Annotated in this window: 53 protein-coding genes, 2 tRNA genes, 1 rRNA gene and 1 pseudogene (2 of these 57 only partly in view); 39 read left to right on the forward strand and 18 right to left on the reverse strand. The window is 60.7% G+C overall.

From position 1 onward, the window contains the following. Positions 1–653: ribosomal RNA gene (locus tag BLR63_RS12055) — 16S ribosomal RNA — on the reverse strand; it reaches 884 nt to the left of the window's first position. A gap of 701 nt (positions 654–1,354) precedes the next feature. Here BLR63_RS12055 and rhtA point away from each other — a divergent pair. Both rhtA and BLR63_RS12070 read left to right on the forward strand, forming a co-directional pair. Beyond that, positions 1,355–2,242, forward strand: a complete 888-nt coding sequence (rhtA, locus tag BLR63_RS12065) for a threonine/homoserine exporter RhtA (protein WP_010568014.1) — start codon at positions 1,355–1,357, stop codon at positions 2,240–2,242. Between the two features lie 164 nt (positions 2,243–2,406). Continuing rightward, entirely contained in the window at positions 2,407–2,688 is a 282-nt protein-coding gene (locus BLR63_RS12070; RefSeq protein WP_010568013.1) for a hypothetical protein, read from the forward strand. 120 nt (positions 2,689–2,808) lie between these two features. Here BLR63_RS12070 and BLR63_RS12075 read toward each other — a convergent pair whose 3' ends face one another. The 3 genes from BLR63_RS12075 to BLR63_RS12085 form a co-directional block, all read right to left on the reverse strand. Then, the gene (locus BLR63_RS12075; RefSeq protein WP_010568012.1) at positions 2,809–4,617 is read right to left on the reverse strand and encodes an aminopeptidase P family protein; all 1,809 of its coding nucleotides are present in this window, start codon (positions 4,615–4,617) and stop codon (positions 2,809–2,811) included. Positions 4,618–4,654: 37 nt separating this feature from the next. Continuing rightward, entirely contained in the window at positions 4,655–5,815 is a 1,161-nt protein-coding gene (locus BLR63_RS12080) for a cysteine desulfurase family protein (protein ID WP_010568011.1), read from the reverse strand. Positions 5,816–6,047: 232 nt separating this feature from the next. Continuing rightward, a complete protein-coding gene (locus tag BLR63_RS12085) occupies positions 6,048–6,317 on the reverse strand; it encodes a hypothetical protein (RefSeq protein ID WP_042947909.1) in 270 nt (89 codons plus the stop codon). Positions 6,318–6,715: 398 nt separating this feature from the next. Here BLR63_RS12085 and msuE point away from each other — a divergent pair, with 398 nt between their 5' ends. The 4 genes from msuE to BLR63_RS12105 are packed head-to-tail and all read left to right on the forward strand — an operon-like array spanning position 6,716 to position 10,786. After that, positions 6,716–7,279, forward strand: a complete 564-nt coding sequence (gene msuE, locus BLR63_RS12090) for an FMN reductase (protein ID WP_010568009.1) — start codon at positions 6,716–6,718, stop codon at positions 7,277–7,279. Positions 7,280–7,288: 9 nt separating this feature from the next. After that, complete coding sequence (gene ssuD / locus BLR63_RS12095) at positions 7,289–8,428, forward strand: FMNH2-dependent alkanesulfonate monooxygenase (protein ID WP_010568008.1); 1,140 nt, start codon at positions 7,289–7,291, stop codon at positions 8,426–8,428. A gap of 55 nt (positions 8,429–8,483) precedes the next feature. Next, on the forward strand, positions 8,484–9,671 hold the full coding sequence (locus BLR63_RS12100; RefSeq protein WP_010568007.1) for an acyl-CoA dehydrogenase family protein: 1,188 nt from the start codon (positions 8,484–8,486) through the stop codon (positions 9,669–9,671). A gap of 11 nt (positions 9,672–9,682) precedes the next feature. Then, on the forward strand, positions 9,683–10,786 hold the full coding sequence (locus tag BLR63_RS12105; protein WP_010568006.1) for a sigma-54 interaction domain-containing protein: 1,104 nt from the start codon (positions 9,683–9,685) through the stop codon (positions 10,784–10,786). Here BLR63_RS12105 and BLR63_RS12110 read toward each other — a convergent pair. Beyond that, entirely contained in the window at positions 10,775–11,140 is a 366-nt protein-coding gene (locus tag BLR63_RS12110; protein WP_010568005.1) for an antibiotic biosynthesis monooxygenase, read from the reverse strand. The genes BLR63_RS12105 and BLR63_RS12110 overlap by 12 nt on opposite strands. 100 nt (positions 11,141–11,240) lie before the next feature. Here BLR63_RS12110 and soxR point away from each other — a divergent pair, with 100 nt between their 5' ends. Then, a complete protein-coding gene (gene soxR, locus BLR63_RS12115; RefSeq protein ID WP_010568004.1) occupies positions 11,241–11,684 on the forward strand; it encodes a redox-sensitive transcriptional activator SoxR in 444 nt (147 codons plus the stop codon). A 114-nt stretch (positions 11,685–11,798) separates the two neighbouring features. Next, a complete protein-coding gene (locus BLR63_RS12120) occupies positions 11,799–12,257 on the forward strand; it encodes a VOC family protein (RefSeq protein ID WP_010568003.1) in 459 nt (152 codons plus the stop codon). 45 nt (positions 12,258–12,302) lie between these two features. On the opposite strand, the gene BLR63_RS12125 is transcribed toward BLR63_RS12120, so the two are convergent. Continuing rightward, entirely contained in the window at positions 12,303–13,265 is a 963-nt protein-coding gene (locus BLR63_RS12125) for an IS110 family transposase (RefSeq protein ID WP_010568165.1), read from the reverse strand. A gap of 476 nt (positions 13,266–13,741) precedes the next feature. On the opposite strand from BLR63_RS12125, the gene BLR63_RS12135 reads away from it, so the two are divergent. From BLR63_RS12135 to BLR63_RS12170, 8 genes are read left to right on the forward strand one after another with little or no spacing between them, the layout of a single operon-like run. Then, positions 13,742–14,944 (forward strand): PepSY-associated TM helix domain-containing protein, encoded by a 1,203-nt coding sequence (locus BLR63_RS12135; RefSeq protein WP_010565216.1) that lies wholly within the window; start codon positions 13,742–13,744, stop codon positions 14,942–14,944. Further along, entirely contained in the window at positions 14,941–15,480 is a 540-nt protein-coding gene (locus BLR63_RS12140; protein ID WP_010565215.1) for a hypothetical protein, read from the forward strand. The genes BLR63_RS12135 and BLR63_RS12140 overlap by 4 nt, the downstream gene beginning before the upstream one ends. After that, positions 15,477–15,797, forward strand: a complete 321-nt coding sequence (locus tag BLR63_RS12145; RefSeq protein WP_010565214.1) for a hypothetical protein — start codon at positions 15,477–15,479, stop codon at positions 15,795–15,797. Before BLR63_RS12140 ends, BLR63_RS12145 begins: the two co-directional genes overlap by 4 nt. Then, a complete protein-coding gene (locus tag BLR63_RS12150; RefSeq protein ID WP_010565213.1) occupies positions 15,794–16,354 on the forward strand; it encodes a DUF6162 family protein in 561 nt (186 codons plus the stop codon). The genes BLR63_RS12145 and BLR63_RS12150 overlap by 4 nt, the downstream gene beginning before the upstream one ends. Before the next feature lie 19 nt (positions 16,355–16,373). Continuing rightward, positions 16,374–17,294 (forward strand): metal ABC transporter substrate-binding protein, encoded by a 921-nt coding sequence (locus BLR63_RS12155; RefSeq protein ID WP_010565212.1) that lies wholly within the window; start codon positions 16,374–16,376, stop codon positions 17,292–17,294. Next, positions 17,291–18,037, forward strand: coding sequence for a metal ABC transporter ATP-binding protein (locus BLR63_RS12160; RefSeq protein ID WP_010565211.1), 747 nt, complete (start codon positions 17,291–17,293; stop codon positions 18,035–18,037). The genes BLR63_RS12155 and BLR63_RS12160 overlap by 4 nt, the downstream gene beginning before the upstream one ends. Then, complete coding sequence (locus BLR63_RS12165; RefSeq protein ID WP_010565210.1) at positions 18,034–18,933, forward strand: metal ABC transporter permease; 900 nt, start codon at positions 18,034–18,036, stop codon at positions 18,931–18,933. Before BLR63_RS12160 ends, BLR63_RS12165 begins: the two co-directional genes overlap by 4 nt. Continuing rightward, positions 18,933–19,889, forward strand: a complete 957-nt coding sequence (locus tag BLR63_RS12170; protein ID WP_010565209.1) for a metal ABC transporter solute-binding protein, Zn/Mn family — start codon at positions 18,933–18,935, stop codon at positions 19,887–19,889. The genes BLR63_RS12165 and BLR63_RS12170 overlap by 1 nt, the downstream gene beginning before the upstream one ends. Positions 19,890–19,945: 56 nt before the next feature. Here BLR63_RS12170 and BLR63_RS12175 read toward each other — a convergent pair whose 3' ends face one another. Continuing rightward, positions 19,946–20,659, reverse strand: coding sequence for a UTRA domain-containing protein (locus tag BLR63_RS12175; RefSeq protein WP_010565208.1), 714 nt, complete (start codon positions 20,657–20,659; stop codon positions 19,946–19,948). A gap of 347 nt (positions 20,660–21,006) precedes the next feature. On the opposite strand from BLR63_RS12175, the gene BLR63_RS12180 reads away from it, so the two are divergent. From BLR63_RS12180 to BLR63_RS12205, 6 genes are all read left to right on the forward strand, one after another. Then, positions 21,007–22,083: an ABC transporter substrate-binding protein gene (locus BLR63_RS12180; RefSeq protein ID WP_010565207.1), complete on the forward strand. Its 1,077-nt coding sequence runs from the start codon at positions 21,007–21,009 to the stop codon at positions 22,081–22,083. A 201-nt stretch (positions 22,084–22,284) separates the two neighbouring features. Continuing rightward, a complete protein-coding gene (locus tag BLR63_RS12185) occupies positions 22,285–23,091 on the forward strand; it encodes an alkaline phosphatase family protein (RefSeq protein ID WP_010565206.1) in 807 nt (268 codons plus the stop codon). Further along, positions 23,088–23,933, forward strand: coding sequence for an ABC transporter permease (locus tag BLR63_RS12190; protein WP_010565205.1), 846 nt, complete (start codon positions 23,088–23,090; stop codon positions 23,931–23,933). Before BLR63_RS12185 ends, BLR63_RS12190 begins: the two co-directional genes overlap by 4 nt. After that, entirely contained in the window at positions 23,920–24,720 is an 801-nt protein-coding gene (locus BLR63_RS12195) for an ABC transporter permease (RefSeq protein WP_010565204.1), read from the forward strand. The genes BLR63_RS12190 and BLR63_RS12195 overlap by 14 nt, the downstream gene beginning before the upstream one ends. Further along, complete coding sequence (locus tag BLR63_RS12200) at positions 24,717–25,706, forward strand: ABC transporter ATP-binding protein (RefSeq protein WP_010565203.1); 990 nt, start codon at positions 24,717–24,719, stop codon at positions 25,704–25,706. The genes BLR63_RS12195 and BLR63_RS12200 overlap by 4 nt, the downstream gene beginning before the upstream one ends. 31 nt (positions 25,707–25,737) lie before the next feature. Continuing rightward, complete coding sequence (locus BLR63_RS12205; RefSeq protein WP_010565202.1) at positions 25,738–26,391, forward strand: HAD family hydrolase; 654 nt, start codon at positions 25,738–25,740, stop codon at positions 26,389–26,391. A 116-nt stretch (positions 26,392–26,507) separates the two neighbouring features. Here BLR63_RS12205 and BLR63_RS12210 read toward each other — a convergent pair. Next, positions 26,508–27,469, reverse strand: a pseudogene (locus BLR63_RS12210) (zinc-binding dehydrogenase). A 139-nt stretch (positions 27,470–27,608) separates the two neighbouring features. On the opposite strand from BLR63_RS12210, the gene BLR63_RS12215 reads away from it, so the two are divergent. Together BLR63_RS12215 and BLR63_RS12220 are read left to right on the forward strand one after the other, a co-directional pair. Continuing rightward, complete coding sequence (locus tag BLR63_RS12215; RefSeq protein WP_179130301.1) at positions 27,609–29,690, forward strand: carboxy terminal-processing peptidase; 2,082 nt, start codon at positions 27,609–27,611, stop codon at positions 29,688–29,690. A 118-nt stretch (positions 29,691–29,808) separates the two neighbouring features. Continuing rightward, complete coding sequence (locus tag BLR63_RS12220) at positions 29,809–31,575, forward strand: bifunctional diguanylate cyclase/phosphodiesterase (RefSeq protein ID WP_010565199.1); 1,767 nt, start codon at positions 29,809–29,811, stop codon at positions 31,573–31,575. Here BLR63_RS12220 and BLR63_RS12225 read toward each other — a convergent pair. The 4 genes from BLR63_RS12225 to BLR63_RS12240 all read right to left on the reverse strand — a co-directional run bounded on the left by BLR63_RS12225 (position 31,572) and on the right by BLR63_RS12240 (position 33,871). Further along, positions 31,572–31,943 carry a hypothetical protein gene (locus BLR63_RS12225; RefSeq protein ID WP_010565198.1) on the reverse strand — a complete coding sequence of 124 codons (372 nt, stop codon included), beginning with the start codon at positions 31,941–31,943 and terminating at the stop codon, positions 31,572–31,574. The genes BLR63_RS12220 and BLR63_RS12225 overlap by 4 nt on opposite strands. Then, positions 31,940–32,278 carry a helix-turn-helix domain-containing protein gene (locus BLR63_RS12230; protein ID WP_010565197.1) on the reverse strand — a complete coding sequence of 113 codons (339 nt, stop codon included), beginning with the start codon at positions 32,276–32,278 and terminating at the stop codon, positions 31,940–31,942. The genes BLR63_RS12225 and BLR63_RS12230 overlap by 4 nt, the downstream gene beginning before the upstream one ends. A 96-nt stretch (positions 32,279–32,374) precedes the next feature. Beyond that, on the reverse strand, positions 32,375–32,830 hold the full coding sequence (locus BLR63_RS12235) for a YkvA family protein (protein WP_010565196.1): 456 nt from the start codon (positions 32,828–32,830) through the stop codon (positions 32,375–32,377). A gap of 309 nt (positions 32,831–33,139) precedes the next feature. Next, the gene (locus tag BLR63_RS12240; RefSeq protein WP_010565195.1) at positions 33,140–33,871 is read right to left on the reverse strand and encodes an FKBP-type peptidyl-prolyl cis-trans isomerase; all 732 of its coding nucleotides are present in this window, start codon (positions 33,869–33,871) and stop codon (positions 33,140–33,142) included. Positions 33,872–34,130: 259 nt separating this feature from the next. On the opposite strand from BLR63_RS12240, the gene BLR63_RS12245 reads away from it, so the two are divergent. From BLR63_RS12245 to BLR63_RS12280, 8 genes are all read left to right on the forward strand, one after another. Beyond that, a complete protein-coding gene (locus BLR63_RS12245) occupies positions 34,131–35,939 on the forward strand; it encodes a di-heme-cytochrome C peroxidase (RefSeq protein WP_010565194.1) in 1,809 nt (602 codons plus the stop codon). Positions 35,940–35,968: 29 nt separating this feature from the next. Then, positions 35,969–37,099, forward strand: a complete 1,131-nt coding sequence (locus tag BLR63_RS12250) for a catalase family protein (RefSeq protein WP_373419543.1) — start codon at positions 35,969–35,971, stop codon at positions 37,097–37,099. Between the two features lie 536 nt (positions 37,100–37,635). Continuing rightward, positions 37,636–37,689, forward strand: coding sequence for a K(+)-transporting ATPase subunit F (kdpF, locus tag BLR63_RS32365; RefSeq protein ID WP_231590042.1), 54 nt, complete (start codon positions 37,636–37,638; stop codon positions 37,687–37,689). A 107-nt stretch (positions 37,690–37,796) separates the two neighbouring features. Beyond that, entirely contained in the window at positions 37,797–39,503 is a 1,707-nt protein-coding gene (gene kdpA / locus BLR63_RS12260; protein WP_010565191.1) for a potassium-transporting ATPase subunit KdpA, read from the forward strand. 10 nt (positions 39,504–39,513) lie between these two features. Further along, positions 39,514–40,173 (forward strand): K(+)-transporting ATPase subunit C, encoded by a 660-nt coding sequence (kdpC, locus tag BLR63_RS12265; RefSeq protein ID WP_010565190.1) that lies wholly within the window; start codon positions 39,514–39,516, stop codon positions 40,171–40,173. Positions 40,174–40,185: 12 nt separating this feature from the next. Continuing rightward, positions 40,186–42,255 carry a potassium-transporting ATPase subunit KdpB gene (gene kdpB / locus BLR63_RS12270; protein WP_010565189.1) on the forward strand — a complete coding sequence of 690 codons (2,070 nt, stop codon included), beginning with the start codon at positions 40,186–40,188 and terminating at the stop codon, positions 42,253–42,255. Positions 42,256–42,387: 132 nt separating this feature from the next. Then, a complete protein-coding gene (locus tag BLR63_RS12275; RefSeq protein WP_010565188.1) occupies positions 42,388–45,039 on the forward strand; it encodes a sensor histidine kinase in 2,652 nt (883 codons plus the stop codon). Continuing rightward, the gene (locus BLR63_RS12280) at positions 45,036–45,728 is read left to right on the forward strand and encodes a response regulator (protein ID WP_010565187.1); all 693 of its coding nucleotides are present in this window, start codon (positions 45,036–45,038) and stop codon (positions 45,726–45,728) included. The genes BLR63_RS12275 and BLR63_RS12280 overlap by 4 nt, the downstream gene beginning before the upstream one ends. On the opposite strand, the gene BLR63_RS12285 is transcribed toward BLR63_RS12280, so the two are convergent. Next, positions 45,688–46,611 (reverse strand): LysR family transcriptional regulator, encoded by a 924-nt coding sequence (locus tag BLR63_RS12285; protein WP_010565186.1) that lies wholly within the window; start codon positions 46,609–46,611, stop codon positions 45,688–45,690. The genes BLR63_RS12280 and BLR63_RS12285 overlap by 41 nt on opposite strands. Before the next feature lie 106 nt (positions 46,612–46,717). Here BLR63_RS12285 and BLR63_RS12290 point away from each other — a divergent pair, with 106 nt between their 5' ends. Beyond that, positions 46,718–48,238, forward strand: a complete 1,521-nt coding sequence (locus BLR63_RS12290) for an MFS transporter (RefSeq protein WP_010565185.1) — start codon at positions 46,718–46,720, stop codon at positions 48,236–48,238. A 79-nt stretch (positions 48,239–48,317) separates the two neighbouring features. Here BLR63_RS12290 and BLR63_RS12295 read toward each other — a convergent pair. The 5 genes from BLR63_RS12295 to pcaQ all read right to left on the reverse strand — a co-directional run bounded on the left by BLR63_RS12295 (position 48,318) and on the right by pcaQ (position 51,162). Then, positions 48,318–48,394, reverse strand: a tRNA-Asp gene (locus BLR63_RS12295). A 19-nt stretch (positions 48,395–48,413) separates the two neighbouring features. Further along, a tRNA-Val gene (locus tag BLR63_RS12300) sits at positions 48,414–48,489 on the reverse strand. Positions 48,490–48,768: 279 nt separating this feature from the next. Then, a complete protein-coding gene (gene pcaG / locus BLR63_RS12305) occupies positions 48,769–49,371 on the reverse strand; it encodes a protocatechuate 3,4-dioxygenase subunit alpha (RefSeq protein WP_010565184.1) in 603 nt (200 codons plus the stop codon). Between the two features lie 12 nt (positions 49,372–49,383). After that, on the reverse strand, positions 49,384–50,103 hold the full coding sequence (gene pcaH / locus BLR63_RS12310) for a protocatechuate 3,4-dioxygenase subunit beta (RefSeq protein ID WP_010565183.1): 720 nt from the start codon (positions 50,101–50,103) through the stop codon (positions 49,384–49,386). Between the two features lie 129 nt (positions 50,104–50,232). Continuing rightward, complete coding sequence (pcaQ, locus tag BLR63_RS12315) at positions 50,233–51,162, reverse strand: pca operon transcription factor PcaQ (protein WP_010565182.1); 930 nt, start codon at positions 51,160–51,162, stop codon at positions 50,233–50,235. A 1,072-nt stretch (positions 51,163–52,234) separates the two neighbouring features. Here pcaQ and BLR63_RS12320 point away from each other — a divergent pair. The 6 genes in view from BLR63_RS12320 to BLR63_RS12345 are tightly spaced (at most 16 nt apart) and all read left to right on the forward strand, a layout consistent with a single transcriptional unit that may run on beyond the window. Then, on the forward strand, positions 52,235–53,077 hold the full coding sequence (locus tag BLR63_RS12320) for a transporter substrate-binding domain-containing protein (RefSeq protein WP_010565181.1): 843 nt from the start codon (positions 52,235–52,237) through the stop codon (positions 53,075–53,077). A 7-nt stretch (positions 53,078–53,084) separates the two neighbouring features. Continuing rightward, entirely contained in the window at positions 53,085–53,744 is a 660-nt protein-coding gene (locus BLR63_RS12325; RefSeq protein WP_010565180.1) for an amino acid ABC transporter permease, read from the forward strand. Next, on the forward strand, positions 53,744–54,391 hold the full coding sequence (locus tag BLR63_RS12330) for an amino acid ABC transporter permease (RefSeq protein WP_010565179.1): 648 nt from the start codon (positions 53,744–53,746) through the stop codon (positions 54,389–54,391). Before BLR63_RS12325 ends, BLR63_RS12330 begins: the two co-directional genes overlap by 1 nt. Then, the gene (locus BLR63_RS12335; RefSeq protein ID WP_373419542.1) at positions 54,378–55,202 is read left to right on the forward strand and encodes an amino acid ABC transporter ATP-binding protein; all 825 of its coding nucleotides are present in this window, start codon (positions 54,378–54,380) and stop codon (positions 55,200–55,202) included. The genes BLR63_RS12330 and BLR63_RS12335 overlap by 14 nt, the downstream gene beginning before the upstream one ends. Then, positions 55,199–56,431: a M20 family metallo-hydrolase gene (locus tag BLR63_RS12340; RefSeq protein WP_010565177.1), complete on the forward strand. Its 1,233-nt coding sequence runs from the start codon at positions 55,199–55,201 to the stop codon at positions 56,429–56,431. Before BLR63_RS12335 ends, BLR63_RS12340 begins: the two co-directional genes overlap by 4 nt. A 16-nt stretch (positions 56,432–56,447) precedes the next feature. After that, on the forward strand, positions 56,448–56,922 hold the 5' portion of the coding sequence (locus tag BLR63_RS12345) for a DUF1989 domain-containing protein (protein WP_010565176.1). It continues 236 nt past the right edge of the window; only the first 475 of its 711 coding nucleotides appear in the window; it begins with the start codon at positions 56,448–56,450; its stop codon lies beyond the right edge, outside the window.

Here is a 56,922-nt window from a genome sequence, read left to right on the forward strand (position 1 = left end):
ATACTCTAGTCAGTCAGTTTTGAATGCAGTTCCCAGGTTGAGCCCGGGGATTTCACATCCAACTTAACAAACCACCTACGCGCGCTTTACGCCCAGTAATTCCGATTAACGCTTGCACCCTCTGTATTACCGCGGCTGCTGGCACAGAGTTAGCCGGTGCTTATTCTGTCGGTAACGTCAAAACAATCACGTATTAGGTAACTGCCCTTCCTCCCAACTTAAAGTGCTTTACAATCCGAAGACCTTCTTCACACACGCGGCATGGCTGGATCAGGCTTTCGCCCATTGTCCAATATTCCCCACTGCTGCCTCCCGTAGGAGTCTGGACCGTGTCTCAGTTCCAGTGTGACTGATCATCCTCTCAGACCAGTTACGGATCGTCGCCTTGGTGAGCCATTACCTCACCAACTAGCTAATCCGACCTAGGCTCATCTGATAGCGCAAGGCCCGAAGGTCCCCTGCTTTCTCCCGTAGGACGTATGCGGTATTAGCGTCCGTTTCCGAACGTTATCCCCCACTACCAGGCAGATTCCTAGGCATTACTCACCCGTCCGCCGCTCTCAAGAGAAGCAAGCTTCTCTCTACCGCTCGACTTGCATGTGTTAGGCCTGCCGCCAGCGTTCAATCTGAGCCATGATCAAACTCTTCAGTTCAAACATCTTTGGGTTTTTAAGAAACCCTAAACTTGGCTCAGCAATCGTTGGTTACATCTTTGATTTCTCGCGGAGTAACTTGTGATGCTGATAATCTTGTTGACTATCAGCCTAACTCCACAAGCACCCACACGAATTGCTTGATTCAGTTGTTAAAGAGCGGTTGGTTAAGATCTTTCGTCTCAACCGAGGCGCGCATTCTACAGCAGCCTCATTTGCTGTCAAGTGATTATTTTCAGAAGTTTTCGAGGTTTTCCTCAACAACTTCAACCACTTGCGCTTCCGATCTCTCGTTAGCGGGAGGCGAATTCTACAGCGTTACACGCTGCTGTCAACACCTCTTTTTCTCCGCTTTCGACCGAGAGGATCGAAACGTTAATAGAGCCAAACTACACTGCCCTACCAACTCCTTCTGGGCCTCGATAAACTGAAGCAGGTCGCTGTCGAATCTCGCATAACTCTTTGTTTACCAAGGAGTTTTCCATTTAGACTGCGCCGGAAGTGGGGCGAATTATAGACTTCCAGAATCTGCCGTCAACCTTTAATTTTGCCTTTCTATCAATCTCCCCGAAAAGCTCAGGCTCGCTTCTATATAGAAGTAGCGCATAGCGATAAATGAGCAATATATTGCTCAATCCAAAACAGTTAAGCATCATAGCCTCTTCTGCTTCTCTTCATATCACCTCGGACAAATACTCCCAATGACAACCTCACCACGCAGCCTGACCTCTGCATTGTTCCCTGTCGGCCTGTTGTTGATCGCCATGGCGTCCGTCCAGTCAGGGGCCTCCCTGGCCAAAAGCATGTTCCCTGTTGTCGGCGCACAAGGCACCACGGCCCTGCGCCTGATTTTCGCCAGCGTGATCATGCTACTTCTGTTACGCCCATGGCGCGCCAAGCTCACAGCCAGTTCCCTACGCACCGTGATCGTCTATGGCATGGCGTTGGGAGGCATGAACTTCCTCTTCTATATGTCCTTGCGCAGCGTACCGCTGGGCATCGCAGTCGCCCTCGAATTCACCGGACCGCTCGCGGTAGCGATCTATGCTTCTCGGCGAGCGGTAGACTTTCTATGGATTGCTCTGGCGATTATCGGCCTTCTCCTGCTGATCCCCTTGGGGGAGGCCAGCAGTGGTATCGACTTGATTGGCGCATCCTACGCATTAGGGGCCGGTGTCTGCTGGGCACTCTATATTCTTTATGGTCAGAAGGCAGGCAACGACAATGGAGTCCAGACAGCAGCCCTAGGCGTGATGATCGCAGCCTTGTTTGTCGCACCTATCGGCATCGTTCATGCAGGTGCCGCATTGCTGAGTCCCGCCCTGATTCCAGTCGCCATCGGGGTCGCCATTCTCTCCACCGCTCTACCCTATACCTTGGAGATGGTCGCGCTGACTCGTCTCCCTGCCCGTACCTTCGGCACGCTCATGAGCATCGAGCCCGCGTTCGGCGCGCTCTCCGGCCTGTTCTTCCTGCATGAGCACCTGTCCCTGGCACAATGGATCGCTATCACCTGCATTATCCTGGCCTCAGTCGGCGCAACGGTTACGATGCGTAAAGAGCCAAAGCCGCTGGTTCCTGCAGATTGACGGATCTTTGTCGGTAGGTCTGGTATTTGCCGCTCAATTAGGCCATGTTTAGGCCGCAAACCAATGTCATTCATGGAGAATTTCGACAAGGACAGCGTGAACGCTACACTCGAGAGCGAGTAGAGCCTGCTTCAAGCATTGCGAAGCGGCTATTAAGGATAGGAATGAAGCGAATTTTGATACTGTTAATGGTCACGGCCATTGCTGGCTGTGCCGCGACCACCAAGACAGAAGTAAAACGGGGCAAAAAGGGGCTGCACATCAACTGTTCCGGCCTGTCATCCTCTTGGGATCAGTGCTACACCAGTGCAACCAATTCATGCGGCGCCAAGGGCTACCGGGTTATTGCCAAGTCGGGTGACAACTCCGAGGAACCAGGGGACTACCCCTTCGGCCTCAACCCTGCCGGCTACACCAGTCGCAGCATGATCGTCATCTGCAAGTGACCCTCCGAGCAGTCCACCTTCGACTGCTCATATTGAATTCCTGATACAAGCTCCGCCTCTAGCGGTGCCGCGGCTAGCCCCGTGCTCGACGCTCGAGCCAACGGCACCTGACCTGCACGATCAAATAGCAGCGGTACGCGCTTGCAACCACTCAAGCGCCGCACCATTGAGCAATGGGCTCAAGCGTTCACGTACCTCGGCGTGGTAGCCGTTGAACCAGGCGCGCTCATCTGCCGTCAGCAGGGACGGCTCCAGGCAACGGGTGTCGATCGGGCACAAGGTCAGAGTTTCAAACTTTAGGAACTCACCAAACTCGGTCTTGCCCGCTTCACGGTTCAATACCAGATTCTCGATTCGCACCCCCCAACGCCCCGGACGGTAAGTGCCTGGCTCAATGGACGTGATCATGCCCGGCTGCATCGCCGTTTGCGGCGCTGTAGCCGCCTGGTAGGCAATTACTTGGGGACCTTCATGCACATTAAGGAAATACCCGACGCCATGCCCGGTACCGTGGCCGTAGTCCACGCCCTCAGCCCAGATCGGCGCGCGCGCAATCGAATCCAGCAGTGGCGACAGAATACCCTTGGGAAACTGTGCACGGGACAAGGCAATCACGCCCTTCAGCACCCGGGTGCAATCACGTTTCTGTTCTTCGCTTGGCGTACCGATAGGCACCATGCGAGTGATATCCGTGGTACCACCCAGGTACTGGCCACCCGAATCGATCAGCAGCAGGCCATCGCCTTCGATCAGCGCGTGCTCTTCTTCGGTAGCGTGGTAATGCGGCATCGCACCGTTGGCGTTAAACGCGGCGATGGTGTTGAAACTCAACGATACATAACCCGGGCGACGGGTACGCGCAGCAGTCAGGTGTTCGTCAATGGTCAGTTCGGTGATGCGTTCGTGCCCCAGCGCGCTATCCAGCCAGGCGAAGAATTCACACAACGCCGCGCCGTCCTGTTCCATGGCCTGGCGGATGTGTTCCGCGTCGGCCAGGCTTTTGCGGGACTTGGCCAGCGTGGTCGGGTTCAACCCTTCTATCAGCTTGACACCAGCATCGAGGTTGTCCAGCAACCCCACCGTCACGCGCGCCGGGTCGACCTGCAAGCTGGCGCCCGGCGGCACTGCACGTAACGCGTCCGCCACTTCACTGTAGTCGCGCAGTGTCACACCATCCTGCTCCAGCACAGCCCGTAGTTCGGCATCGACTTTGCTCAACGCCACAAACAAGGTGGCCTGACGTTGATTGATCAATGCAAAGGACACAAACACCGGATTGAACGAAACGTCACCGCCGCGCAGGTTGAACAGCCAGGCGATGTCATCCAGGGTGGCGATGAAATGCCAGTCGGCGCCCTTCTCTTTCAAACTGGCGCGCAGAGCCGCAAGTTTCTCGCTACGGCTGACCGTGGCTTGCGGCGGCAGGTGTTGATAGATCGGCTGGTTCGGCAAGCCTGGGCGGTCTTGCCAGACTTCACCCAACAAATCGATATCGGTGCGCAGTCGCGCGCCGCGCTCGGCCAATTTGCCGCTCAAGGTGCGCGCCGAGGCTACGGCCATGACTGCACCGTCCACCGCCACCACAGCGCCTTCGGGTGTTTGCTCGGCCAACCATTCTAGCGGTCCAGGTTGGCCTGGCTGCAGTTTCACCAGCTCGATGCCGCTACCTTTGAGTTCCTTGGTCGCCTGTTCCCAGTAACGGCTATCCGCCCAGACACCGGCGAAATCGGCAGTGACAATCAGCGTTCCTACCGAACCATGAAACCCCGACAGCCATTGGCGGCCCTGCCAGTACCCCGGCAGATACTCGGACAGGTGCGGGTCGGCCGACGGCACCAACAGAGCGTGGATGCGTTCACGGCTCATCAATTCACGGGTATGCGCCAGGCGCTGGGGTACCGTTCCATGGGTCAAAGGCTGCGTACTCATTGTGTCTCCTGCTAACCACGAATAATTGTTATGTAACTCAGACGGCCCAGAACGCCGGTGCACTGGCGAGCGCGGCCTTGATCAGTTGCACGGCCTGATCGATATCCTGCTCGGAGGTAAAACGGCCCAGGCTCAAGCGAATGGTTCGGCCGGCGCTGTATGCGTCGTGACCCAGCGCCAGAAGCACGTGGGACGGCGCATTACTGGCCGAGTTGCAAGCCGAGGTCGCGGAGAACGCGATGCCCGCACTCAAAGCTGCGGAATTGAATTCGCCCTCACCAAACGTAAGGCTGAGGGTATGGGGAATGCGTTGGCTCGGGCTGCCATTGAGGCGCACGCCGGCAATAGCTTCCAACTGGTCGAGCAAGCGCTGACGCAAGGCCACGATCTTGGCCGTCTCTTCGGCGAAGGACCCGCCGGCCAGCGCAAATGCCGCGCCCATGCCTGCGATCTGGTGGGTGGCCAGGGTGCCGGAGCGCAAGCCGCCTTCGTGGCCGCCGCCGTGAATCTGCGCCAACACCTTCTGCTGCGCCCGAGGCCCCACATATAACGCGCCGATGCCTTTGGGCCCGTATAACTTATGGGCGGAAAACGACATCAAATCCACCGGCCATTGCGCCAGGTCGATTGCCACCTTGCCCGCCCCTTGCGCGGCATCCACATGCAACAAGGCGCCGTGTTCACGGACGCGGGCGCCGATGGCGGGGATGTCATTCAGTGTGCCCAGCTCGTTATTCACCAGCATCAGCGACACCAGGAACGTGTCCTCGCGCAATGCTTCGCTTACGGCGTCGGCAGTGATCAAGCCGTCTGCGTCCGGCGCCAGGAAGGTCACCGCCACACCGGCTTCCTGCAACTGCCGCGCAGTGTCCAGCGTGGCCTTGTGTTCGATCTGGCTGGTAATGATGTGCCCACCCGCAACGCCCCGCGCCTGGGTCACGCCCTTGATGGCGAGGTTGTTGGATTCGGTGGCGCCGGAAGTCCAGACGATTTGCTCAGGCTGGGCACCGACCAACTCGGCCACCTGGCGACGCGCCTGCTCGACTGTTTGCCGGGCCGCTTGACCGAATGCGTGGGAACTCGATGCGGGATTACCGAAATTGGCGTTGAAGCCCAGGCACTCGACCATTACCTGGATGACTCGCTCATCCACCGGAGTGGTGGCGGCGTAGTCGAAATACAGTGGACGTTTATTCATGACAATCAAGACTCGCAGAGCAGGTTCCCGAGAGCAGCGTCTCAGGGGCATCGACCGGAACAGAGGTCGTCAGGTTTACCGGATCGAGTGCCATTAAAGAAGAACCACTTTATGTAAATGTGCGTAGGAACGCTCCTGAAATTCAGCTTAACAGGCTGAAGTCGCACCATGGAAAACAAAAAGCCCGAGGTTCCTTGGGGAATCCTCGGGCTTCTGGCTGCGGGAAGCGGGTTCAGCTGGGACGTCCCTTCAGCGTCACGCTGTGCTCCGCATTCATTTCGCCCTGGTGATCAAAACCAAACTGTTTCTGTGGCTGGCCGATCAGTGCCGCGCGCTGCTGTTGATATTCATCAAACGACAATCCACGCCGGCTCAACGCCTCCAGGGCCAACTCTTTGGTCTCTTCCGCTGTGTACGGGCGCAATTCGGGTGAAGGACTGGACGCACACCCCGCAAGGACGACGGTGACAAACAGAAGGCACACAACGATAAATCGGTTCATGGCGCAAGCTCTGGAAAGGAGGTTTCAAATCAATGGACACAGGCTACTCCCGCCATTGCACAGTGAAAAATCATCATCCGTGATAGTTGCTATCACCTGGCGGAGCACGCTCGATGGCAATCCCTTATATTCAATTTAGATCTATAAATATGGAAATACGTTCATTTACGGAATAAACACAACCCTCTATAAATGACTCCTCGACTGACCGGTACTGTTCGCCACGCAACTGTTGCCCTGGCAACAGCCATTCAACAAATCACCAGTCAGACAACAGCAGCATTCTTCAGCAGAGAACCCGCAGACCACGTCGTTCAAGGCCTGCAGCCGTTGGTACAGCTCTTGCTCACCCGCTGCACCACACCTGCTATGAACCACTGTTGAAAAAGGAACTGTTCATGACCCGTCCCCTCAATGTCGTAGCCCTCTCCGGCGGAACCTGGCGTCCATCCCGCACCCTCGTGCTGACACAGGCCGTGCTGGCTGAGCTGGCCACCTTGCTGCCGATCCAGACCACCCTGATCGAACTGGGCGACATTGCCCGGCCTTTGGGCGGTGCGTTGTCCCGTGATGAGCTGCCGGCCGAAGTCGAAAACCAACTGTTGGCTATCGAACAGGCCGACCTGCTGATCGTCGCGGCGCCGGTCTATCGCGGTTCCTATCCAGGTCTGCTCAAGCACCTGTTCGACCTGGTGGACCTCAATGCCTTGGTCAACACACCGGTCTTGCTCGCGGCCACTGGCGGTAGCGAACGCCATGCGCTGGTCCTGGATCATCAATTACGCCCGCTGTTCAGTTTCTTCCAGGCCCTGACGCTGCCAATCGGTGTGTACGCCACCGAGGCCGACTTCACTGACTATCAAATCACCAGTGAGTTGTTAAAAGCCCGTATTCAACTGGCGGCAGAACGCGCAGCGCCTTTGTTCGCGGCGCACTCCCCTTCTCTGCTGAAAATCGCTTAAGGATTTGTCATGGATGTTTTCTGGTTTCTGCCGACTCACGGCGACGGTCATTACCTGGGCACCACTCAAGGTGCACGGCCGGTCACCCTCAATTACCTGAAGCAAGTCGCCCAGGCAGCCGACAGCCTGGGTTATTACGGCGTGCTGATTCCTACCGGACGCTCGTGCGAAGACTCCTGGGTCATCGCCTCGGCACTGGTACCGCTGACCGAACGCCTGCGCTATCTGGTGGCGATTCGCCCGGGCATCATTTCGCCCACCGTGTCCGCACGCATGGCTGCCACCCTGGACCGCCTGTCCAATGGCCGCTTGCTGATCAACGTGGTCACCGGCGGTGACCCCGACGAAAACCGTGGCGACGGCAGCTTCCTCGACCACAGAGAACGCTACGAAGTCTCCGACGAGTTCCTACGTATCTGGCGCCGTGTATTGCAAGGCGAATCGGTGGACTTTGAAGGCAAACACCTACGCGTACAGAACGCCAAGGCGCTGTACCCCCCCGTGCAAAAACCTTACCCGCCGTTGTACTTCGGCGGCTCCTCCGACGCCGCCCACGACCTCGCCGCCGAACAGGTGGACGTATACCTGACCTGGGGCGAGCCGCCCGCCGCCGTCGCGGAAAAACTCGCGGATGTGCGCGAGCGCGCGGCGCGGCACGGACGCACGGTGAAGTTCGGTATCCGTCTGCATGTGATCGTGCGCGAAACCGAGGAAGACGCCTGGAAAGCCGCCGACAAGCTGATCGAGCACATCAGCGACGAAACCATCGCTGCCGCGCAAAAGTCCTTCTCGCGCTTTGACTCCGAAGGCCAGCGCCGCATGGCCGCCCTGCACGACGGGCGCCGTGACAATCTGGAAATAGCCCCCAACCTCTGGGCCGGCGTCGGCCTGGTGCGCGGTGGTGCCGGCACGGCGTTGGTGGGCAACCCGCAGCAAGTCGCCGAGCGCATCAAGGAATACGCGGACCTGGGTATCGAGAGCTTCATCTTCTCCGGCTACCCGCACCTGGAAGAAGCGTATCGCTTTGCCGAACTGGTGTTCCCGCTGCTGCCGGAACCCTATGCCAGCCTGGCCGGACGTGGCGTCACCAACCTCACTGGCCCGTTCGGCGAAATGATTGCCAACGATGTACTGCCAGCCAAGGCCTGATCGGCGCAACGGCGGGAATGGCCCTGGCCGTTCCTGCTTATAAAGAGGAAACCCCGTGACCGCCAAACCCCACAGTGCCCTACCGTCGCCTTTGCAGACCGCCAGACTGCTGGCCGCCGAATTCGCCCTCACCGCCGTCGAACGCGACGAGCGCGGCGGCACCCCAAAGACCGAGCGTGACGCCCTGCGCCAGAGTGGCCTGCTGGCCCTGAGCATTCCCACTCAGTACGGCGGCCTCGGCGCGCGCTGGAGCGACACCCTGGGTATCGTGCGCGAATTCGCCAAGGTCGACAGTTCCATCGCCCACGTCTTCGGCTTCCACCACCTGATGCTCGCCACCGTGCGGCTGTTTTCGCGGCCGGACCAATGGCAACCCTGGTTCGAGCAGACCGCGCGCAAAAACTGGTTCTGGGGCAACGCCCTCAACCCGCTGGACACGCGCACGGTGGTCAAGGACTTCAGCGGCTGGCGCGAATTTTCCGGTAAAAAAAGCTTCTGCTCTGGCGCCAGCGACTCGGAAATGCTGATCGCCTCGGCCGTGGATGAAAGCGCCGGCGGCAAGCTGTTGATCGCCGCGATTCCCAGCGGTCGCAGCGGCATCACGTTGCACAACGATTGGAACAACATCGGCCAACGCCAGACCGACAGCGGCAGCGCCAGCTTCGAGCGGGTGCGCGTCGAGGAGTCGGAGTTGCTGCTCGACCCGGGCCCGCTGAGCACGCCTTTCGCCTGCCTGCGCCCGTTGATCGCCCAGTTGACCTTCACCCATATGTTCCTCGGCATTGCCGAAGGTGCCTTCGACGAAGCGCGCAACTACACCCTGACCGAAACCCGCGCATGGCACAAATCCTCGGCCGAAGACGTGCGCCAGGACCCTTACGTGCTGCATCACTACGGCGAGTTCTGGGTGGCTCTGGAAGGCGTACGCCTGTTGGTGGAGCGTGCCTCCGAGTTGCTCGACCAGGCGTGGGCCAAAGGTCCCAGCCTCAGCGAAACCGAACGCGGCCAATTGGCTATCGCCATCGCCACCGCCAAAGTCGCCGCCACCCGCCAGGGCCTGGAACTGTGCAGCCGCTTGTTTGAAGTCACCGGTGCGCGCTCCACCCACGCGTCGCTGCGCCTGGACCGCCATTGGCGCAACCTGCGCACGCAAAGCCTGCACGACCCGGTGGACTACAAACTCCACGAGCTGGGGGATTGGGCATTGAACCAATCCCTGCCGATTCCCACGTTTTATTCTTAAGAGAGGTGCCTATGCAGCTTTTAACCTTACCGCCCTCGCCCGCCCTCGCGACCTCGATACGCGCCACGGCCCAGGTCTTCGAAGACCCGAAATCCCAGGCGTTGCTCGACCATATCCAGCAAGTGGCGCCCAGCGAAGCCAGCGTGCTGATCATCGGCGAGACCGGTACCGGTAAAGAGCTGGTGGCGCGGCATATCCACAACCTCAGCGCGCGGCGCAACCGGCCCTTCGTGGCGGTGAACTGCGGGGCATTCTCCGAATCCCTGGTGGAAGCCGAGCTGTTCGGTCATGAAAAAGGCGCGTTCACCGGCGCCCTCAGCGCCAAGGCCGGCTGGTTCGAAGAGGCCGATGGCGGCACGTTGTTCCTGGATGAAATCGGTGATTTACCGATGGCGATCCAGGTCAAGTTACTGCGGGTATTGCAGGAGCGCGAAGTGGTGCGCCTGGGCTCGCGCAAGAGCATTCCCATTGATGTGCGCGTGCTGGCCGCGACCAACGTGCAACTGGAAAAAGCCATCAACGCCGGGCATTTTCGCGAAGACCTCTACTACCGCCTCGACGTCGTGAGCCTGGAACTCAGCCCACTGCGCGAGCGTCCCGGCGATATCCTGCCGCTGACTCGGCACTTCATCGAAGCCTACAGCCAGCGCCTGGGCTACGGCCCGATCACCATCAGCCACGAAGCCGAACACAAGCTCAAGGCCTACAGCTGGCCGGGCAATATCCGCGAACTGGAAAACGTGATTCACCACACCCTGCTGATCTGCCGTCACGGCGTGATCGAGCGCGACGACCTGCGCCTGTCGAACATGCGCATCGAGCGTCAGGACGACAGCCCGCACGGCACTGACAACAGCGCCGAAGCCCTGCTGGAACGTGCCTTTCAAAAACTCTTCGAAGAGCAGGCTGGCGCACTGCATGAAAAGGTCGAGGATGCGTTATTGCGCGCTGCTTACCGCTTCAGTCATTACAACCAAGTGCACACCGCCAACCTGCTCGGCCTGAGCCGCAACGTCACGCGTACGCGCCTGATCAAAATCGGCGAGCTGGCGGTGAACAAACGCCGCCCCGGAGAGAACCTGCAGGGCGAGCGCATGCTGCACTTATCCATTTAGGCGGCAATGCAACGCGTTGTCATGGCTGCGCTCGAAGCTGCGCAGCACCTGGAACGAACCAAAGGTCACCGCCGTGGCCTGATGGGCGCGGATCAGCGTCCAGAAATCTTCCTCGCCGTGCTCAAAGCATTGGAACGCCGCCTCACCGTCCGCGCGGGAACGCCATTGCAGGTAATTGAGCACCCGCCGTCCGTCTTCGCTGACCTGCACACTCGCATTGATAAAGCCCGCGTGGCGTTGGGCCAGGCGTTCGCTTTGGGTGGACAAGGCCGCCACCAGGGCGACTTGCTGCCGGGGTTCGATCTGAAACTCGATCAATTGAGTGAAGCTGAGATTCTTCTCTGATACCTGCATGAACACTCCCCTTTCTCTGTAGGCACAATCTTGCGATCCGATGCCACGCAGGGTAAAACCTCTAGTTAAGTCAAGGTCAAGCACCTCACTGGAGTTTTTCATGGTTACCAAGGAACTCACCGTCGGCCAACTCGCTGCCCGCAGCGGCGTGGCGGTTACCGCTCTGCACTTCTACGAATCCAAGGGACTGATCAAAAGCAATCGAAATGCCGGAAACCAGCGACGTTATCCGCGGGATGTGTTGCGGCGCGTGGTGGTGATCAAGATCGCCCAGCGCCTGGGGATTGCGCTGGCGACGATTGGCGAGGCATTACAGACGTTGCCGGAGGGACGCACGCCCAATGCTCAGGATTGGGAGCGTTTGTCGGCGCTGTGGCGGGAAGACCTGGATGAGCGCATCAACAAGCTGATCATGCTGCGCGACAAGCTCAATGGCTGTATTGGCTGCGGGTGTTTGTCGCTGGACGCCTGCCCGCTGCGCAATCAGGATGACCAACTCGGTGAGCAAGGGCCGGGGGCGCAGTTGCTGGAGCCAACGCCCTGACGTTGATCGCTCAATGTCGCCGGGCGAACACCTCGTCGGCTGGTCACAAGCCTCAGGGGACGTGACCTATAGTGAAAACGCCGTCCCTCCATAACCACAACCAAGGAGAACGATATGAGCGTTAAACCTATTCCCGAGGGTTATCACAGCGTCACGCCTTATCTGGGAATCAACAAAGCGGCTGAAGCCATCGAGTTCTACAAGAAAGCCTTTGGCGCCACCCAAGTCATGCGCCTTGATATGCCCGATGGCAGAGTCGGCCATGCCGAGCTGCGCATCGGTGACGCGGCGATCATGCTGGGCACGCCCTGCGATGAAATGTCCCTGAGCAATCCGACTGAACGCACCAGCGTCGCGTTGCAACTGTATGTGACCGACGTTGACGCACAGTTCAAACAAGCGGTCGCCGCGGGCGCCAGCGCGGTGTCCGAACCGGAAGACCGCTTCTATGGCGACCGTTCGGGGAGCGTGAAGGATCCATTCGGTCACCTCTGGTACCTCGCCACGCGCAAGGAAGACCTGACCGAAGAACAGATCCGTCAACGCGCCATGGCGATGTTCAAGCAAGGCTAAGCGGACATCCCCCCCCTGCTCAAGACGGGAAATGTGTGGGAGATTCTATGTTGCAGGACAACCCTGCAACGGCCGATTCGGTTGGTATTCGCTCTGGTTTTTCATCAGGGCGAACGCCACCCGTGCGAGTTTTCGGGCAAGGATTACCAGGGCCTGAGTCTTCTTGAATCCTCTGGCCAGGTACCCTTCATAAAATGGTTTCCAGGTCGCTGAACGACAGGCGGCCATAGCCGAGTTGTGGGCCAGACGCCGTATTTCCGGATCCCCTTTCTTGGTCAGCCTGCGACTCCCCGTCTTTTTTCCCGAGTCATCGACCCTCAAGTCCATGCCCAAAAAAGCGATGAAGGCATTGCTATCCTTAAACTCGCCACGCAAAAAAGCCGTCGCAAATCCGGTTGCCGTCAGTACTCCGACGCCTTCAATGGCCTTGCAACGCTCGATATTTTCGGCGGCTCCAGCCTCTTTGCTCAGGTCGCGCAGCTTTTTTTGAATGGCCAGATCCGAGTGCTTAAACGTCTCCATCAGACATTTCAGCTCTTCTTCCAGGCGCGGCTCATCGGCCCAGCTCTGAGCCAGACTGACGCGCGCCTTGATCAGTGCTGCCCGTCGATGAAGCAGACTTTGCAGGGCCTTGTAAGCCTTGGGTGGCGGGCTCCAAGCGCGTAACCCACCCTGTTCATGCGCCAGATATCGAGCTAGAAGACGAGCATCGCACGGATCATTTTTAGCTCGTTGGCCGACACCGCGACGGTAATGACTCAAGCGATAACCGTCCACGACGTAGACCTGATGACCCAACTCATGGGCCAACTCAACCGTGTCCAAGTGGTAAATATTGGTGGCCTCGACGGCAATGCCACTTTGGGCGGGCAGCGTCTTGAGCCAGCGTTTGAGTGCTGCTCGATTATTGGGGATGGCTTGTGTGGTTTGCAGATCGGCACGATAGACGAGCACCTCAGCCTTGGCCACATCAACACCCACGACCGTTTGCGAAGTAAGGATTGTCATGACGAATCCTCGGAGCTAGGGTTTAAGAGCTTGTTGGGGTCTACCGTTGCGCTGACTTGTCTCTATCGTCGGCCTTGCCGATGAATTCCTTATTGGCGCTTTTGGGTAGAAGGGGTGGGACGAAGTCTCCCACGGTCTGTACTGGTTAGAGTCAGAATCGGGCTTTTAGTCCCACCCACCCCTTCAAGTCTAAACATACAAGGGGGCTTGCTCCCGATGGCGGTGGATCAGTCAACGCTAAGGCGACCGTCACACTGCAATCGGGAACAAGCCCCCTCCCACCATTTGAACGACGTTGTATCAGAGCCTCTGAAATCACCACGAATGCGAACCTGAAACATTTTCTTTCATTTGTGGCTTAGGGATTTCTCATTCTCATCCGTCTTAACTGAAATACAGCCTGTCGCGTCAGCAGAAGCTACGGCCGGCCTTTTCCGGGCCTCCATCGCCCCTCTCGGATCAAGACCCTCATTCACATGTCGAAGAAGTCACGCTCCAAACTCTGGTTTCTCGTCCATAGCTGGCTGGCGTTGCCCATCTGGTTCTTTGTGCTGATCGTCTGCGTCACCGGCACCCTGGCAGTGGTCAGCCAGGAAATCGTGTGGCTGGCTAACCCGGATATCCGTGCGAGCAAGCCGTCGGACGACGCCCAGCCGCTGAGCTTCGACCAGGTCATCAGCGCCATCAAGCGCGCAGAACCGCAGGTGATCGTGCGGTCCATCATTCGTCCGGACGAATCGCACTTCGCGCTGAGTGTCGGCCTGAGCTACCCCGACGGCCGCTCGGTGGAGGTCTATGTGAACCCTTACACCGGGGCGATACAGGGCATCAGCCCCTCGTTCGACTTCAAGCAATTTACCCGCGCCCTGCACGGCTGGTGGCTGGTGCCGTTCACCAACGGCTTCAGTTGGGGCTGGTATCTGGTATCGGCACTCGGCTTGCCGCTGCTGGCCTCCTTGATCACCGGTCTGGTGGTCTACAAGCGCTTCTGGAAAGGTTTCCTGCGACCGACCCTGCGTATCCGCCACGGGGCACGGATCTTTTGGGGCGACTTCCACCGCCTGAGCGGTATCTGGTCGATCTGGTTCATCGCGGTGATCTCCATCACCGGCACCTGGTTCCTGATCCAGGCGATCCTGGGCGATAACCAGATTTCGATCTCCAGCGAGCCCATCGTCCCGGTCATCGCCCGCGAGAAGGTGCCCATGTCCGCACCCGGCGTGCCGGCCCCCATGATTGCCCTCGACGAAGCGATCAAGATTGCCGGCGAGCGCATACCGGGGTTGGACGCCACGTTCGTATTCCTGCCGCTCAACGCCTACAGCCACCTGCAGATCGGCGGCCGGGGCTGGTACCCATTGATGTTCCAGACCGCGCAACTGAACCCCTATGACGGTGAAATCGCCGTCTCGCACCAGTTGTCCGATCGTACCGCCCTGGAGTTCGTCACCGAATCCATGCGCCCGCTGCACACCGGCGACTTCGGCGGCATCTGGATCAAGCTGATCTGGGCGTTCTTCGGCCTGGTGCTGAGCATGATGGTCTTGAGCGGCCTGCTGATCTGGACCAAGCGCACGGCCCTGGCCACCCTCAACGCCCTCAAGCGCGAAGCCAAGACGCAACGGCAGCCCGCGTCCATCCCGGCCATGCAGGCTGAAACCTCGGAGGCCAGTCGATGAGCAAGGTCGCTAGCGCAACACCGCCTTCGCCCCTGCGGGCTTTGTGGCTGAAATGGCGATTCCATATCAATGTGCTGCTGTTGCTGATCCCACTGGGGTTCATGCCCAAATACTTCGCCGACGCCGCGCTGTTTCGCGGTGACACCGGCATCGGCGAACGGGTGGTGGGCGATGTGCAGGTCGGGCCCTGGCGCCTGAAGCTTGCCGAGTTCCGCAACGAAGGCCCGCGCCCAGACCCGGCCGGCCCGATGAAATTCTTCAACGCCGCCCTGTGCGATACCTGCGCCGACCAGGTCAAGGCCACCTACCTGCGTATCGGCAAACCGCGCAGCCTGCGCGCCGCCGGGGTGATCTTCTTTGGCACGCCCTACCGCATGGGCGCTGCCCTGCCCGTGCCGGAGCGTACCCCTGTCGACGCCGAACTGTGGATCACCATGGAAGGCTGGGACGGCACGATGCACCAGGGTTCCATCCCGCTGAGCCAGGCCTCGCCTGCCACCATTGCCTGGCTGAACAAGCAAGGAGTTAAACCATGACGTTGATGCGCCTGTCCCGCGCCGCGCTGCTGTGCGCCGGTTTCAGTACCACGGCCTTTGCCCACAACCCGATGTGCGAGTGCCAGGAAATCCCCGGCGAGCAGATCCAATGCAAAGGCGGCTTCTCCGACGGCAGCGGTGCGCCCGGCGTGACCCTGGATGTGATCGGCTACGACGAAACCATCCTGGTGCCCGGCAAGCTCGGCCAGGATTCGACCGTGACCTTCAAGAAGCCTTCGGCCGAGTTCTATGTACTGTTCGATGCGGGCCCCGGTCACGTGGTGGAAATCGACCAAGCGGATATCCAGCCACAATGACCACCACACAGGTTGTACGCCCCGCCGGTGCCGGGCACGAAACCCTCTACGTCCTGCTGCTGTGCCTGATCATCCTCGCAGTGGCCGGCACAGTCGTGACGCTGCACAGTGAGCCTCGGACCGTTGCCGCCGTGCCCAGCCACCAATTTGACGCCCGTCGCGACCTCAGCGCCGCCGAACAAGGCATCTATGCCGACCTGCGCGTGACCCTGGATGAAATCCACGTGCTGCAGCAGGAGCAAAACGCCCTGCCGACGCCTGAGCAACTGGCCGAAGCAGGCTTTGCGCCCTTTGCCCAGGACGCCAGCTCGGTCAGCCGTGGCGCTCATCGCTGGCAGGTGCTCGCGCCCTCGGCGTACCTGGGCCTGAGCCAGACGCCCGCCACCAGCGGCTCGCTGCTGATGCGCGTGCAGGGCGCAGAGCCGGATATCTGGCTCAACCGCCGCAACGACCTGGCCGCCCCCTCCGACCTCTCTGACCAGGCGCTGATCGCAGCCGGCTGGCAGCAGGTGGTCGCGCAATTCGATGCCGGCGTCACCCGCCAGCACCGTCACTGAACGAGAAGACCGATTGCCCATGTCTATTTCATCTCACCTGTTGCGCCTGTTGCTGGTTGGCCTGTTCAGCCTGATGCTCGCCCCCCTCGCTCACGCCGACGCGACCAAGCACCTGCGCATCGGCATCACCCTGCATCCTTATTACAGCTATGTAGCCAATATCGTCGGCGACAAGGCCGAGGTGGTGCCGCTGATTCCGGCCGGCTTCAACCCCCACGCCTACGAGCCGCGCGCCGACGACATCAAGCGCATCGGCACCCTCGATGTGATCGTGCTCAACGGCGTCGGCCATGACGATTTCGCCGACCGTATGATCGCCACCAGCGAGCGCCCGGACATTCCGGTGATCGAAGCCAACGCCAACGTGCCGTTGCTGGCCGCCACCGGTAATGCCGCGCGCGGTGCGGGCAAGGTGGTCAACCCGCACACGTTCCTGTCGATCAGTGCATCGATTGCCCAGGTCAACAACATTGCCCGGGAACTGGGCAAACTCGATCCGGACAATGCCAAGACCTACACCCAGAACGCCCGCGCCTATGGCAAACGCCTACGCCAGATGCGCGCCGACGCCCTGGCCAAGCTCACCAGCGCGCCCAACCCGGACCTGCGCGTCGCCACCGTACACGCGGCCTATGACTACCTGCTGCGCGAGTTCGGCCTGGAAGTCACCGCCGTGGTCGAGCCCGCCCACGGTATCGAGCCCAGCCCCAGCCAATTGAAGAAGACCATCGATGAACTGCGCGCGCTGGACGTGAAGGTGATCTTCTCGGAGATGGATTTCCCGTCCACCTACGTCGAGACCATCCAGCGTGAATCCGGGGTCAAGCTGTACCCGCTGTCACATATTTCCTACGGTGAATACAGCGCGCAAAAGTACGAAGTGGAAATGACCGGCAACCTCGACACCGTAGTGCGGGCGATTCAGGAGTCGGGGACATGAGCGTCGCGCAACAGCTCAAAGTCGCCAGCGTTGGCCCGACGCTCGACTTCGACAAGGTCTCACTGACCCTCGGCCGTACCACGATCCTCGACGACGTGAGCTTCCAGGTCGAGCCGGGCAGCATCCACGCACTGGTGGGCCCGAACGGCGGCGGCAAAAGCTCGCTGATCAAGACCCTGCTGGGGCAAACACCACACCAGGGTCGATTGAGCCTGCAGTGGCCGGCCACGCCCGGCACTATCGGTTATGTGCCCCAGGCGCTGGAGTTCGACCGGGGCCTGCCGATGACCGTCGATGATTTCATGGCTGCCATGTGCCAGCGGCGCCCGGCATTTCTCGGTGTGTCCCGGCATTACGCCGCCGCGATTGGCGAGGCCCTGGAACGCGTCGGCATGCAGGACAAACGCAAGCGCCGCATGGGCGCGCTGTCCGGTGGTGAGCGTCAGCGTGTGCTGTTGGCCCAGGGCCTGATCCCGGCGCCGCAACTGCTGGTGCTGGATGAACCGATGTCGGCCCTCGATGAAGCCGGCATCCAGGTGTTCGAACGCTTGCTCAATGACTGGCGCCTGGCCGGGATCACCGTGCTGTGGATCGAACATGACCTGGAAGCCGTGGGCCGCCTGGCCGACCGCGTCACCGGGCTGAACCGCCGCGTGCTGTTCGATGCCACGCCCAAAGAGGCCCTGACCCCGGACCGCCTGCTGACCCTGTTCTCCACCCACCCTCGGAGCCCGGTGCAATGAGTTATGAAGCGTTTCGCCTGATGGTCCAGGGCTGGGCCTCTTCCGGCTATCTGCCGGAGGCGCTGGCCTATGGTTTTGTGGTCAACGCCCTGCTCGCGGGCCTGCTGATCGGGCCGGTGCTGGGCGGCCTGGGCACCCTGGTGGTGGTCAAGCGCTTTGCGTTTTTCTCTGAAGCAGTCGGCCACGCCGCACTGACCGGCGTGGCCGTGGGTATTCTGCTCGGGGAACCCTACACCGGGCCTTATGGCAGCTTGTTCGGCTACTGCCTGTTGTTCGGCATCCTGCTCAACTACCTGCGCAACCGCACGGGGCTGGCGCCGGACACCTTGATCGGCGTGTTCCTGTCGGTGTCCCTGGCCTTGGGTGCAAGCCTGCTGCTGATCCTGGCGGGCAAGATAAACGTGCATATCCTCGAGAACGTACTGTTCGGCTCGGTGCTGACAGTCAACGGCAACGACCTGCTGGTGCTGGCGATTGTCGGTTCGCTGGTGATGGCCCTGGCGCTGCCGCTGTACAACCGCATCATGCTCGCCAGTTTCAATCCGCAACTGGCAGCGGTGCGCGGTGTGGCGGTGAAGACCCTGGATTACCTGTTCGTGATCCTGGTGACGCTGATCACCGTGGCCGCAGTCAAGGTGATCGGCGCGATCCTGGTGGGCGCGCTGCTGGTGATTCCGGCTGCGGCGGCGCGCCTGTTGAGCCAGTCGCTCAAGGGTTTCTTCTGGATCTCGGTACTGATCGCCACCCTCAGCACCTTGTGCGGCATCCTGCTGCCGATCATCTTCGACCTGCCTGTACCGTCCGGCGCCGCGATCATCCTGATGGCCGGCATCGCCTTCGCCGGTGCCGCCATCGCGCGCGGCACCGTGCCTAGCCTTAAAGGGAATCTCGGATAATGCGCCCCCTACTTCGCCCGCTGGCCTTGGCCATTGCCTGCTTGATCAGTGCTTCGGCGCTAGCCGTCGACGGGTTCGACACCAAGGACTTCAAAGCCAACCACGGCCTCGGCCACGCCGCCCTGACCCAGACGAAAAAACCGCTCACGGTCCTGGCCTCGCTGCCCATCACTTATGGGCTGGCCGAGGTGCTGCTCAAGGGTACCGATGTGCAATTGCAACGCGCCGCGCCGGCCAACCTGCCCGGTTCGCGACAGGTGTCGTACTTCACCGGACGTGGCGCGCCGGCCCTGAGCCAGTTGGCGGTGGGTGCCGACGCCGCCATCGGCCTGCGCTCGCTGTGGGCGGATGATCCGCTCTACCCGGTGGCACGCCGCAGCAATATCCGCATCGTCGAAGTCGACGCCGCCCGCCCGGTGGACGGCGGTCTGCCAGGGATCGCCGTGCAACCGGGCATGACCGATGGACTGAACAGCCAACCGTGGCAATCGAGCAACAATATGGGACGCATGGCCGATGTGATGGCCGCCGACCTGAGCCGCCTGGCGCCCAACGCCAAGCCGAAGATCGACGCCAACCTCGCCGCCCTCAAGCAGCGCCTGCTCAAGCTCACGGCGGACAGCGAAACGCGATTGGCCGAGGTGGACAACCTCAGCGTGGTGAGCCTGAGCGATCACTTCGCCTATCTGGTCAGCAGCCTGAACCTGGAAGTGGTGAGTACCGACGCACGCCCCGACGCCGACTGGACGCCCGAAGCGTTACAGAAACTCAGCGCCGACTTGAAGAACAACGAAGTGGCCGTGGTGTTGCACCATCGCCAGCCGGCTGAAGCGCTGAAAGCCGCCGTCATGGCGAGCGGTGCGCAACTGTTGGTGCTGAACGTCGATGGTGCGGAACCGGTGACAGAGCTGGAAACCAATGTGGATCAGGTAATCAAGGCGCTCACACCAGACTGAAAGCCCACTCACCACAGAAGACGGTTTGCCACATGAAACTTGTCCGGCATAGCCCTTCACACCACATCCACGCCCACATGAATCGCATCATGCCGCCAGAACTCCAGGTCGCAGTCGATCAAGCGCTGGTGCTGGTCGTAATTGACCCTGGCAATACGCAAGCCGGGGCTGCCCACCGAGACCCGCAGCGCGGCGGCAGCCTCCACCGGCAGTGAGGTCGGCACGATTTCGAAACGCACCCGCCCGTAGTGCAAGTCGTACTTGCGGGCGTACAGCTCGGTCATCGACTGGTTCAAATCGCACGCCAATATTCCTGGGAAATACTGCGGGTTCAGGTAGTGCTCCACGTACAACACGAGCCGCCCATCGATCCGCCGACGCCGGCAGATCTGGATCACGCTGGACAACGCCGGCAACTGCAACCACGCACACACCGCCGCCGACGCCGGTTGCAGCCGCGCAGAGATCACCTCGGTCGACGCCACCCGCCCCTGGTCGCTGACCATGGCGTGAAAGTGACTGCGCTGCATCAGGTTGTAGGCCAGGCGCGGCGGCGAGACAAACCAGCCACGGCGTTCCTCGCGATAAATCTGGCCTTGAGCTTCCAGTTGTAACAAGGCTTCCCGCACCGTAATCCGAGTGGTACCAAACAACTCGCTGAGCTTGCGCTCGGCGGGCAGTTTGCTTGCAGGCGGCAACAGGCCGTGGTCGATCTGCTCTTGCAGCGCCAGACCGATGGATGTCACCGCCTTGATTGCCTCATCACGCATCAACGCTACCTATCTGGACTAGACCAGCACCGTTCAGGTGCACAAACCGCGCTCTATTTGGGCTTTTGCAGTTGCCTGCCAGCCTAGGCATTACAGATGACCGACAGATGACAACTCATGTCGAGCCCCCTGAGCACACCCTGCAATACACCGGCCAAGTCCAGACGCTACGGGCACTTGAGCATGGTCTACGCTAACCCTGCGCCAAGCGACATTCATGCTTTAAAAACGACATCGACATGAAACTGTCATCCATCGCGTCTAGATTGGCTCAGGTATTGCTCTGACCTAGACCAACAACACCGTCGAAAAAAACGCCGCGTTGAATACGCCCATAGGAGCTTCGGATGAAACAGCTTTTCCTGGCATCACTGTTAGGCTCGACCATTGCCATGTGCACCGCCGCCATGGCCGCTGATACCGATTTGAAAACCCTTGAAGCCGCCGCGAAAGCGGAAGGCGCCGTCAACAGCGTCGGCATGCCCGATGACTGGGCCAACTGGAAAGGCACCTGGGAAGACCTGGCCAAGACCTATGGCCTCAAGCACATCGACACCGACATGAGCTCGGCCCAGGAAATCGCCAAGTTCAAAGCCGAGAAAGACAACGCCAGCGCCGATATCGGCGACGTGGGCGCAGCCTTCGGCCCGATCGCGGTGAAGGAAAAAGTCACCCAGCCATACAAACCGTCCACCTGGGCCCAGGTGCCGGATTGGGCGAAAGACAAAGACGGTCACTGGGCGTTGGCCTACACCGGCACCATCGCATTCATCGTCAACAAGAAGCTGCTGCACGGTTCCGAAGTCCCTACCCGTTGGGCTGACCTGCTGACCGGAAAATACAAAGTCTCCGTGGGTGACGTGAGCACTGCAGCCCAGGCGTCCAACGCCGTACTCGCCGCCGCCATCGCCAACAAAGGCGATGAGAAAAACATCGCCCCCGGCCTGCAGTTCTTCACCAAAATCGCCAAGCAAGGTCGACTCGGCCTGTCCAACCCGACCATCGCCACCATGGAAAAAGGCGAAATCGAAGTGGGTATCGTCTGGGACTTCAACGGCCTGAGCTACAAAGCCAAGATGACCAACCCGGATGACTACGTGGTCCTGATCCCGTCGGACGGCTCGGTGAAATCCGGCTACACCACCATCATCAACACATACGCCAAGCACCCGAACGCCGCCAAGCTGACCCGCGAGTACATCTTCAGCGATGCCGGCCAACTCAACCTGGCGCGTGGCAATGCGCGTCCGATCCGTGCTGAAACCGACCTGAAACTGCCGGCCGATATCGCCAAGAACCTGATCCCGGGCGAGCAGTACACCAAGGCCAACCCGCAACCGATCAAGGACGCCGAGGCCTGGGAAAAAACCTCCAAGAAGCTGCCACAACTGTGGAACGAGCAAGTCATCGTAGAAATGAAGTAAGCCTGTAGCCCACTTTGGAGCTTCACAGGCGCTCCAAAGTGGCAGGGGCTTGTGTGGGAGGGGGCTTGCTCCCGATGGCGGTGGTTCAGCCACACGTGTATCAACTGAACCACTGCAATCGGGAGCAAGCCCCCCCACTTTTTACTTCCCGTTCCTCCAGGGAAATTGAGTCAAGTCTATTGCTGCGGAGCGCTCTCCCCCATGAAGCACAATGTCATCCTTGTCGTGCTCGACGGCCTGAATTTCGAGGTTGCCCAGCACGCCATGGGGCACTTGCAGGCCTATGTCGGCACAGGACGCGCAGCCCTCTACAAACTGGAATGTGAACTGCCCAGCCTGTCACGCCCGCTGTACGAGTGCATCCTCACCGGCGTGCCACCCATCCAGAGCGGTATCGTGCACAACAACGTCTCGCGCCTGTCCAACCAGCGCAGCATTTTCCATTACGCCACCGACGCGGGGCTTACCACCGCAGCGGCGGCTTACCACTGGGTCAGCGAGTTGTATAACCGCACGCCCTTTCTCGCCGCCCGGGATCGTCACACCGACGACAAGGCGCTGGCGATCCAGCACGGGCATTTCTATTGGAATGACCACTACCCGGACTCCCACCTGTTTGCCGACGCCGAAAGCCTGCGGCTCAAGCACGCGCCAAACTTTATGGTGGTGCACCCGATGAATATCGACGACGCCGGCCACAAGTACGGCCTCGACACCCCGCAATACCGCAACAGCGCACGCTCGGCCGACATCATCCTCGCCGACTATCTGCAAGGCTGGCTCGACGCCGGCTACCAGGTGCTGGTGACTGCCGACCATGGCATGAACAACGATCGCTCCCACAACGGCCTGTTGCCCCAAGAGCGAGAAGTACCGCTGTTCGTAGTGGGCGACGCCTTCAGCCTGAATGCCGACGCCGCGCCGAAACAGACCGACCTCTGCGGCACCGTCTGCGAACTGTTGGGCGTGCCCCACGACAAACCTGTCTGCCGGGAGCTGTTGAAGTGAATAGCCTGAACCGCGGCAAATGGCTGGCACTGCTCTGCCTGGTGCCTTTCGCATTGTTCTTTATCGTGTTCGAGATCGCCCCGCTGGTGTGGGTGCTGATCAACAGCGTGCAAACGGAAGACGCCGGCTGGAGCCTGGACAACTTCACGCGGATCTTCAGCTCCAAGTTCTACCTGCAAGCCATCCAGCTCAGCCTGGAGATCAGCTTCTACTCCAGCATCTTCGGCATCGTCATCGCCACCCTGGGCAGCTACTCCCTGCGCCGCGTGGATTCGCCGCTGCGCAACTTCGTCACCGCGTTCGCCAACATGACCAGCAACTTCGCCGGCGTCCCCTTGGCGTTCGCGTTCATCATCCTGCTGGGGTTCAACGGCAGCATCACCATCATGCTCAAGCAGGCGGGGATCATTGAGGACTTCAACCTCTACTCGAAAACCGGATTGATCATCCTCTATACCTACTTCCAGATTCCCCTCGGCGTGCTGCTGCTCTACCCGGCCTTCGACGCCCTGCGCGAAGACTGGCGCGAGTCGGCTTCATTGCTGGGAGCCAATGGCTGGCAGTTCTGGCGGCATATCGGCCTGCCGGTGCTCACGCCTGCGCTGCTGGGGACGTTCGTGATCCTGCTGGCCAATGCCCTGGGGGCCTACGCCACGGTCTACGCGTTGACCACCGGTAACTTCAACGTGCTGCCGATCCGCATCGCCGGCCTGGTGTCGGGGGATGTGTCGCTCGACCCGAACCTGGCCAGCGCACTGGCGGTGGTGCTGGTGGCGCTGATGACCCTGGTCACCGTGGTCCATCAACTGCTGCTCAAGAGGAGCTACCATGTCTCGCGCTGAAGCCGGCCCGGCCTCCCTCTATCATCGGGTCGTGGTGTACCTGTTGTTTGCAATCCTGGTGCTGCCGCTGGTGGGGACGTTTGTCTACTCCATCGCCAGCAGTTGGTCGGCAACCATCCTGCCCGCCGGTTTTACGTTCAAGTGGTACGCACAGTTGTGGAGCGACCCACGCTTCCTGATGGCCTTCGGGCAATCGTTGCTGGTATGCGTGGGCGCGCTGATCCTGTCGGTGGTGTTGATTTTGCCGCTGCTGTTCGTGGTGCATTACCACTTTCCCAAGCTCGATGCGCTGATGAACATCCTGATCCTGCTGCCCTTTGCGGTGCCGCCGGTGGTGTCGTCCGTGGGTCTGCTGCAACTGTATGGTTCCGGGCCCTTTGCGATGGTGGGCACGCCGTGGATTCTGATCGGCTGCTACTTCACCGTGGCGCTGCCGTTCATGTACCGGGCGATCACCAACAACCTGCAAGCCATCAACCTGCGTGACCTGATGGATGCCTCGCAGCTGCTGGGCGCCAGCACCTGGCAGGCGGCGATCCTGGTGGTGCTGCCGAACCTGCGCAAAGGCTTGATGGTCGCGCTGTTGCTGTCGTTCTCGTTCCTGTTCGGCGAGTTTGTGTTCGCCAACATCCTGGTGGGCACCCGCTACGAAACCCTGCAGGTGTACCTGAACAACATGCGCAACAGCAGCGGCCACTTCACCAGTGCCGTGGTCATTTCCTATTTCTTCTTTGTGCTGGTGCTGACCTGGGCCGCCAACATCTTGAACAAGGACAAAAGCCAATGAGCTTCGTCAGCGTCCAACACCTGCAAAAAGGCTACGCCGGCACGCCGGTGTTCAGTGACATCAACTGCGAAATCGCCAAGGGCGAGTTCGTCACCCTGCTCGGGCCGTCGGGTTGCGGCAAGTCCACCCTGCTGCGCTGCATCGCCGGCCTGACCTCGGTGGACAGCGGGAAAATCCTGCTCGATGGGCAGGACATCGTTCCCCTGAGCCCGCAAAAACGCCATATCGGCATGGTGTTCCAGAGCTATGCATTGTTTCCCAACATGACCGTGGAGCAGAACGTCGCGTTCGGGCTGCGCATGCAAAAGGTCAACGCCGACGACAGCCACAAGCGCGTGCAGGAGGTGCTGCAACTGGTGGAACTCAAGGAACTCGCCGGTCGTTACCCGCACCAGATGTCCGGCGGCCAGTGCCAACGCGTGGCCCTGGCCCGCTCCCTGGTCACCCGCCCGCGCCTGTTGCTGTTGGATGAACCGTTGTCGGCGCTGGATGCACGGATTCGCAAGCACCTGCGCGAACAGATCCGCCAGATTCAGCGCGAACTGGGGCTGACCACGATTTTCGTGACCCATGACCAGGAAGAAGCCCTGACCATGTCCGATCGCATCTTCCTGATGAACCAGGGCAAGATCGTGCAGAGCGGCGACGCCGAAACCCTCTACACCGCGCCGGTGGACGTATTTGCCGCCGGTTTCATCGGCAACTACAACCTGCTGGACGCCGACAAGGCCAGCCAACTGCTGCAGCGGCCGATCAGCGGGCGTATCGCGATTCGCCCGGAGGCCATCGAGCTGAGCCGCAGTGGCGAACTCGATGCCCTAGTGCGCAGCCACAGCCTGTTGGGCAACGTGATTCGCTACCGCATCGAAGCCCGGGGCGTGGAATTGGTGGTGGACGTGCTCAACCGCTCGGCGGACGATCTGCACCCCGACGGCCAACGCCTGGCACTTTCCATCGACCCCAGTGCGCTGTGTGAAGTAGCCTGACAGGCAGTGATTCATTGAGAGAGCGTAACGGATGGCATTGGTAATTTTTGATTTGGACGACACTCTGATCCACGGCGACTGCGCCACACTGTGGAGCGAGCAGATGGGCCGCCTGGGTTGGGTCGACCCTGAGTCGTTCATGCGCAGGAACAACGAACTGATGGACGCCTACAGCCAGGGCAAGCTGGCCATGGAAGAGTTCATGGACTTCAGCCTGGAGCCCATGATCGGGCGCACCCCGGAGGAAATCGAGCATCTGGTCGAGCCCTGGGTCGAGGACTTTATCGAACCGCTGATCTACAGCGACGCCACCAAGACCATCGCCCGCCACCGTGCCAACGGTGACCGGGTCCTGGTGATTTCCGCCTCGGGCACCCACCTGGTCACGCCGATTGCGGCGCGTATCGGTATCGATGAAGTGCTTGGGATTGATCTGGAGGTTGGCCATGGCGTGTACAGCGGCCGTACCGTCGGTGTACTCACCTACCGCGAAGGCAAGATCACACGCCTGCTGGATTGGTTGGAGCGCGAAGGCGAAACCCTGGACGGCGCGTATTTCTATTCGGATTCGCGCAATGACTTGCCGTTGTTGAGCAAGGTTGAATTCCCACAGGTGGTGAACCCGGACCCGGTGTTGCGCGAACATGCCGAAAAGGCTGGCTGGCCGATCCACGACTGGACCTGATACCGCGCCCCTCGACTTGAAACCCAATCAAATGTGGGGGCTTGCTCCCGATGGCGGTGGATCAGTGAAGAATGTTTCATCTGATACGCCGCCATCGGGTGCATGCCAATCCGGGATCAGTCGAGGCTTTCGTCGATCACCAGCACCAACTTCCCGGAAATCCGGTTGCTCGCCAATGCCTCAAACGCCGCATCGGCATCCTTGATCGGGAACGTCTCGGCCAACTGTGGGCTCAAGCGCCCTTCGGCAAACAGCGGCCACACATGCAGGCCCAAGTCACTGAACAGGTCGGCCTTGAACTGATCATCGCGACTGCGCAGGGTCGAGCCCAGCAGTTGCACGCGCTTGCCGAGTACCTGTGCCAGGTCGAGCTGCGCCTCGCGACCGCCCATCAGGCCGATCAATACCCAACGACCGTCCAGCGCCAGCAACTTGAGGTCGAGCGCCGCATAGCTGCCGCCGACCGGATCGAGGATCACGTCGAACGGCCCGAAATCCCGGAGCCCTTCGATACCGTCGGTACGCACCACGCCGCCCTGGGCCCCCAATGCCTCGCAGTACGCCAGGCGCTCGGCCGAGCCGACACTGACCCAACATGGGCTGCCAAACGCCTTGCACAGCTGGATCGCCGCCGAGCCCACGCCACTGGCACCGGCATGCAGCAGGACTTTTTCACCGGGCTTGAGGCCCGCCAACTGGAACAGATTCAGCCAGGCCGTGCTGTAGACCTCCGGCAACGCCGCCGCTTCAGTCAGTGACAGACCTTCCGGTACCGGCAACACGTGCCGCGCGTCCACCACCACCTCTTCGGCCATGCCACCGCCGGCCAACAACGCACAGACGCGGTCTCCCACCTGCCAGGACGAGCCGGCGCCCACCTCGCTGATCACCCCGAACACTCCAGGCCAAGGATTTGGCTGGCGCCTGCCGGCGGTGGATACAACCCCGCACGCTGTAATAAATCAGCGCGATTGAGGCCCGCAGCCGCCACACGGATACGAACTTGGCCTACATCGCATGTAGGACTTGGCTCCTCAACCCACTCCACATGACCTTCAACGCCTTGCAATGCTTTCACAGTGCCTCCATAGTGAGTCTGGACTGAGCCCGTAGCAGCAGCTGCCGGGCTTTTTGCATTATGCGACCGGCCCAAATGGAACCGGCGACTTCAAAGACGGCCTAATATGCGTTATCAATTGCCCCCGCGTCGAATCAGCATGAAGCATTTGTTCCCTAGCACCGCCCTTGCTCTTTTCATTGGTCTCGGCTTCGCGTCGATGTCGACCAATACGTTCGCAGCCAACAGCTGGGACAATCTTCAGCCTGATCGCGACGAGGTGATTGCCAGCCTGAACGTCGTGGAGTTGCTCAAGCGCCATCACTACAGCAAGCCGCCGCTGGACGACGCACGCTCGGTGATCATCTATGACAGCTACCTCAAGCTGCTGGACCCGTCGCGCAGCTACTTCCTGGCCAGCGATATCGCTGAATTCGACAAATGGAAGACCCAGTTCGACGACTTCCTCAAGAGCGGCGACCTGCAACCCGGCTTCACCATCTACAAGCGTTACCTGGACCGTGTCAAAGCGCGTCTGGACTTCGCCCTGGCCGAGCTGGACAAAGGCGTCGACAAGCTCGACTTCACCCAGAAGGAAACCCTTCTGGTGGACCGCAAGGACGCCCCTTGGCTGACCAGCACCGCCGCCCTCGACGACCTGTGGCGCAAACGCGTCAAGGACGAAGTGCTGCGCCTGAAGATCGCCGGCAAAGACCCCAAGGCCATCCAGGAACTGTTGACCAAGCGCTACAAGAATCAGCTGGCGCGTCTGGATCAGACCCGTGCCGAAGATATCTTCCAGGCCTACATCAACACCTTCGCGATGTCCTACGACCCGCACACCAATTATCTGTCACCAGATAACGCGGAAAATTTCGATATCAATATGAGTCTGTCGCTGGAAGGCATCGGTGCCGTCCTGCAAAGCGACAACGACCAGGTCAAGATCGTGCGCCTAGTGCCGGCAGGTCCGGCGGACAAGACCAAGCAGGTCGCTCCGGCCGACAAGATCGTCGGTGTGGCCCAGGGCGACAAGGAAATGGTCGACGTGGTCGGCTGGCGCCTGGACGAAGTGGTCAAGCTGATCCGTGGGCCGAAAGGCAGCGTGGTGCGCCTGGAAGTGATCCCGCACACCAATGCGCCAAACGACCAGACCAGCAAGATCGTGTCCATCACCCGTGAAGCGGTGAAGCTCGAAGACCAGGCCGTGCAGAAGAAAGTCCTCAACCTCAAGCAGGATGGCAAGGACTACAAGCTGGGCGTGATTGAAATCCCCGCCTTCTACCTGGACTTCAAGGCGTTCCGTGCCGGCGATCCGGACTACAAGAGCACCACCCGCGACGTTAAGAAAATCCTGACAGAACTGCAGAAGGAAAAAGTCGACGGCGTGGTCATCGACCTGCGCAACAACGGCGGCGGTTCCCTGCAGGAAGCCACCGAGCTGACCAGCCTGTTTATCGACAAGGGCCCGACCGTGCTGGTACGCAACGCTGATGGCCGCGTGGACGTGCTGGAAGACGAGAACCCAGGCGCCTTCTACAAAGGGCCGATGGCGCTGTTGGTCAACCGTTTGTCGGCTTCGGCTTCGGAAATTTTCGCCGGCGCCATGCAGGACTACCACCGCGCACTGATCATCGGCGGCCAGACCTTCGGCAAAGGTACCGTGCAGACCATTCAGCCGCTGAACCATGGCGAACTGAAACTGACCCTGGCCAAGTTCTACCGGGTTTCCGGGCAGAGCACCCAGCATCAGGGCGTGTTGCCGGATATCGATTTCCCGTCGGTCATCGACACCAAGGAAATCGGCGAAAGCGCGCTGCCGGAAGCCATGCCGTGGGACACCATCCGTCCAGCGATCAAGCCTGCATCCGATCCGTTCAAGCCATTCCTGGCGCAGTTGAAGGCTGACCACGACACCCGCTCCGCCAAGGATGCCGAGTTCGTATTCATCCGCGACAAGCTGGCCCTGGCCAAGAAGCTGATGGAGGAAAAAACCGTCAGCCTCAATGAAGTGGACCGCCGTGCGCAGCACTCCGACATCGAAAACAAGCAACTTGCCCTGGAAAACATCCGCCGCAAGGCCAAGGGTGAAGATCCGCTCAAGGAACTGAAGAAAGAGGATGAGGATGCGCTGCCGACCGAGGCGGATAAAACCAAGCCGGAGGACGACGCCTACCTCGCCGAGACAGGCCGGATCCTGCTGGACTACCTGAAAGTCACCAAACAGGTGGCCAAGCAGTAAATGATGACGACTTAATGTGATCGCTCCTTGGAGTGTCATCATATAGACATCATTCTGTCGTGAAATGAAGGACCGCAGGCTTAGTGCCTGCGGTCCTTTTTTTTCGATCGAGATCGCCATGACCATGACCGAACAGCTGAATGCATTGGGCTCTATCCTGGCTCAAGGCAGTTTGCACAGCCTGTTCCAACCGATCATCTGCCTCTCGGAACGACGTATCCTCGGCTACGAAGCCCTCAGCCGCGGTCCGTCCAACAGCCCGCTGCACTCCCCCGTCGCCCTGTTCGCCGTGGCCGGCCATGCCGGGCGCCTCAGCGAGCTGGAAATGGCCTGCCGCGAAAGCGCGTGCCGGCGCTTCAGCGAGCAGAAACTGCCGGGCAAGCTGTTTCTCAATATCTCGCCGGAATCCCTGATGGAGACCGCGCACCAACCGGGGCGTACCCTGCAATTGCTGCGCGACTTCGGCATTCCGCCCAGCCAGGTGGTGATCGAACTTACCGAGCAGACGCCCACCAACGATTTCGACCTGCTGCAAACCGCCCTGCATCATTACCGCGACATGGGTTTTGCCATCGCACTCGATGACTTGGGTGCCGGCTATTCCAGCCTGCGTCTATGGTCAGAACTGCGCCCGGATTACGTGAAGATCGACCGGCACTTCATCGACGGTATTCATCAGGACGCGCTCAAGCGTGAATTCGTCGGCTCGATCCTGCAGATCGCCAGGGCCTCCCGCGCCCAGGTGATTGCCGAGGGTATCGAATTGCCGGAAGAGTTAGCGGTGCTGACGGAGATGGGTGTCGACCTGGTCCAGGGCTACCTGCTCTGCCGCCCACAGGAAAAACCGCCTCAGGAAGCGCGCCTGATGCTGCCCAAAACGGACAACGCCAACACCACCCTCAGCGAGGACGGCAGCGACCTCAGCGCACTGCTCAACGAACGCCCCGCGGTGGATCAAAACACCGCCACCGCCCAGGTGCTGGAGTGTTTCCGCCGCCAGGCCAACCTCAATTCCCTGGCGGTGCTGGATGGCCGCGGCCACCCGGTCGGCATCGTGCATCGGCATTCGTTGTCCGACGCCCTGCTCAAACCCTTCGCCACCGACCTGTTCGCACGCAAGCCCATCAGCCGTCTGATGAGCACTGATTTCCTCGCGGTGGAGTTGAGCCAGTCGTTGCAACAAGTCAGTCGCCTGTTGACCAGCCGCGCCCGCCAGCGCATCGAAGAAGATTTCATCATCACACTCAATGGCGACTACCTGGGCCTGGGTCGTGTGATCGACGTGCTCAAACTGATCACCGAGCTGAAAATCCAGCAGGCGCGCTACGCCAACCCGCTGACCCTGCTACCGGGCAACGTACCGATCCAGCAATGCCTCACGCGGTTATTGCAGCAACAACGCGAGTCGGTGATTTGCTACGTGGATATCGACAGCTTCAAGCCGTTCAACGATATCTACGGCTATGGGCGGGGAGATGAGGTGTTGCTGTGCCTGGCCCAGTGCCTGAATGACCGGGTCGACCCGAGCCGCGACTTTGTCGGGCACATTGGCGGCGATGACTTTTTGCTGGTGCTGGGACCACAGGATTGGCGCAAGCGGCTCAACCAGTTGCTGGATGATTTCCACACCCAGTGCCGCCGCTTTTACCGTGCCGAACATCTCGAGGCAGGCTGCTTCGTGGCGTTGAACCGCCAGGGCGTGCGCCAAGAGTTTGCGTTGCTGTCACTGTCCATTGGCGTGGTGCACTTATATCCACAGGCCTGTGGACAACTGGATGCCAGCCAGTTGGCGGAGCTGGCGTCGCAGGCCAAGCACCATGCCAAGGATATGGCCGGTTACAGCATCCATGTGATCGACAGCATGGACGCGCTGGCCCAGCTTTAGGCCTCGGCGGATTCCGGGTAGTCATATTCGAATACGCGCACCACTTCCGAAGCGTGCCAAGAGGCGGCAGCCACGCCGTCGGATGGCCCGCTGAAACGCCCCAGACGCTCCACGCATTCAAAAAAACCGGTACGCGGTAAGCGGCTGGCGCCCTGGCTGATCACCAGGGAGCTGCGCAACGGCTGCTCGGCCTTGGCGTCCAGCGCCGCCAGGTGTTCCAGGGCGGCAGCCAGGGTTTGCATGGCCGGCGTGGGAAATTGCAGGCGCTCCAGCAGCGCGCGGTAGGTCAGCAGATGGCGCTGGCGGCGCGCCTGGTCCAGCTCGTTAAGTAACCCATCCCAATGTTGACGGCTGATACGTAGGCTCAAGATTCATCCCTCCAACCTGCAACGCCCAATTCCCAGGCCAGGCTGCGGCGGATCGCGGCATCCGGCTGGCGCTCACCACTTTCGATCAATCCAAGATACGAGGGGCTGATCCCCACGGTACGGGCCAGGGTCTCGATCGCCAGGCCCTTGGCTTCGCGCAAGCCGCGCAGGTCTGCGAACGGGCGCAAGTCCTGGTCGGGGGCGGCTTGGGCAGTCGTAGCAGAAGATGGACTAGGTTGAGGCTGACCGGCAGCTTTTAGCAGCGCCTGGTACTGATCCCATGGCAATACCGCATATTCGGGTTCGCCATCGCGTGAAATTATCTGAATATCCATGACTGCCCCGTAGGATAACAACACTTACTAAGTAAGCCCTTTCCTTAGGAGTGTAATCCTAACAGCCACAAAGGTCGCAGGGGGATAGCCGTGTCTTCAGTTTTTTTGCGGGGTTTCCTTGGCCAGCAAGGCTGCGGTCGCAGGCAGCCGCTCCACCACGGCAAGCTTTTCCGGGCGCTGCGCCTCGCGCCAGGCGCGAAAAGCGCTCAATTCGTCGCTCAGGCTCTTCATGACCCATGCCAGTACCGCGATGTCATCGAGCATACCGAACACGGGGATAAAGTCCGGGATCGCATCGATCGGGCTCAGGAAGTACATCAGCCCCGCCACCACCGAGATCAGCGCCTTTGGGCTGATCGCACGATATTCACCACGCCAATAGGCCAGACACAGGGCCTGGAGCAGCTTGAGATCGTCCTTGAGCGCGCCGAGGCGATTGCCCTGGCTCGCGCCCTTGGCGGCAACAGCGAACAGCAGGGTCGGCAGACGCCCACGGCCCAGCAAGCGGGCAGCCATGGGCAGAAAGCGGGTGAAATTGAAGGGTGGTTTCATTCGTCACTCCAGTTCCAGGCGACATAAAAGGTTATCCACACAAATTGTGGATAACCTTGTGAACAGAGCCCGTTTTTAAGGCTGAAAGCCGCGGATTACAAGGCGCCCAGTCAGATCGGGCGTTTTTTGCGCACATAAAAAAACCCAATATTTCATTGACTTGGCGCTGATGTGCGGATACCCGCAGCCAGGTCTTGTATCAGACTGCCTCAGGCTCCAGGGGTTCGTTTGAATGCACGCCGGACGGACCTTCGGCCCCAGAAACAACAACGCCCCGTCGAGACGGGGCGTTGTGTGTTCAGGCGCCGATTACTTTTTGGCGGCAGGTGCAGCAGGAGCGTCAGCCTTGGCTGGGTCCTTGATGGCCAGCAGTTCCAGATCGAATACCAGCACGGAGTTGGCTGGAATCGCCGGGCTCGGGCTCTGGGCACCGTAGGCCAGATCGGACGGGATGTACAACTCGATCTTCTCGCCAACGTGCATCAGTTGCAGGCCTTCGACCCAGCCTGGAATCACGCCGCTGACCGGCAGGTCAATCGGGCTACCGCGATCCACGGAGCTGTCGAAGGTGGTGCCGTTGGTGAGCTTGCCGGTGTAGTGAACAGTCACCACGTCAGTCGGCTTAGGCTGAGCACCGTCGGCTTTCTTGATGATTTTGTACTGCAGGCCGGAAGCGGTAGTGACCACGCCGTCTTTCTTGGCATTGTCTTCGAGGAATTTCTTGCCGGCGGTTGCCGACTCTTCGCTCATCTTGGCCATGCGCTCTTCAGCACGCTTTTGCAGTGCGGCAAACGCTTCAACCAGTTCGTCGTCTTTGAGCTTCTGCTCTTTTTTGCCGACGGCATCTTCGATGCCCTGGGCTACTGCCTTGGAATCCAGGTCATCCATGCCTTCCTGGGCAAGGCTTTTGCCCATGTTCAGGCCGATACCGTAGGAAGCTTTCTGCGCCGGGGTTTTCAGCTCTACGCTGGTCTGCGAATCACAACCCGCAAGTACCAGGCTAACCAGGGCCACCGCCGCCGCCAACCGATGCTGTTTCATGCTATTTCCTTGTTCATGCGCCAAAAGGGCATTCGAATAAAGTCGCGAGCTTATCAGGCGGCCACGACCAATGGCTACCGGCATGTGAGCAGGAAACTTCCGATAAGTTCACGTGTTTAAACGCATTTTCATTCATGATGCAGGCCCGCGACGGATCGTGGGATGGCCCGCTGCCAGGCTCATGGCCACTTGCCGCACCCGTGGTGTGGTGGCATAACAACGCAACCCCCTCGACAAGGCCGAGACAAGGATAGCTATCTTGCGCATTTTTTCCCGTGTTTTACTGCTGATACTCGCCATTTTGGCCCTATTGCTGGCTGTGGTGATCTATTACACCGCCAACCCCAAGTTGCCGGACTACGTCCCGGTGCAGCAGGTCCACTACCAGGACCAGTGGAGCGCGGCCGACCGTCAGACCTACTATTTCACCCCCCAGGGCACCCAAGTGAAGGGCCTGCATTACGACTGGTTCACTGCACTTGAACTGCCGTTTTCCGATCAACGCTTCGCCGCACCCGAGTACCTGGCACGCTTCGGTTTCCTGGTCGACCCCAAGCAGGTGCCCACCGCGCAAAATCCCGGCAACCTGCCCGTGGGTTTCGCCCGGCACAAAAACGCCGGTAGCAACGTTGAATACCTGGATATCACCTGCGCCGCCTGCCACACCGGCGAGCTGCACTTCAACGGCCAGGCCCTGCGTATCGACGGCGGCTCGGCCCAACATGTGCTGCCTTCCAGTGTCCCGACCCTGCGCGGTGGCAGCTTTGGCCAAGCCCTGGTCGCCAGCCTCGCCGCGACCTATTACAACCCCTGGAAATTCGAACGGTTTGCCCGCCAGGTCCTAGGGGATCGCTATGAAGCCGAGCACGGCCAATTGCGCCAGGACTTCAAGCAATCGCTGAACAGGTTCCTCAAAGTCGCCTGGAACGACACCCACCGCGGCCTCTACCCCACCGAAGAAGGCCCGGGCCGTACCGACGCGTTTGGCCGTATCGCCAATGCCAGCTTTGGCGACGCCATTTCCCCGGACAATTACCGCGTGGCCAACGCCCCGGTGGATTACCCCCAGCTGTGGGATATCTGGACCTTCGACTGGGTGCAGTGGAACGGCTCGGCCCAGCAGCCCATGGCGCGCAATATCGGCGAAGCCCTGGGCGTGGGTGCGACGTTGACGTTCTTCGACAGCGCCGGCCAGCCGCTTCAGGGCGAGGCGCGCTACCCATCGAGCGTGCGGGTGCGCGACCTCAATCTGATCGAAGAAACCCTGCAACGCCTCAAGCCGCCGACCTGGCCCGAAGCGCTGTTCGGCGCCATCGACAAGCCCCTCGCCGCCCAGGGCCGCGCGCTGTTTGCCGAAAACTGCGCCGGCTGCCATGTGCCGACTGTCACCCAGGAAAACGGCCGACCGGTGCAACAACTGAAGATGCTGCCTGTGGACTACATCGGCACCGACCCTGGCACTGCCAGCAACATTGCCGACCAGCGTTATGACCTCAGTGCGCTGCAGTGGGACCCGGCGGAACTGGCCAAGCTCAATGTCGAATTGCACCCCACGCCGACCGACCCCCTGGACCTGAAAAAAATGTCGGTGGCCAAGGGTCTGGCCTACGTCACCGCCTTCGTCGAAGACCACGCCTACCGCGCTGCCGGTGTCACCCCGGCCGAGCGACCGCGCCTGGACGGCTACGGCCTGCCCATCGGCGTGCGCGAGTTGCGCGCCTATAAGGCCCGCCCGCTGGCCGGCGTGTGGGCCACGCCGCCGTTCCTGCATAACGGCTCGGTGCCGACGATCTACCAGTTGCTCTCGCCCCAGGACGAACGCAGTACCACCTTCTATAAAGGCACCTTCAACTACGATCCGCGCCACTTGGGCTTTGAGACAACAGCGTTCAAGAACGCCTTCCTGTTCGATACCAAAATCACCGGCAACCACAACAGCGGCCACGAATTCCGTGCCGGCCAGCGTGGAAATGGCGTCATCGGCCGCGGCTTGCTGCCGCAGGAACGCTGGGCGCTGCTGGAATACCTCAAAGTGCTGGGCGGCCCTCTGGAGCAACAATTGCCATGATTTTCCGATCGAACCACCACGAACGCTCCCTGCTCGCCCGACTCTGGCTGCGTCTCGGCGCGTTTCTGGGCAAGACCTTACTGTGGGTGGCCGGCCTGGGCCTGCTCGGTTGGCTGGCCGCCATGGCCTGGTATGCCTGGCAACACAGCGGCCCGGTGTCGCCGGACGAGCAGATCCCGGCGGGTGAAGCGGCGATGACCCAGGGCATTATCCAGACCGCCGTACGCATCGTTGACCAACACCGCGAAGGCACGCGCTACCTGCGCGATGCCCACGCCAAGGCCCATGGATGCGTGAAGGCCGAAGTCAACGTGCTGCCAGACCTTGACCCGGCGTTGCGCCAGGGTGTGTTCGCCGAGCCGGGCAAAACCTGGCAGGCGCTGATGCGACTGTCCAACGGCAACGCCTACCCGCAGTTCGACAGCATCCGCGATGCCCGCGGCATGGCGCTCAAGCTGTTGGATGTACCGGGCAAACAGCTGCTGGCGGACCAGCAATCACGCACGGAACAGGACTTCGTGATGTTCAGCCACCCGAACTTCTTTGTCAGCGATGTGGCGGAGTACGCGCAGAACATCGGCGCCCAGGCCGATGGCAAGAAAGTCATGGCATTTTTCCCCAAGGCCGACCCGCGCAGTTGGCAGGTCCGCCACCTGTTTATCGCCCTGGCGACCCTGGCCCCCGCGCCAGCCAGCCCGACCCAGACCACCTACTTTTCGGTATCGCCCTACAAGTTCGGCACGGCCAACGCCAAGTTCCGCGTCGCGCCCGACCCACAAAGCTGCCCGGAATATGTACTGCCCCCACAGAACCAGAACCTGCCGAACTTCTTGCGCAGTGCCCTGAACCAGCAACTGTCTACCGACCGCGTGCCGGCGTGTTTCGTGCTGCAGATCCAACGGCAGAACCCACAGAAGTTCATGCCGATCGAAGACACCAGTATCGAATGGAAGGAAAGCGACGCGCCTTATGAAACCGTGGCCAGGGTGAAGATCCCCCCTCAGGATTTCGACACCCCGGCGCTGAACCTGGCGTGCGACAACCAGTCGTTCAACCCGTGGTTCGGGTTGGAGGCGCATCGCCCGATCGGCGGGATCAACCGGTTGCGCAAAGCGGTGTACGAAGCCGTCAGCGACTATCGGCATAGTCGCAACTTGTAAGTTCTAAACTTGCACGCTGTTGAATGGTGGGAGGGGCGGCGTTGTTCTGCTTTGCGTAAAGAATGCGTATAGATTGCCCATTCCCCATAACGATTACGTCGTCACTATTGAGCAACTAAGCCCGGACACTCTACCGTCACTTCCTACCCCCAACACCCGTAGGAAGTCATCGTGGAAAGTTCAACTTTAGGCATGATCGTCCTGTCATTGATTGCGCTCTTCGGCACCGCCGCATTTTGCTTCGAACACCTCGCCACCCGCAGCGAGAAGAAAAAGAAAGCCAAATAAGCGGCGCGTCAACATCAGCAGAACCCCAGTGTTTAAAGGGATACCCGGGCGGCGGGCTATCCCTTCTTTTCGTTCGCCCTGCCTAACTTCATCTATATGCCGTCTTAATACCGCCGCCGCGAATCAGTGCCTGGGCTTGATACCCCAACGATTAACCTCCCCGCGTCCGCCACTGCGGCTCATTCACTCAGGGGAGTTACACCGTGCACACACTCACGTTCATTTATATCGCCAGCGGCTTATGTGCCGTGGGGCTGTTCGCTTACTTGGGCTACGCCCTTATTCGCGCAGAAAAATTCTAGGGAGTCCGCCATGTACGACCTGATGTTTATTGGCCTTTCCCTGGTGTTTTTTGTTGCGACTGCCATGGCCATTGTCGCCATGGGCAAGATTTGAACGGAGCCACGACATGTTAAGCACGCTGCTGGAATTTGCGCTGGTCCTGGGGTTGATGACGGGACTCGCCATACTGATGGGCAAATGGCTGACCCGGGTGTTCACCGGAACCCACCATGCCTTGCCGGAACGTTATACCTATCGCCTGCTGGGCATCGACCCACGGGAAAGCATGGGCTGGGCCCGCTACGGTTCGGCGCTGTTGTTGTCGAACGCGGCGATGATGTTGCTGGGCTATGCAGTCCTGCGCCTGCAGGCGGTGATGCCGATCAACCCGCTGGGGCTGGCCGCGCAATCGCCGGACCTGGCGTTCAACACCGCCGTGTCCTTTATTACCAACACCAACTGGCAGGCGTACTCGGGCGAGACCAGCCTGTCGAACTTCAGCCAGATGGCGGTCATCACTTTTCTGATGTGCGTCGGTGCCACCTCCGGCGTAGTCGCGGCAGCCGCTTTCATTCGCGGCTTGAGCCGCTCCGGCTCGGGCGATATCGGCAACTTCTGGGTCGACTTCACCCGCACGCTCTATCGCGTGATGCTGCCGCTGTGCGTGGGCATGGCGCTGGTGTACGTGTGGCAGGGCATGCCGCAGACCTTCGCCTCCCAGGCCCTGGTCACCACGCTGGAAGGCGCGCAGCAGCAGTTGATTGTCGGCGCGGTGGCCAGCTTTGAATCGATCAAGCACATCGGCACCAACGGCGGCGGTTTCTTCAGCATGAACGCCGCGCACCCATTCGAAAACCCGACGCCGCTGACCAACGCCCTGCACATCCTCAGCATGTTGCTGATCCCGTCGGCGTTGACCTACACCTTTGGCAGCATGCTGGTGCAGCGTCGTCAGGGCTGGGTGTTTTTCGGCACCTTCCTGGTGATGTTCATCGGCTTCCTCGCCCTGGTCTACGGCGCCGAGCAAAACGGCAACCCGCTGCTGACCCAGGCCGGCGCCAACCAGAGCCTGTCGCTGGAACAAAGCGGCGGCAACATGGAGGGCAAGGAACTGCGCTTCGGCATCGCCGACAGCAGCCTGTTCATCGCCACCACCACAGCGGCGACCACCGGCTCGGTCAACACCATGCACGACTCGCTGACCCCCATGGGCGGTTTCGTGCCCCTGGCGCAGATGATGCTCAACTGTGTGTTCGGCGGCGACGGCGTGGGCTTTATCAACCTGATCCAGTACGCCCTGCTGACGGTGTTCCTGGTGGGCATGATGATCGGCCGCAGCCCCGAGTTCCTCGGCAAGAAAATCGAGGCGCGGGAGATGAAACTGGTGATGCTCGCGGTACTCGCGCACCCCATCAGCATCCTTGGCTTCACCGCCCTCGCCGCCCTGTGGCCCGACACCATGGCCAGTCTCAACAACCTCGGCCCCCACGGTTTCAGCGAGGTGCTGTACGCCTACACCTCCGGTACCGCCAACAACGGTTCGGCCTTCGCCGGCTTGAACGCGAACACGCCGTTTTTCAACACCACCATCGGCCTGGCGATGTTGATCGGGCGCTTCTTCACGATGCTGCCGATGCTCGCCGTGGCCGGCTCCCTGGCGATGAAGAAAACCGTACCCGCCGGCGCCGGCACCATTCCCACCGCGACCCCGCTGTTCATGGTGCTGGTGGTGTTCGTGGTGCTGGTGGTCGGTGGCCTGACCTTTTTGCCGGCGCTCGCACTCGGCCCGCTGGTGGAGCAACTGCAGTTGCTGTCCGGCCAGACCTACAACTGAGGACACGTGGATGACAACTCAATCGATAGTCAAAGGGCTGTTGCGCCCAGTGCTGGTTTCGGCGGTGTTTTTCATGCTGTTGACGGGGTTCGCCTACCCGGCGTTCACCACCGTGACCGCACAGCTGATGTTCCCGTTCCAGGCCCGCGGCTCGCTGATCGAACGGGACGGCCTGGTCATGGGCTCGGCCCTCATCGGCCAGCATTTCACCCGGCCGGAATACTTCCACGGCCGCCCAAGCATGACCCTCGGCGCCGACCCGAAAGACCCAAGTAAAAGCGTGTCGCAGCCGTACAACGCCGGTTCCAGCGGCGCCAGCAACCTGGGGCCGACCAGCCAGAAACTGGTGGACCAGGTAGCCGCACGCGTCCAGGCCTATCGCCAGGCCAACGGCCTGGCCGCCGACGCCCTGGTACCGGTGGATGCGGTCACCGCTTCCGCCTCGGGCCTCGATCCGCATATCTCGCTGGCCAATGCGCGGCTGCAACTGCCCCGGGTGGCGCGCCTGCGGCAGATCCCCGAAGCCGAGCTGCTGCAACTGGTCGAGCAACATACCAGCGCGCGCACCCTCGGCCTGCTCGGCGAGCCACGGGTCAATGTGCTGCCACTCAACCTTGCGCTGGACGCCCGCCTGCCATCGCGCCAGCCCCCCATTGCGGCCAGTGAGTAAGAGATGTCCCTCATGAAAAATGCTCGTATACCTCTGTTCGATCGCGCCATCGTGCTCACTGCCTGTGGGGATGCGCTGAAGAAACTGCTGCCCCAGGCGCAATGGAAAAACCCGGTGATGTTCGTGGTCTACCTGGGCAGCATCCTCACCACCCTGCTGTGGTTCCAGTCCCTGGGCGGCCAGGGTGAAGCCCCCAGCGGCTTTATCCTCAGCATCACCTTGTGGCTGTGGTTCACCGTGCTGTTCGCCAACTTCGCCGAGGCCCTGGCCGAAGGACGCAGCCGCGCCCAGGCCGCGAGCTTGCGTGGGATGAAGCGCGAGACCCTGGCCAAGTTGCTGCAACAGCCCAAGCACGGCGCGGCGTGGCTGCCAACGGCTGCGACGCTGCTGCGCAAAGATCAGGTGGTGCTGATCGAAGCCGGCGACCTGGTGCCGTTGGACGGCATCGTGATTGAAGGCGTGGCGTCGGTGGACGAAAGCGCGATCACCGGCGAATCGGCGCCGGTGATCCGCGAGGCCGGCGGCGACTTTTCCTCGGTCACCGGTGGCACCCGCGTGCTGTCGGACTGGCTGGTGGTGCGCATCAGCGTCAACCCCGGCGAGTCGTTCCTGGACCGCATGATCTCGATGGTCGAGTCGGCCAAGCGCCAGAAAACCCCGAACGAAGTAGCCCTGACCATCCTGCTGGTGGGCCTGACCCTGCTGTTTCTGCTGGTGATCGCCACGCTGAGCCCGTACTCGATCTTCGCCGTGGCCATGAGCGGCAGCGGCAGCGTGGTCAGCGCCACGGTGCTGGTGGCCTTGCTGGTGTGCCTGATCCCCACCACCATCGGCGGCCTGCTCTCAGCCATCGGCGTGGCAGGCATGAGCCGGATGATGTCGGCCAATGTCATCGCCACCTCCGGGCGGGCGGTCGAAGCGGCGGGCGACGTCGACGTGTTGCTGCTGGACAAGACCGGCACCATCACCCTGGGCAACCGTCAGGCCAGCGGTTTTTTCCCCGCGCCGGGCATAAAAGAGGCGGAGTTGGCGGACGCCGCACAACTGGCGTCCCTGGCCGATGAAACCCCGGAAGGCCGCAGCATTGTGGTACTGGCCAAGCAGAAGTTCGACATCCGCGCGCGGGACATCAACCAACTGGGCGCCAGCTTTGTCCATTTCACTGCGCAGACCCGCATGAGCGGCGTCGACCTGCCCGAAGGCCGGGCGATTCGCAAGGGCGCGGCGGACGCGATTCGCGGCCATGTCGAGGCGCTGGGTGGCAGTTTCCCCACAGCCTTGCAGGCCAAGGTCGATGAAGTCGCGCGGCGCGGCAGCACGCCGCTGGTGGTCAGCGACGGTGCCAAGGCACTGGGCGTGGTGGAGCTCAAGGACGTGGTCAAGGGCGGCATCAAGGAGCGCTTCGCCGAACTGCGGCGCATGGGCATCAAGACCGTGATGATCACCGGCGACAACCACCTGACCGCGGCCGCCATTGCGGTGGAGGCCGGCGTGGATGATTTCCTCGCCGAAGCCCGCCCGGAGGACAAGCTGCAATTGATCCGCGACTACCAGGCCCAGGGCAAGCTCGTGGCCATGACCGGCGATGGCACCAACGATGCGCCGGCACTGGCCCAGGCCGACGTGGCGGTGGCGATGAACAGCGGCACCCAGGCCGCCAAAGAGGCCGGCAACATGGTCGACCTCGACAGCAACCCGACCAAGCTGATCGAAGTGGTCGAGGTCGGCAAACAGATGCTGATGACCCGCGGCGCCCTCACCACCTTCAGCGTGGCCAATGACGTAGCGAAGTACTTTGCGATCATCCCGGCGGCGTTTGTCGCGACCTATCCACAGCTCGGCGCATTGAACGTGATGCACCTGGCCAGCCCCAACTCGGCGATTCTCAGCGCGGTGATTTTTAACGCGCTGATCATTGTCGCGCTGATCCCCCTGGCCCTGCGCGGCGTGACCTATCGTTCGATCGGCGCAGCGGCGTTGCTCAACCGCAATCTGCTGATCTACGGCCTCGGCGGCGTGCTGGTGCCGTTTGCCGGGATCAAGCTGATCGACCTGCTGCTGACGGGGTTGGGCTTGGTGTAACACCGACAACCCCATGTGGGAGCGGGCTTGCTCGCGAAGGCGATGTATCAGTGACCGATGAGTTGGCTGGCACCGCGCATTCGCGAGCAAGCCCGCTCCCACACTTCAAATGCGGCACTTATCAGGATTTGTATGTCAGCAACTCACCAGGAACGCCCCGACCCCGACGCCCTGCTGGCGCGGGTCCAACAAGAAGAACAGGCCGCCTTGCGCGGCAAATTGCGGATCTACTTCGGCTCCAATGCCGGGGTGGGCAAGACCTGCGCCATGCTCGCCGCGGCGCAACGCGAAGCCGCCCTGGGCCGCGACATGCTGGCCGGGATAGTGGAAACCCACGGCCGCGCGGAAACCGCCGAGTTGCTCCATGGCCTGGAGCAACTGCCTCGCGCCGCGCTGCAGCATGGCGAGTTTGCGCTCAGCGAATTCGACCTCGACGCCGCCCTGCGCCGCCGTCCTGCCGTGGTGCTGGTGGACGAACTGGCCCATAGCAACGCGCCCGGCTCGCGCCACCCCAAACGCTGGCAAGACGTGGAAGAACTGCTCAGCGCCGGCATCGATGTCTGGACCACCCTCAACGTGCAGCACCTGGAAAGCCTGAATGACCTGGTCAGTGGGATCATCGGCATCCGCGTGCGTGAAACCGTGCCCGACCATGTATTCGATAACGCCCACGACGTGGTGGTGATCGATCTCCCCCCGGACGATCTGTTGCAACGCCTCAAGGACGGCAAGGTGTACCTGGGCCCGGCGGCGGCGCGCGCCTCGCAGCATTTTTTCCGCAAGGGCAACCTGCTGGCGCTGCGCGAGCTGGCACTGCGGCGCACGGCTGACCGGGTCGACGCGCAGATGCGTGTGTACCGCCGCGAACAGTCGATCAAGACCCTGTGGCCGGCCCGCGAGCGGCTGTTGGTCGGCATAGCCGGTGACGCCGGCGACGAACGCCTGGTGCGTGAAGCGGCGCGCCTGGCACAGAAGCTGGAAGCCGACTGGATTGTGGTCCACGTCGCATCGGCCCAGGGGCGCGGCGCCAAGCGCTACCCGACGGCGATGAAAACCCTGGCCCTGGCCGGCGAATTCGGCGCCGATACGGCCACGCTGCCAGGCATGGACGTCGCCGAAGCGTTGGTCGCCTGCGCCCGTGAGCACAATGCCAATCGCCTGGTACTCGGTCATCATCCGCGCCGCCGGTGGCGCTTCTGGCATCAGTCAGTCAGCGACCGGATCAGCCGCCACCACCCGCAAATCGATCAGATCGTGATTGCCCACGGCCTGCTGCCAGGCAAGCCCGCCGTGCGGGAAAAACCCGCAGCGCTGCCCGGCACTCGACTGGCCTACGTCTGGGCCAGCCTCGCCTGTTTCGCCGCCAGCGCTGTCGCCGCGCTGTTGTTGCAGGTGTTCGACCTGGCCAACGTGGTCATGTTGTTTTTACTTACCGTCGTACTGGTGGCGCTGCGCTATGGACGCGGCCCCGGCGTGTGGGCGGCGATGCTCGCGGTGTTGTGTTTCGACTTCTTTTTCGTACAGCCGCGCTATTCATTCACCGTCAACGACACCCAGTATTTCTTCACCTTTGCCTTGATGCTCGGCATCGCCCTGATTACCGGCCAACTCACCGCGCGCCTGCGCCACGAAGCGCGCACCGCCGCCGCACGCGAACGCCGCGCAACCTCCCTGGCGCGCCTGGCCCGTGACCTGTCGGCCGCGCTGACCGTGGAGCACATCAGCGAAGTCGCGCTGCGCACCTTCAGCGGCGTGTTCGAAGCCCGGGTCGGCCTGGCCCTGCCGGATGCCGCCGATGGCGTACACAGCGTGAGCGCGGCCGGGCTGCCGATCGACGACAGCATCGCCCAATGGACTTACGACCACGGCCACCCCGCCGGCCACGGCACTGACACCCTGTCGGCGGCCAAGGGCTGCTACTTGCCGCTCAAAGCACCGATGCGCGTGCGCGGCGTGCTGGTGCTGGAACTGGCCCAGAGCGAGCGCCTGAACGATCCGCAGGAACGCCGCCTGCTGGAAGCCTGCATGAGCCAACTGGCGATTGCCCTGGAGCGCGTGCATTTCGTCGAGGTGGCGCAAAGCACTCTGGTGCAGATGGAAGGCGAGAAAATGCGCAACACCTTGCTCGCGGCGATTTCCCATGACCTGCGCACGCCCTTGACCACGCTGATCGGCGCCGCCGACACCGCCCTGCCCCACGCGCCGCCGGGGCCGCTCACCGAGCTGCTGCACGGCATCCACGAACAAGCCACGTCCATGCAGCGCCTGATCGAAAACCTGCTGGACATGGCGCGCCTGCAGGAACGTGGCGTGCGCCTGAACCGCCAATGGCACTCGCTGGAAGAAATCGTCGGCAGCGCCCTGCGCCAATTGCGCGAGCCGTTGGCGCGGCACCGCGTCCACACCAGCCTCGATGCGCACTTGCCGCTGGTGGAAGTCGACGCGCTGCTGATGGAGCGGGTGCTGGTCAACCTGCTGGACAACGCCGCCAAGTACACCCCGCCGGGCACCACTATCCGCGTGGCCGCGAGCAAAGTCGGCGAGCGCATCGTACTGGAGGTCAGCGACACCGGCCCCGGCCAGGCGCCAGCGAATCTGTTCGAACCCTTCACCCGCGGCCAGCAGGAATCGTCCGTCGCCGGCATCGGCCTGGGCCTGGCGCTGGCCAAACGCATCGTCGAGGCCCACGGCGGGCGCATTGATGCCAACCCCGGCCGCACGCGCGGTATGCATTTCATCATCACGTTACCGGCGGGCACCCCGCCCGCCATGGAATCCCTATGAGCACTGCACGCATTCTGATTGTTGAAGACGAGGCCAACATCCGCCGCTTTGTCGGCATCGCCCTGCAAGATGAAGGCTTTCAGGTGTTCGAGGCCGACAGCGTCAAACGCGCGCTGATCCATGCCGCCAGCCGTCAGCCGGACTTGGTGATCGTCGACCTCGGCCTGCCGGACGGCGACGGCAAACAACTGATCAGCGAACTGCGCGGCTGGCTGGCGGTGCCGATCCTGGTGCTGTCGGCGCGTGACCGCGAAGAAGAAAAAGTCGCCGCCCTGGACGCGGGCGCCGATGACTACCTGACCAAGCCGTTCGGCGTGCCCGAACTGCTCGCACGCATCCGCGCCCAACTGCGCCGGCACGGACAGACCGGCAGCGTGGTGGCGACCAGCAAGGTGGCGTTCGGCGAAATCGAAGTCGACCTGGCCACCCATGAAGTCTCGCGCGCCGGCCAGCCGGTACACCTGACGCCCATCGAGTACCGCTTGCTCTGCGCGATGATTCGCGGCCAGAGCCGGGTGCTGACCCACCGGCAACTGCTGCTGGAAGTGTGGGGCCTGGACTACGTCGACCGTGCCCACTATCTGCGCGTGCACATGGCGCATTTGCGGCAAAAACTGGAGGCGGACCCGGCGCAGCCGCAGTACTTCATTACTGAGTTGCAGGTGGGTTACCGGTTGGTGGGGGGGTGAACAGGCGCGCGGCGGCGAAGTCCACGAACACGCGGATTTTCGGCGAGAGATGGCGACTGGACGGCCACAACGCCCAGAACTGGCCCTCGTCCTCGCAATGGCCCTCCAACACAGTGTCCAATTGCCCTTGGGCGAGCGCTTCGCGGGCGAGAAAGTCCGGCATGTAGGCAATGCCGTGGCCATCGACGGCGGCGCTGAGCATGGCTTCCATATTGTTCAACGTCAGCGCGGTGGGCAGGCGCAACGCCGTGATCGCGGGGTTGGCGGACAACGTCCAGTCCATGATCTTGCCGGTGGTGGCAAACCGATAACGCAGGCATGGGTGGCGCTCAAGATCGGCGAGGGTTGCCGGCCGCCCGTGCTCGCGCAGATACGCGGGCGATGCACACAGCACAAACCTGAACGGCCCCAGCTTGCGGGCCATCAAGCTCGAATCGGCCAGGCCGCCGCTGCGGATCACTACGTCGAAGCCCTCCTCGATCACATCCACCAGGTGGTCGTTGAAATCCAGCTCCAGCTCGATCTCCGGGTAGGTCTGCCTGAACGCGAGCATATGCGGAAAGAGAAAGCGGTAGCCGATGGTCGGCAGGCTGACGCGCAACTTGCCACGGGGCGCTTGTATGGCATGGGAAAGCATGGCGCGGGCGTCGTGCAGGTCGTCGAGAATTTTCCGACAGCGCTCGTAGAACAATTGACCTTCGGCGGTCAGGCCGACTTTGCGCGTGCTGCGGTGCAGTAGGCGCACATTCAGCGAGGCTTCGAGTTTGGCGACATTCTTGCCCACCGCCGAGGCGGAAACCCCCAGTGCCCGCGCTGCCCCCACGAAGCTGAGGGCTTCTGCCGTTTTGACGAAGGCGATCACGCCGCTGAGATTATCCGTCACACCATTACATCCATTCAGTCCATTATGAGTGGAATGTAAGGCTATTTATCGACGATTGCATCCAGCCTAGAGTCTTTGTCTTCATAAAACAGCCGGAATACCCCCCATGCACACCACCACCGAGACCCTGGCCGCCCCGGGCCGCCATGCCATCCTGGCCGCGATTTGCCTGGCGGCGTTGGTGTTGCCCATGAGCTTTACCGGCGGCGCTGTCGCCACGCCATTTATCGGCCAGACATTCGCCGCCCACCCCACGCAACTGGCGTGGATCACCAACGCGTTCATGCTCAGCTTCGGCAGCTTGTTGATGGCCGCCGGCACCCTCGCCGACCGCTATGGGCGCAAGCGCCTGTTTTTATGGGGCATGGCACTGTTTACTGGCGCCTCCCTGTGGCTGACGGTGGCACCAGGCATGCTCTGGCTGGATGCCTTACGCGCACTACAGGGCGTCGCGGCGGCCATCGCGCTGGCCAGCGGTTGTGCGGCGCTGGCCCAGGAATTTGACGGGCATGCGCGCACGCGCGCCTTCAGCCTGCTGGGCACCACCTTCGGCGCGGGGCTGGCGTTTGGCCCGCTGTTGTCGGGGCTGCTGATCGAACAGTGGGGCTGGCGCGCGATTTTCCTCGGCACGGCCGTGCTGGCAGGCCTCTCGCTCATGCTCGCTGCGCCGACCCTGCGGGAAAGCCGCGATCCCCGGGCACTGCGCCTGGACACGGCCGGCGTGCTGACGTTTTCGGCCATGCTGGTGAGCTTGACCACGGCGGTCATCCTCGCGCCGGAACAGGGTTGGGGTGCGGCGAGCACGCGGTACCTGCTGGCGGTGGCCGCCGTGTTGCTGCTGGTGTTTATCCTCGTTGAACATCGCGTCCGCCACCCGATGCTCGATCTGCAGCTGTTTCGCTTTGCGCGCTTCCTTGGCGTGCAACTGCTGCCGATCGGCACCTGTTACTGCTACATCGTCCTGATCGTGTTGCTGCCGCTGCGCTTTATCGGCGTCGAAGGCCACGGCGCGTCCGAGGCAGGCTTGATGATGCTTGCACTGTCGGCGCCCATGCTGGGGGTGCCGATGCTCGCGGCGACGCTCACGCGCTGGCTGTCGGCGGGCGTGCTGTGCGCCATTGGCCTGCTGATCGCGGCGGCGGGCTTGTACGCGCTGAGCCTGGTTCAGGTCGGCCAGCCGTGGCAGACAGTAGTCGCAATGCTGATCATCGGCATCGGCACCGGGTTGCCATGGGGCTTGATGGACGGGCTGGCGATCAGCGTGGTTCCCAAAGAACGTGCGGGCATGGCGGCGGGGATTTTCAATACCACACGCGTGGCCAGTGAGGGCGTGGCGCTGGCGGTTACCCTGGCGGTATTGAGCGCCCTGGTTGCGCGTCATCTGCCGCAGCACAAGGCGCTGGACGTTTCCGTCATTGCGCAGAGCCTGGTCATGGGCAATGTGCAGCACGCCAGTGCGAGCCTGCCCGTGGCGGTGTTGCGCACGGCCTATATCGCCGGCTTCAACAACTTGTTGCAACTGCTGGCGGGCTTCACCTTGCTGACGGCGGCGGCGGTGTTGATTTTCCTCGGTCGACGCCCCATCGCGCCCCTCCACGCCGAGGCCGCACAGGGATCGACGAGCTGAATGGCAGGCACAAAAAAGCCCGCTCGATGAGCGGGCTTCCTGTGGTGACCTGGCGTTCAGCGTTCCAGGTTACCGAATATGGCGCAGCGGACGGGACTCGAACCCGCGACCCCCGGCGTGACAGGCCGGTATTCTAACCGACTGAACTACCGCTGCGCGTAACACTTGAAGCGAATGGTGGGTGATGACGGGATCGAACCGCCGACCCTCTGCTTGTAAGGCAGATGCTCTCCCAGCTGAGCTAATCACCCTTCACTTTCGGTGTGGGGCGCATCATATACGAAAAATCTGCAATGTGTTGATTTAAATGCAATTTATTTTAAGTATTTTCCAATAAGCGGCGCGCACCGGTAAAAACAGGCTTGTGCTGCGCCAAACACGATGCCCCTGCATTAACTAGGCGCTGGGCCTCGGCAGTGAAAATACCCTTCGATAACACCTCACCGCACCTGGCGCACCCAGCAAAAAGCCCGCTCGATGAGCGGGCTTTAGAGAGCGAAAAACCCGGCAGCGCAAACCCTCTCGAACCATCAGAAGTCGAAGAACACCGTTTCGCCTTCGCCTTGCATCTGGATATCAAAACGGTAAGCCAACTTGCCATCAACCGTGCAACGCTTGGCGACCAGCGTCTCCCGGCGTTGAGGCTGTTCAATCAGATTCAGCACGGGATCGACAGCATTGGCCTGGGCTTCATCGTCGAAGTACACACGGGTCTGCAGGTGAATATTGATGCCCCGGGCGAACAGCGAAACGTTGATGTGCGGCGCCATCGGCACACCCGCAGCGTTCTTCACGGTGCCCGGCTTGACGGTATGGATCTGCCACTCGCCAGTATCCATGGTCGCCGTGCGGCCAAAACTGTTGAAGGGCTTTTCCAGGTTGTAGTCGCTGTCGTAAACGCCTTCGTGGTCAGCCTGCCAACATTCCAGGAACGCATCGCGAATCAGGTGACCGTTGCCGTCATAGACATGGCCCAGCAACAGGATGTGCTCCCCCGGCGCACCGGGCTTGGCCATTTCGTTCCAGATTTCCTGCTCGCGGGGCGGGTTGCCCGCCGCCTCCAGCGCCAGGCCGATATGCACGTAAGGACCAGCGGTTTGCGACGGGGTTTCAGGCAGAAGTTCAACGGGCATGATCGGGCCTCCTCAGCGGTTTTCGAAGTGGGTCTTGCGCTGACCGCGCAGAACGATATCAAAGCGATAAGCCAGGCAATCCATAGGGTTGGCCATGCTCATATCAAGCCTTGCAATCAGGCTCTGCACCGCATCCGGATTGGCGATCGACTTGACGATCGGGCACATTGGGATGAGTGGGTCACCTTCGAAATACAGTTGGGTGATCAATCGCGTGGCAATCGACGGGCCACTGATGGAGAAGTGGATATGCGCCGGACGCCAGTCGTTAGGACCATTGCGCCACGGATACGGGCCTGGCTTGACCGTGCGGAAACTGTAGTTACCGTCGCGGTCGGTCAAGGCACGACCGACGCCACCGAAGTTAGGGTCGATGGGCGCCAGATAGCTATCCTTCTTGTGCCGATAGCGCCCGCCGGCATTGGCCTGCCACATCTCCACCAGGGTATGGGGAATCGGCTTGCCATATTGGTCGCATACCCGACCGGCGACGATAATGCGCTCGCCGATGGGCAAGCCGCCGTGGTTGAAGTTCAGCAGCAGATCGTTATCGTGCTGACCCATCTTCAGGTGGGAAAAGTCCGGGCCGCTGGTTTCCGACCGTGATTGGGGAATGCTCACCAAGGCCTGACGCGGGGAACGCAGGATTGAGGTTTTGTAGTCAGGCGTGAGGGCTTTGGGGTGCCAATTACGGTCACGAATGACGAAACGGCTGTTGTCCGCATCAGACATGTCGGTTTCCTTTTTATTATGGATAAAAATCAGGGATGACCACCGCGCAAACAGCAATCAACGACCCAGTGTCCCCTGATGAAGCGCTATCCAAAACTGAAAAAACCGCCCCTATCCATATCCAAATGGTTATGGATAGAAACCCTCGCGATATTCCTCGCCCACCTCCCGCAGCACCTCGACACACCATTGAGCCGCCAAGGACATCGTCAGCGCAGGATTGCTGCACAACCCCACAGAACCACCCGGTTCGCGAATCCCCAACTCCAGCTCAAGCAGATCACCCCGACTCAAGTCCTGCCTGACCGCATCGAAAGGCGCGACCCAGATCGCCTGACTGCACTGCACATAACGCCGGCTCAAGATCAACGACAGGGTTTCCAGGCGCTGGCGCGGTGGATTGATACTGTGCTGCACGAACAAACTGTCGGCGAATTTGCGAATTGTCGTCCCTGCCAGCGGCAACACCAGCGGATAATCTTCGATATGTTCGTGCGCCTGTGGATCGGTCAACAGCGGATGGCCGTTACGCACCACCAGGGTCATGGATTCGCTGTATAGATGTTCGAACATCAGCCCAAGGATCTGCGGGCTGTCCGTCATGCGTCCGACCACCAGGTCCAGCTCCCCCACCCGCAATTGCGACAACAGGTACGCGCTCGGCCCGGTCACCACGCTCACGACCAGCGCGGGATGTCGGGCATGCAAACGACAGACGACCTCGGGCACCAGCAAGCTTTCCACGGTGGACAGCACGCCGAGCCTGGCGGTGAAGGGCTCATGCTCGCCGGAACGCAGGCTATTCACCCCTTCACGCAGCGCTTGTACGCTCGGCCCGGCATAACGCAAAAAGGCCACGCCGGCTTCAGTCAATGCCGCGCCACTTTTGCTGCGCACAAATAATGTGGCCGTCAGCAGGGTTTCGAGTTCTTTGAGGGTCTTGGAAAGCGCTGGCTGGCTGATCGCCAACTTTTCCGAGGCGCGTGCCAGACTGCCCTGGCGCGCCACTTCGAGAAAGCACACCAGGTGGCGGAATTTGATGCGGGTATCGATATTCACCGTATGTTGCTGCCTTCGAGGTGTCCCCTGCCGCGCGTGAAAAAGCGCGAGAAGTAAGCTGGTTCGCAAGATTGCCCGCGAAAGTGTACCCCCGATCGCTCTCACCACACAGCGAACGCCGGCTGTCGACCTCGTGGATCAGGTCGATCAGAAAGGGGCCGCCGCCAAGCTGACGCCGCGAGGGAGCCAAATTGCAGGCACAAAAAAGCCCGCTCGATGAGCGGGCTTCCTGTGGTGACCTGGCGTTCAGCGTTCCAGGTTACCGAATATGGCGCAGCGGACGGGATCATAACTCATCCTCTAAATCATTGAAAGCTTCAGCTTTCTGTAGCTCAGCATACTGCTGATGGACTTAATTATGTACTCATTATTTCAAGTTGGGAATTACGATGCTCAGCGACTCTCTGAATGGCCCGACTAGATTACTTTGGACCAGCTTGACGTTCGCGAGCACCTGATACGTCTTGGTAACGTCAAAACCTCGGAGCCGGAACCCAGTCGCTATGTAGTGGTCAACTGATCCCAGCCAGATGTAGCATTGCCCATTACCGTTGCAGCGGCTCTACGTAAAGCAGTTGACTAAAGCCAGAAATCGGCCAATTGCGGCCGTTCCGTGCTAATTATTGTAGGTCAATGATCATGCGTTCGGTTTCAATCGAATGCCTCGCAATCGTAGCCTGCCGTCTCAGAGTTCAAACTTCCGGCTCTCGCCACCCCTGCAAAGCGTGCCAAGGCGGTCAAGCTGACCAAAGCTGCCATTCGTGACCGACTGCTTTCGAGCTCTGAATAGTTACTCGTTAGGGCATATGTAAGCACTGCGTTTCTCCCCCCCCGCCCCACGAACAAGCAACCGAGCAGCGCCGGCACATCCAAGCACTACAGATACCATTCACACACCACGCACCACATCAATGCGCACCACCGGCTATCGCACGCAATTAGCGCACTTCCCCGTCTTTCTATCCTGTCCTACGCCCCAATTCCCTCGAGCTAACTCCTGGCACGAATCATGCTTTTGTAATATTATTCAAGCTACTTGAATATAAATTTAAGTACTTCAAGGGGAATACCAATGACGCGTTTCACTCTAAAGGCGCTGTCGCTCGTCACGCTGTGCAGTATTTCTCTAGCGCACGCAGACGATTTGCTGCAGCGCATCAAGCAGAAAAACGAGATAGTCGTTGCCACCGAGGCGCGTTTTGCGCCGTTCGAATCGGTCGAGAATGGCAAGATTGTCGGCTATGGCGCAGACCTGATGCATTACGTACTGGATGCTGACTTGCCCGGCGTCAAGGTGCGCCAGCTCGATCTACCGTTTCAAGGGATTTTGCCTGGCCTGGATACCCGCAAATTCGACTTCGTTGTGACATCGGTGACAGTCAATAAGGCGCGTTTCGAGCAATTCGCTTTTACCGCCCCTATTGCCGAGTCCACCGTTGCACTGCTCAAGCGCGCCGACGACACCAATATCAAGGCGTTGACTGACTTGAACGGCCGGGTGATTGGCTCTCAAGTAGGTTCCGGGCAGTTGGCAGTGCTACAAGCACTGGATACCAAGCTCAAAGCTCAGGGCCAACCGGGCCTCAAGCAGATCAAAGAGTATGTGAGCTTCGATGAGGCTTATGCGGATTTGGCCAATGGTCGTCTCGATGGCGTGGCACAGTCGCTTTCCAACTTAGGCCCGTTGATGAAAGCCCGTCCGGGGCTTTTCACAACGCTGCCGGAGATGGCGGGTCCAGTGACGTATTTCGGCTGGGTCGGTCGCAAGGATGCTGACAGCGCAAGCCTGGTGAAGCTATTTAGCGAGGGCATTGCCCGCGCAGCGAAAGATGGCACCTTAAAGACGCTGCAGGATAAGTGGTTCGGTTTCACCATGGACTTGCCTGCCGATGCCATGCCAGTACCGAGCATCTGAGCCGCTGATGATGAATGATTTCAGCAGCCGTCTCGCGCTCTATTGGCCTGCCTTGATCGACGGTGCAATAACCACATTGTGGTTGTGCGCCATCGGCATGCTGCTGGGTTTCATTCTCGGCGTAGTAATTCATCTAATTGCCAATGGTCGCAGCCGTGCCGGCAGAGCATTCACCAGGGTGTATGTCAGTTTCTTTCGCGGTACGCCAATGCTGGCGCAGCTGCTGCTTCTGTTTTATCTCCCATCGGCCCTGGGTCTGGATGTGCCACCAATGGTGGCTGCTGCTACGGCACTTGCACTGAATACGGCGGCTTATCAGTCGCAGATATTGAGCAGCGGTTTCGCCGCAATCCCCAAGGGACAGATGGAAGCGGCGGCCGTGTTTGCCATCGGCAAATACAAAACGCTGTTTCATATCCAACTGCCACAGGTGTTGCGCCTCACCTCACCCGCGCTGATCTCCGAGTTGATCGATGTGATCAAGGTTTCAGCGGTGGTTTCGGTCATCTCCATCACTGATTTGATGCGCGTCAGCCAGCAACTGGTTTCACAGACTTACCGCCCGCTTGAGGTGTATCTGGTGGCGGGCTTGTTTTATCTCGCGCTGACAAGCCTGTTGAGCGTGCTCGGCAGCCTGCTGGAACGTCGCTGGAAGGAGCTCAAGTGATGCAAGAATTATTGAGTTATCTGCCAGATTTTGCCAATGCACTGCTGGTCACGCTAGGTATTAGCCTTACTGCCGCTGCGATGGGCTTACTGCTGGGATTTGGGCTCAACGCCTTGCGCATGGCGGTCCCAGGATTTCTAGCGATCTATCGCGTTTACGTGTGGCTGATCCGCGGGACACCTTTTCTCGCCCAACTCGCGATTATTTATTTCGGGCTGCCCGTCATCGGTCTGCGGCTGGAAGCCGTTGAGGCAAGCATCCTGTCGCTGGCCATATACAGTGCTGCTTACTTTGCCGAACTGTTCCGTTCTGCCTGGGCAAGCGTGCCCAACGGTCAAGTGGAAGCGGCGCGGGTGCATGGTATTTCACGCAGCCGTGTGTTCTGGCACATACAAGCGCCGCAAGCGCTGGCATTCGCCCTCCCGCTACTGGGCAATCAGGTGATCCTGACCATCAAGGAAAGCGCCGTCACTTCGATTATTACTGTGCCAGAACTGACCATGACAGCCGGACGCATCGTATCCACCACCTTTTCCTACGTATTGCCGTACGCCCTGCTGGTGTTGAGCTACTGGCTGCTGACCTCAACGGTCGCCGCTGTCGCCAGCGCACTGGGGCGGCGCATGACACGCCATCTACGAGGCTGAACAGATGACTACCCTACCGCTTCTTAACTTGCGTGGTGTTGGTAAATCCTATGGCTCGAACCGCGTGCTCAGTGGGTTTGACCTGCGCGTGCAGGCCGGAGAAATCGTATCGCTGATCGGACCTTCAGGCTCCGGAAAAACCACCGCCCTGCGCTGCATGAACTTCCTTGAACGCTATGACGAAGGTGAGATCTGGATCGATGGTCAACTGCTGGGCTACAGCGGCTCGGGCAGGCGTGAAACCGACCGCGACAGCAAAGCCAAGATCGATGAGGTGCGCAACCCACTGTCCATGGTGTTCCAGCAATTCAATTTGTGGCCCCACATGACCGTGCGCGAGAACGTCATGGCGCCCCTGGTACTCGGCAAGAAAATCGCCAAGGAGCAGGCCCGCAGCCTGGCTGATCAGGCATTGGCACGGGTCGGCTTGAGCGCCAAGGCGGATGCGTACCCGGCTCGCCTCTCCGGCGGACAACAGCAACGCGTCGGCATTGCCCGGGCCCTGGCAGTAAAACCGCGGCTGATGCTACTCGACGAACCGACCTCGGCGCTGGACCCGGAACTCGTCGAGGAAGTGCTGCAAGTCATTCGCAGCCTTGCGAACGATGGCATGACCATGGTGATGGTGACCCATGAAATGAGTTTCGCCGCACAGATTTCCAGTCAGGTGGTGTTTATGGAAGCAGGAAAAATAATTGAAACCGGTACTCCGCAGGCACTGTTCCAGGCACCAAAGACGGAACGCTTACAGCAGTTTCTCAGCCCCTGGTTTGACCGCAGCCTCACTCCACGCGTGCAGGTGACCCCATGATTGCCGATCAAGTGATGCAAGCCGTTTCATCGGAACGATTGCAGCGTTTGTTGGAGACCCTGGCAACCTTCGGGCCCGGCATCGATGGCGGAATGAACCGGCAGGCGTTGTCCGAAGAAGACCTCCAGGCCCGCGCCTGGCTGATTGACGAAGCCCGAAAACTTGACTGCAAAGTGTGGACCGACGCCGGTGCCAACCTGTTCATCCGCCGCGAAGGCCGTGAGGACTTACCGCCAGTGATGACCGGCAGCCACGTCGACACCCAACCCACAGGCGGCAAGCTTGACGGCTGTTACGGGGTAATGGCCGGGCTTGAATGCCTGTATGCGTTGGCAGAACTCAACGTCAGCACCCGCCGCCCAATCGAAGTGGTGGTCTGGACCAACGAAGAAGGCAGCCGCTTCAGTCCGGGAGCGATGGGCTCCAGCGCCTACGTGGACCCGGCACGGCTGCAGACCTATCGAAACAACCTTGACGTTGCGGGTATCTCGGTCGGAGAGGCACTGGACGCTCACGCCCTGCGCTTTGCCGACCTGCCACTGCGCGAAAAAATCGCCACACACGCCTTTGTCGAGTTGCACATTGAGCAAGGCCCGGTATTGGAGCAAGCCAATGTCCCGCTAGGAGTGGTTTCCGGTATTCAGGGCGTGCGCTGGTATCAAGTGCGCTGCAAAGGTGCTTCGGCACATGCAGGAACCACGCCGACTCACATGCGGCGCGATGCGTTGTTGCTCGCCATGGAATCCCTGGGCCGCATTGACGCACTGGCCGAACAACTCGCCGGTGACGACAAGCGCCTGACATTCGGCCGCTGGAGCGTCTCGCCCAATGCAATCAATACGATTGCCGGCGAAGCAACCTTCAGCATCGACTTCCGCCACGCCGATCCAGCGGTTCTCGACTCCTTCGATAACGCCCTGAGTGCCTGCCTGCCTGCCGACGCCGAACTGACCAGCCTGTTCAGCCACAGCCCGACCGCGTTCGATCATCAGGTCATCAATGTGTTGGAGAACGCCTGCGACGCCACAGGACTGGCCTGGCAATCGATACGTTCTGGCGCTTTCCACGACGCCATGTATTTGGCCGGGCACTGTCCTACAGCAATGCTTTTTGTACCCAGCCGGGACGGCATAAGCCACAACCCGAAGGAATTCACAGATCCCGCGCAATTGAAAGCAGGCGCCCAGGCATTGGCCTGGAGCTTGGTTGCACTTGCAGAACAACCCTGAACCCATAGGAACTCATATGACCAACATCACACATAGCCATGACTATCCAGCCTGCTGCCAGCCCGACAACGGCTCCTCGCTGGGCATCAACGCCACGTTGAAAGAACCGATCTCGGCCGATGGCACTCCAGTCCTGGGCGAAAGCTACACAGTGCCTGCCCGTTGTGGCCGCGCCGTCCGCCTGAAAGCTGGCCAGGTCATCAAAATCGTCAACACTCACGGCACCCAGGTATGTGACACCTGGTTGTTCAACAGCGAAGACATGAGCGAATTCCTGTCGATGGAACATGCTCGCGCGCATTGCAACAGCATCATTCCCAAAGCTGGCGACACGCTGTTCAGTAACCGTCGCCGCACGATCGGCACCCTGCTGACCGACACCTCACCGGGCATTCACGACACCTTGATGGCTGCGTGTGATCTGCACCGCTACACCAACCTGGGAGTAGAGGGTTATCACGACAGCTGCGCGGATAACATGCGTCTGGCCT

This window comes from Pseudomonas extremaustralis (assembly GCF_900102035.1).
Classification (GTDB): Bacteria; Pseudomonadota; Gammaproteobacteria; order Pseudomonadales; family Pseudomonadaceae; genus Aquipseudomonas; species Aquipseudomonas extremaustralis.

What these genes read in the sequence shown, in the direction of transcription:
- soxR (WP_010568004.1), top strand. Translation starts at nt 11,241, where the DNA reads ATGGTTACCAAGGAACTCACCGTCGGCCAACTCGCTGCCCGCAGCGGC.
- BLR63_RS12135 (WP_010565216.1), top strand. Translation starts at nt 13,742, where the DNA reads ATGTCGAAGAAGTCACGCTCCAAACTCTGGTTTCTCGTCCATAGCTGG.
- BLR63_RS12235 (WP_010565196.1), bottom strand. Translation starts at nt 32,830, where the DNA reads ATGAAACCACCCTTCAATTTCACCCGCTTTCTGCCCATGGCTGCCCGC.
- rhtA (WP_010568014.1), top strand. Translation starts at nt 1,355, where the DNA reads ATGACAACCTCACCACGCAGCCTGACCTCTGCATTGTTCCCTGTCGGC.
- BLR63_RS12240 (WP_010565195.1), bottom strand. Translation starts at nt 33,871, where the DNA reads ATGAAACAGCATCGGTTGGCGGCGGCGGTGGCCCTGGTTAGCCTGGTA.
- BLR63_RS12220 (WP_010565199.1), top strand. Translation starts at nt 29,809, where the DNA reads ATGACCATGACCGAACAGCTGAATGCATTGGGCTCTATCCTGGCTCAA.
- BLR63_RS12215 (WP_179130301.1), top strand. Translation starts at nt 27,609, where the DNA reads ATGAAGCATTTGTTCCCTAGCACCGCCCTTGCTCTTTTCATTGGTCTC.
- BLR63_RS12160 (WP_010565211.1), top strand. Translation starts at nt 17,291, where the DNA reads ATGAGCGTCGCGCAACAGCTCAAAGTCGCCAGCGTTGGCCCGACGCTC.
- msuE (WP_010568009.1), top strand. Translation starts at nt 6,716, where the DNA reads ATGACCCGTCCCCTCAATGTCGTAGCCCTCTCCGGCGGAACCTGGCGT.
- kdpA (WP_010565191.1), top strand. Translation starts at nt 37,797, where the DNA reads ATGTTAAGCACGCTGCTGGAATTTGCGCTGGTCCTGGGGTTGATGACG.
- BLR63_RS12290 (WP_010565185.1), top strand. Translation starts at nt 46,718, where the DNA reads ATGCACACCACCACCGAGACCCTGGCCGCCCCGGGCCGCCATGCCATC.
- BLR63_RS12200 (WP_010565203.1), top strand. Translation starts at nt 24,717, where the DNA reads ATGAGCTTCGTCAGCGTCCAACACCTGCAAAAAGGCTACGCCGGCACG.
- pcaG (WP_010565184.1), bottom strand. Translation starts at nt 49,371, where the DNA reads ATGCCCGTTGAACTTCTGCCTGAAACCCCGTCGCAAACCGCTGGTCCT.
- BLR63_RS12195 (WP_010565204.1), top strand. Translation starts at nt 23,920, where the DNA reads ATGTCTCGCGCTGAAGCCGGCCCGGCCTCCCTCTATCATCGGGTCGTG.
- BLR63_RS12175 (WP_010565208.1), bottom strand. Translation starts at nt 20,659, where the DNA reads ATGCGTGATGAGGCAATCAAGGCGGTGACATCCATCGGTCTGGCGCTG.
- BLR63_RS12185 (WP_010565206.1), top strand. Translation starts at nt 22,285, where the DNA reads ATGAAGCACAATGTCATCCTTGTCGTGCTCGACGGCCTGAATTTCGAG.
- BLR63_RS12340 (WP_010565177.1), top strand. Translation starts at nt 55,199, where the DNA reads ATGATTGCCGATCAAGTGATGCAAGCCGTTTCATCGGAACGATTGCAG.
- BLR63_RS12320 (WP_010565181.1), top strand. Translation starts at nt 52,235, where the DNA reads ATGACGCGTTTCACTCTAAAGGCGCTGTCGCTCGTCACGCTGTGCAGT.
- BLR63_RS12105 (WP_010568006.1), top strand. Translation starts at nt 9,683, where the DNA reads ATGCAGCTTTTAACCTTACCGCCCTCGCCCGCCCTCGCGACCTCGATA.
- BLR63_RS12075 (WP_010568012.1), bottom strand. Translation starts at nt 4,617, where the DNA reads ATGAGTACGCAGCCTTTGACCCATGGAACGGTACCCCAGCGCCTGGCG.
- kdpB (WP_010565189.1), top strand. Translation starts at nt 40,186, where the DNA reads ATGAAAAATGCTCGTATACCTCTGTTCGATCGCGCCATCGTGCTCACT.
- pcaH (WP_010565183.1), bottom strand. Translation starts at nt 50,103, where the DNA reads ATGTCTGATGCGGACAACAGCCGTTTCGTCATTCGTGACCGTAATTGG.
- BLR63_RS12150 (WP_010565213.1), top strand. Translation starts at nt 15,794, where the DNA reads ATGACCACCACACAGGTTGTACGCCCCGCCGGTGCCGGGCACGAAACC.
- kdpC (WP_010565190.1), top strand. Translation starts at nt 39,514, where the DNA reads ATGACAACTCAATCGATAGTCAAAGGGCTGTTGCGCCCAGTGCTGGTT.
- BLR63_RS12230 (WP_010565197.1), bottom strand. Translation starts at nt 32,278, where the DNA reads ATGGATATTCAGATAATTTCACGCGATGGCGAACCCGAATATGCGGTA.
- BLR63_RS12205 (WP_010565202.1), top strand. Translation starts at nt 25,738, where the DNA reads ATGGCATTGGTAATTTTTGATTTGGACGACACTCTGATCCACGGCGAC.
- BLR63_RS12325 (WP_010565180.1), top strand. Translation starts at nt 53,085, where the DNA reads ATGATGAATGATTTCAGCAGCCGTCTCGCGCTCTATTGGCCTGCCTTG.
- BLR63_RS12155 (WP_010565212.1), top strand. Translation starts at nt 16,374, where the DNA reads ATGTCTATTTCATCTCACCTGTTGCGCCTGTTGCTGGTTGGCCTGTTC.
- BLR63_RS12165 (WP_010565210.1), top strand. Translation starts at nt 18,034, where the DNA reads ATGAGTTATGAAGCGTTTCGCCTGATGGTCCAGGGCTGGGCCTCTTCC.
- BLR63_RS12080 (WP_010568011.1), bottom strand. Translation starts at nt 5,815, where the DNA reads ATGAATAAACGTCCACTGTATTTCGACTACGCCGCCACCACTCCGGTG.
- BLR63_RS12070 (WP_010568013.1), top strand. Translation starts at nt 2,407, where the DNA reads ATGAAGCGAATTTTGATACTGTTAATGGTCACGGCCATTGCTGGCTGT.
- ssuD (WP_010568008.1), top strand. Translation starts at nt 7,289, where the DNA reads ATGGATGTTTTCTGGTTTCTGCCGACTCACGGCGACGGTCATTACCTG.
- BLR63_RS12125 (WP_010568165.1), bottom strand. Translation starts at nt 13,265, where the DNA reads ATGACAATCCTTACTTCGCAAACGGTCGTGGGTGTTGATGTGGCCAAG.
- BLR63_RS12140 (WP_010565215.1), top strand. Translation starts at nt 14,941, where the DNA reads ATGAGCAAGGTCGCTAGCGCAACACCGCCTTCGCCCCTGCGGGCTTTG.
- BLR63_RS12085 (WP_042947909.1), bottom strand. Translation starts at nt 6,317, where the DNA reads ATGAACCGATTTATCGTTGTGTGCCTTCTGTTTGTCACCGTCGTCCTT.
- BLR63_RS12110 (WP_010568005.1), bottom strand. Translation starts at nt 11,140, where the DNA reads ATGCAGGTATCAGAGAAGAATCTCAGCTTCACTCAATTGATCGAGTTT.
- BLR63_RS12275 (WP_010565188.1), top strand. Translation starts at nt 42,388, where the DNA reads ATGTCAGCAACTCACCAGGAACGCCCCGACCCCGACGCCCTGCTGGCG.
- BLR63_RS12120 (WP_010568003.1), top strand. Translation starts at nt 11,799, where the DNA reads ATGAGCGTTAAACCTATTCCCGAGGGTTATCACAGCGTCACGCCTTAT.
- BLR63_RS12170 (WP_010565209.1), top strand. Translation starts at nt 18,933, where the DNA reads ATGCGCCCCCTACTTCGCCCGCTGGCCTTGGCCATTGCCTGCTTGATC.
- BLR63_RS12280 (WP_010565187.1), top strand. Translation starts at nt 45,036, where the DNA reads ATGAGCACTGCACGCATTCTGATTGTTGAAGACGAGGCCAACATCCGC.
- BLR63_RS12145 (WP_010565214.1), top strand. Translation starts at nt 15,477, where the DNA reads ATGACGTTGATGCGCCTGTCCCGCGCCGCGCTGCTGTGCGCCGGTTTC.
- BLR63_RS12330 (WP_010565179.1), top strand. Translation starts at nt 53,744, where the DNA reads ATGCAAGAATTATTGAGTTATCTGCCAGATTTTGCCAATGCACTGCTG.
- BLR63_RS12180 (WP_010565207.1), top strand. Translation starts at nt 21,007, where the DNA reads ATGAAACAGCTTTTCCTGGCATCACTGTTAGGCTCGACCATTGCCATG.